Annotated in this window: 44 protein-coding genes; 27 read left to right on the top strand and 17 right to left on the bottom strand. The window is 64.0% G+C overall.

The features are described from left to right. Positions 1 to 164 precede the first annotated feature (164 nt). From KQH53_20120 to KQH53_20155, 8 genes are read left to right on the top strand one after another with little or no spacing between them, the layout of a single operon-like run. Positions 165 to 2,066: a TRAP transporter permease gene (locus KQH53_20120; protein ID MCB2228992.1), complete on the top strand. Its 1,902-nt coding sequence runs from the start codon at positions 165 to 167 to the stop codon at positions 2,064 to 2,066. A gap of 16 nt (positions 2,067 to 2,082) precedes the next feature. Next, positions 2,083 to 2,865: a creatininase family protein gene (locus KQH53_20125; GenBank protein MCB2228993.1), complete on the top strand. Its 783-nt coding sequence runs from the start codon at positions 2,083 to 2,085 to the stop codon at positions 2,863 to 2,865. A gap of 23 nt (positions 2,866 to 2,888) precedes the next feature. Continuing rightward, the gene (locus KQH53_20130) at positions 2,889 to 4,271 is read left to right on the top strand and encodes an MmgE/PrpD family protein (protein MCB2228994.1); all 1,383 of its coding nucleotides are present in this window, start codon (positions 2,889 to 2,891) and stop codon (positions 4,269 to 4,271) included. A gap of 3 nt (positions 4,272 to 4,274) precedes the next feature. Then, the gene (locus KQH53_20135; GenBank protein MCB2228995.1) at positions 4,275 to 4,973 is read left to right on the top strand and encodes a class I SAM-dependent methyltransferase; all 699 of its coding nucleotides are present in this window, start codon (positions 4,275 to 4,277) and stop codon (positions 4,971 to 4,973) included. Positions 4,974 to 4,984: 11 nt separating this feature from the next. Then, the gene (locus KQH53_20140; GenBank protein MCB2228996.1) at positions 4,985 to 6,397 is read left to right on the top strand and encodes an FAD-binding oxidoreductase; all 1,413 of its coding nucleotides are present in this window, start codon (positions 4,985 to 4,987) and stop codon (positions 6,395 to 6,397) included. Further along, positions 6,394 to 6,732 (top strand): (Fe-S)-binding protein, encoded by a 339-nt coding sequence (locus KQH53_20145; GenBank protein MCB2228997.1) that lies wholly within the window; start codon positions 6,394 to 6,396, stop codon positions 6,730 to 6,732. The genes KQH53_20140 and KQH53_20145 overlap by 4 nt, the downstream gene beginning before the upstream one ends. Beyond that, positions 6,722 to 7,729 (top strand): (Fe-S)-binding protein, encoded by a 1,008-nt coding sequence (locus KQH53_20150; protein ID MCB2228998.1) that lies wholly within the window; start codon positions 6,722 to 6,724, stop codon positions 7,727 to 7,729. The genes KQH53_20145 and KQH53_20150 overlap by 11 nt, the downstream gene beginning before the upstream one ends. 21 nt (positions 7,730 to 7,750) lie before the next feature. Next, on the top strand, positions 7,751 to 8,797 hold the full coding sequence (locus tag KQH53_20155; GenBank protein ID MCB2228999.1) for a hypothetical protein: 1,047 nt from the start codon (positions 7,751 to 7,753) through the stop codon (positions 8,795 to 8,797). A 22-nt stretch (positions 8,798 to 8,819) separates the two neighbouring features. On the opposite strand, the gene KQH53_20160 is transcribed toward KQH53_20155, so the two are convergent. Beyond that, positions 8,820 to 10,223 (bottom strand): sigma 54-interacting transcriptional regulator, encoded by a 1,404-nt coding sequence (locus KQH53_20160; protein ID MCB2229000.1) that lies wholly within the window; start codon positions 10,221 to 10,223, stop codon positions 8,820 to 8,822. Positions 10,224 to 10,409: 186 nt separating this feature from the next. Here KQH53_20160 and KQH53_20165 point away from each other — a divergent pair, with 186 nt between their 5' ends. The 9 genes from KQH53_20165 to KQH53_20205 all read left to right on the top strand — a co-directional run bounded on the left by KQH53_20165 (position 10,410) and on the right by KQH53_20205 (position 17,226). After that, positions 10,410 to 10,685: a sulfurtransferase TusA family protein gene (locus KQH53_20165; protein ID MCB2229001.1), complete on the top strand. Its 276-nt coding sequence runs from the start codon at positions 10,410 to 10,412 to the stop codon at positions 10,683 to 10,685. Between the two features lie 18 nt (positions 10,686 to 10,703). After that, positions 10,704 to 10,958: a sulfurtransferase TusA family protein gene (locus KQH53_20170; GenBank protein MCB2229002.1), complete on the top strand. Its 255-nt coding sequence runs from the start codon at positions 10,704 to 10,706 to the stop codon at positions 10,956 to 10,958. Positions 10,959 to 10,963: 5 nt separating this feature from the next. Further along, positions 10,964 to 11,386 (top strand): hydrogenase iron-sulfur subunit, encoded by a 423-nt coding sequence (locus tag KQH53_20175; protein MCB2229003.1) that lies wholly within the window; start codon positions 10,964 to 10,966, stop codon positions 11,384 to 11,386. Between the two features lie 33 nt (positions 11,387 to 11,419). Then, positions 11,420 to 12,718 (top strand): FAD-dependent oxidoreductase, encoded by a 1,299-nt coding sequence (locus KQH53_20180; protein ID MCB2229004.1) that lies wholly within the window; start codon positions 11,420 to 11,422, stop codon positions 12,716 to 12,718. Between the two features lie 18 nt (positions 12,719 to 12,736). Further along, on the top strand, positions 12,737 to 14,632 hold the full coding sequence (locus KQH53_20185; GenBank protein MCB2229005.1) for a CoB--CoM heterodisulfide reductase iron-sulfur subunit A family protein: 1,896 nt from the start codon (positions 12,737 to 12,739) through the stop codon (positions 14,630 to 14,632). 2 nt (positions 14,633 to 14,634) lie between these two features. After that, positions 14,635 to 14,928, top strand: a complete 294-nt coding sequence (locus KQH53_20190) for a FaeA/PapI family transcriptional regulator (protein ID MCB2229006.1) — start codon at positions 14,635 to 14,637, stop codon at positions 14,926 to 14,928. A gap of 44 nt (positions 14,929 to 14,972) precedes the next feature. Continuing rightward, a complete protein-coding gene (locus KQH53_20195) occupies positions 14,973 to 15,344 on the top strand; it encodes a DsrE family protein (GenBank protein MCB2229007.1) in 372 nt (123 codons plus the stop codon). Positions 15,345 to 15,379: 35 nt separating this feature from the next. Next, entirely contained in the window at positions 15,380 to 16,528 is a 1,149-nt protein-coding gene (locus KQH53_20200; GenBank protein ID MCB2229008.1) for a (Fe-S)-binding protein, read from the top strand. A 62-nt stretch (positions 16,529 to 16,590) separates the two neighbouring features. Next, positions 16,591 to 17,226: a DUF1638 domain-containing protein gene (locus KQH53_20205; protein MCB2229009.1), complete on the top strand. Its 636-nt coding sequence runs from the start codon at positions 16,591 to 16,593 to the stop codon at positions 17,224 to 17,226. Between the two features lie 48 nt (positions 17,227 to 17,274). On the opposite strand, the gene KQH53_20210 is transcribed toward KQH53_20205, so the two are convergent. From KQH53_20210 to KQH53_20275, 14 genes are all read right to left on the bottom strand, one after another. Next, positions 17,275 to 18,210 (bottom strand): 3-keto-5-aminohexanoate cleavage protein, encoded by a 936-nt coding sequence (locus KQH53_20210; protein ID MCB2229010.1) that lies wholly within the window; start codon positions 18,208 to 18,210, stop codon positions 17,275 to 17,277. Between the two features lie 22 nt (positions 18,211 to 18,232). Next, positions 18,233 to 19,189: an NAD(P)-dependent oxidoreductase gene (locus tag KQH53_20215; GenBank protein MCB2229011.1), complete on the bottom strand. Its 957-nt coding sequence runs from the start codon at positions 19,187 to 19,189 to the stop codon at positions 18,233 to 18,235. A gap of 104 nt (positions 19,190 to 19,293) precedes the next feature. Further along, entirely contained in the window at positions 19,294 to 20,502 is a 1,209-nt protein-coding gene (locus tag KQH53_20220; GenBank protein MCB2229012.1) for an ABC transporter substrate-binding protein, read from the bottom strand. 48 nt (positions 20,503 to 20,550) lie between these two features. Further along, the gene (locus KQH53_20225; protein ID MCB2229013.1) at positions 20,551 to 21,261 is read right to left on the bottom strand and encodes an ABC transporter ATP-binding protein; all 711 of its coding nucleotides are present in this window, start codon (positions 21,259 to 21,261) and stop codon (positions 20,551 to 20,553) included. Next, entirely contained in the window at positions 21,258 to 22,019 is a 762-nt protein-coding gene (locus KQH53_20230; protein ID MCB2229014.1) for an ABC transporter ATP-binding protein, read from the bottom strand. Before KQH53_20230 ends, KQH53_20225 begins: the two co-directional genes overlap by 4 nt. Continuing rightward, complete coding sequence (locus tag KQH53_20235; protein ID MCB2229015.1) at positions 22,006 to 23,001, bottom strand: branched-chain amino acid ABC transporter permease; 996 nt, start codon at positions 22,999 to 23,001, stop codon at positions 22,006 to 22,008. The genes KQH53_20230 and KQH53_20235 overlap by 14 nt, the downstream gene beginning before the upstream one ends. Beyond that, positions 23,001 to 23,861: a branched-chain amino acid ABC transporter permease gene (locus KQH53_20240; protein MCB2229016.1), complete on the bottom strand. Its 861-nt coding sequence runs from the start codon at positions 23,859 to 23,861 to the stop codon at positions 23,001 to 23,003. The genes KQH53_20235 and KQH53_20240 overlap by 1 nt, the downstream gene beginning before the upstream one ends. A 46-nt stretch (positions 23,862 to 23,907) precedes the next feature. Then, a complete protein-coding gene (locus KQH53_20245; GenBank protein MCB2229017.1) occupies positions 23,908 to 24,858 on the bottom strand; it encodes a 3-hydroxyacyl-CoA dehydrogenase family protein in 951 nt (316 codons plus the stop codon). Positions 24,859 to 24,885: 27 nt separating this feature from the next. Next, entirely contained in the window at positions 24,886 to 25,443 is a 558-nt protein-coding gene (locus KQH53_20250; protein MCB2229018.1) for an XRE family transcriptional regulator, read from the bottom strand. A 207-nt stretch (positions 25,444 to 25,650) separates the two neighbouring features. Then, positions 25,651 to 26,901, bottom strand: coding sequence for a TetR/AcrR family transcriptional regulator (locus tag KQH53_20255; GenBank protein MCB2229019.1), 1,251 nt, complete (start codon positions 26,899 to 26,901; stop codon positions 25,651 to 25,653). A 36-nt stretch (positions 26,902 to 26,937) separates the two neighbouring features. Beyond that, positions 26,938 to 28,509, bottom strand: a complete 1,572-nt coding sequence (locus tag KQH53_20260) for a long-chain-fatty-acid--CoA ligase (GenBank protein MCB2229020.1) — start codon at positions 28,507 to 28,509, stop codon at positions 26,938 to 26,940. Between the two features lie 13 nt (positions 28,510 to 28,522). Continuing rightward, complete coding sequence (locus KQH53_20265; GenBank protein ID MCB2229021.1) at positions 28,523 to 29,386, bottom strand: 3-hydroxyacyl-CoA dehydrogenase family protein; 864 nt, start codon at positions 29,384 to 29,386, stop codon at positions 28,523 to 28,525. Between the two features lie 32 nt (positions 29,387 to 29,418). Continuing rightward, the gene (locus KQH53_20270) at positions 29,419 to 30,630 is read right to left on the bottom strand and encodes a thiolase family protein (GenBank protein ID MCB2229022.1); all 1,212 of its coding nucleotides are present in this window, start codon (positions 30,628 to 30,630) and stop codon (positions 29,419 to 29,421) included. A gap of 61 nt (positions 30,631 to 30,691) precedes the next feature. Next, positions 30,692 to 31,837 carry an acyl-CoA dehydrogenase family protein gene (locus KQH53_20275; GenBank protein MCB2229023.1) on the bottom strand — a complete coding sequence of 382 codons (1,146 nt, stop codon included), beginning with the start codon at positions 31,835 to 31,837 and terminating at the stop codon, positions 30,692 to 30,694. An 862-nt stretch (positions 31,838 to 32,699) separates the two neighbouring features. Here KQH53_20275 and KQH53_20280 point away from each other — a divergent pair. Further along, complete coding sequence (locus tag KQH53_20280) at positions 32,700 to 33,848, top strand: Tm-1-like ATP-binding domain-containing protein (GenBank protein ID MCB2229024.1); 1,149 nt, start codon at positions 32,700 to 32,702, stop codon at positions 33,846 to 33,848. Positions 33,849 to 33,952: 104 nt separating this feature from the next. Here the strand turns inward: KQH53_20280 and ppcB are convergent, their stop codons facing one another. Beyond that, positions 33,953 to 35,362 carry a phenylphosphate carboxylase subunit beta gene (ppcB, locus tag KQH53_20285; protein MCB2229025.1) on the bottom strand — a complete coding sequence of 470 codons (1,410 nt, stop codon included), beginning with the start codon at positions 35,360 to 35,362 and terminating at the stop codon, positions 33,953 to 33,955. A 382-nt stretch (positions 35,363 to 35,744) separates the two neighbouring features. After that, positions 35,745 to 36,623: a LysR family transcriptional regulator gene (locus tag KQH53_20290; GenBank protein ID MCB2229026.1), complete on the bottom strand. Its 879-nt coding sequence runs from the start codon at positions 36,621 to 36,623 to the stop codon at positions 35,745 to 35,747. 359 nt (positions 36,624 to 36,982) lie between these two features. Here KQH53_20290 and KQH53_20295 point away from each other — a divergent pair, with 359 nt between their 5' ends. The 9 genes from KQH53_20295 to KQH53_20335 all read left to right on the top strand — a co-directional run. Beyond that, positions 36,983 to 38,830, top strand: coding sequence for a hypothetical protein (locus tag KQH53_20295; protein ID MCB2229027.1), 1,848 nt, complete (start codon positions 36,983 to 36,985; stop codon positions 38,828 to 38,830). A gap of 99 nt (positions 38,831 to 38,929) precedes the next feature. After that, complete coding sequence (locus KQH53_20300; protein ID MCB2229028.1) at positions 38,930 to 40,018, top strand: hypothetical protein; 1,089 nt, start codon at positions 38,930 to 38,932, stop codon at positions 40,016 to 40,018. Positions 40,019 to 40,189: 171 nt separating this feature from the next. Then, entirely contained in the window at positions 40,190 to 41,842 is a 1,653-nt protein-coding gene (locus KQH53_20305) for an AMP-binding protein (GenBank protein MCB2229029.1), read from the top strand. 1 nt (position 41,843) lies between these two features. Then, positions 41,844 to 43,085 (top strand): Tm-1-like ATP-binding domain-containing protein, encoded by a 1,242-nt coding sequence (locus KQH53_20310; protein ID MCB2229030.1) that lies wholly within the window; start codon positions 41,844 to 41,846, stop codon positions 43,083 to 43,085. A 1-nt stretch (position 43,086) separates the two neighbouring features. Beyond that, the gene (locus tag KQH53_20315) at positions 43,087 to 43,632 is read left to right on the top strand and encodes an NUDIX hydrolase (protein MCB2229031.1); all 546 of its coding nucleotides are present in this window, start codon (positions 43,087 to 43,089) and stop codon (positions 43,630 to 43,632) included. 10 nt (positions 43,633 to 43,642) lie between these two features. Next, complete coding sequence (locus KQH53_20320; GenBank protein MCB2229032.1) at positions 43,643 to 44,314, top strand: CBS domain-containing protein; 672 nt, start codon at positions 43,643 to 43,645, stop codon at positions 44,312 to 44,314. 24 nt (positions 44,315 to 44,338) lie between these two features. Beyond that, a complete protein-coding gene (locus tag KQH53_20325) occupies positions 44,339 to 44,716 on the top strand; it encodes a hypothetical protein (protein MCB2229033.1) in 378 nt (125 codons plus the stop codon). A gap of 17 nt (positions 44,717 to 44,733) precedes the next feature. Then, on the top strand, positions 44,734 to 45,291 hold the full coding sequence (locus tag KQH53_20330) for a UbiX family flavin prenyltransferase (protein MCB2229034.1): 558 nt from the start codon (positions 44,734 to 44,736) through the stop codon (positions 45,289 to 45,291). Positions 45,292 to 45,322: 31 nt separating this feature from the next. Continuing rightward, on the top strand, positions 45,323 to 45,657 hold a 335-nt coding region (locus KQH53_20335; GenBank protein MCB2229035.1), incomplete at its 3' end, for an FAD binding domain-containing protein.

The raw sequence follows: 45,657 nt of genomic DNA on the forward strand, positions 1-45,657 counted from the left end.
GAACCGAGGCCCTCAACAAAAAAGCCCTCGCCGCCGGCGTGAAGCTGGCCAAGGATTTCGTTCCCCTTTCGCCGTTCGGCGCGGGTGGGGAAATGGAAATGGAAGACATTTAAGAGCACGAAGTTCGACCAGCTATGAGACTCTCCGGCTAAAAGGTATTTGCCATGGCAGCAGAAGCCAAACTGAAAATCGAAAAACCCAAGAGCCCCCCGTTCCCCATGCTCATCCGGATCATCGCCGTGGCCATGAGCGTGTTCCAGCTCTACACGGGTGTGTTCCAGATGACCGCCATGAACCAGCGGGTGACTCACGTCACCTTCGGCCTGGTCCTGATCTTTTTGATCTACGGCTGGAAGCACGAAAAGAAGCTCAAGATTTCCTGGGACGGCTATCTGCTGGCGGGAGGCGTGCTGGCCCTGGGCGTATACGTGCTCTGCACCTGGTTCACCAAGGTGGGCAACATGGGCATGAGCCCGCCGTTCTACCAGCTGGTGCTGGGCGCCATCTTCATCCTGTTGTGCATGGAGGCCTCGCGGCGCACCCTGGGCTGGGTCTTCCCCATCATCGCCGCGGTGTCCATGCTCTACGCCCGCTTCGGCGAGATAATGCCCGACATCATCGCCCATAAGAACTACCCCCTCGAGCGGCTGATCGACAGCATGTTCATCACCACCGAGGGCATCTACGGCATGCTGGCGGGCATCTCGGCCACCTACATCTTCCTGTTCATCCTCTTCGGGGCCATGCTGCGCGAGGCTGGAGGCGGCGAGTTTTTTATCAACCTCTCTTTCAGCGTCTTCGGCCACGTGCGGGGTGGACCGGCCAAGATCGCGGTGGTAGCCAGCTCCCTGTTCGGCATGCTCTCGGGCAGCGGCACGGCCAACGTGGCCGGCACCGGCCAGATCACCATCCCTCTTATGAAGAAGAACGGCTACTCCGGCACCTTCGCCGGGGCGGTGGAAGCGGTGTCCAGCGCCGGCGGCCTTTTGATGCCGCCCATCATGGGCAGCGCGGTGTTCATCATCATGGAGATATTGGGGGTCAACTATCTCACCATCATGAAGGCGGCGGGGCTCTCGGCCTTGCTCTACTACACCGGCCTGTTCCTGATGATCGACGTGGAGGCGCAGAAGCGGGGCATGACCGGCATGCCCAAGAGCGAGCTGCCCAGCTTCAAGCAGACCATCAAGGAAGGCTGGTTCTTCCTCATCCCCATCGCGGTGCTGATCTTCTTCCTGGCCTACTCCAAGGTCTCGGTGACCCGGGCCGCCTTCTGGGCCACCATCGCCGTGCCCCTGTGCACCATCCTGGGGGGCAAGGCGCGCATGATGACCCCGCGTCAGGTGCTGCTGGGCCTGCAAAACGGGGCGCTCACCGCCCTGCCCGTGGTGGCCATCCTGGCCTTGGGCGGCGTGGTGCTGGGCATGATCACCCTCACCGGCCTGGGGCTGATGATGTCCTCCATGCTCATCGACCTCTCGGGCGGCAACCTGCTGGTGCTCTTGTTCCTCACCATGATCGCCTCGTTCATCCTGGGCATGGGGGTGCCTCCGGTGGCCGCCTACATTGTGCTGGCTATCCTGGTGGTGCCCGCCCTGATCAACATGGGGGTCTATCCCCTGGCCGCCCACCTGTTCGTGTTCTACTTCGCCACCATGGCGGGGATCACACCACCAATGGCGCCAGACGCCTTCGTTGCGGCGGGCATATCCGGGGCGCCCATGATGCGCACCGCTTTCACCGCCTGCCGCCTGGCCCTGGTCATCTTCCTGATCCCCTACATGTTCGTGTACAACAACGCGCTGTTGTTGGTGGGCGATTGGACCAAGATCGTCCAGGTGTGCTTCACCGCCTTCATCGGGGTGCTGGGCCTGGCCTACGCGGTGCAGAACTACCTCTTCGGCAAGCTGAACTTCATCTACCGCATTCTCCTGTTCGTGGGCAGCGCCATGCTCATCTACCCCAGTTGGATAACCGACATCGCCGGCGGCTGCATAGTGGTGGGCATCTACCTCCTGCGCTCTCCCAAGATGCGGTCCATGCTCTTCTCGCAGCAGCGGGCCTAGGAAAGGAGCGGGCGTCATGGCCGAGAAGTCGTACTTGATGGACATGACCTGGCAGGAGGTCGCGGCGGCGATTACGCCCCAGACGGTGGTGGTGGTGCCCCTGGGCTCGGCCGAGTTGGAAGGCACCCATCTGCCGGTGGGGGTGGACACCATTGCCGCCGACGGCGTGGCCGCGCGCCTGGCGGGCCTGGACAACGTGATCATCGGGCCCACCCTGCCCATCGGCTACTCCAAGTGGTTCCTGCCCTACCCGGGTACCATCTCCCTGGAGCAGGAGACCCTGATCCGGGTGCTGGAGGACTACGCCCGCAGCCTGGAGCGCCACGGAGTGCAGCGCCTGGTGTTTTTGAACTCGCACAAGGGCAACAACGCGGCCGTGGAAACGGTGGCCCACACCCTGGTGGACGAGTTCGACATGAAGGTGGGGATGCTCAACGTCTGGCAGCTGGCCGGTCAGCTAACCGCGAAGACCGAGCTGGTGGTCGAGGGCGGCTTCCGGCACGGCGGGGAGATCATGGCCTCGCTGATGCTGGCTCTCCGGCCCGAGACGGTGGTCAAAGGCGAGATGCGGCCCGATGCGGTCAAGCAGGACGCGGCCTCTGCCTTCACTTTCAAAAATTCGCTGGGCGACGCGGAGTTCGAGGGCGCGGTGCAGACGGTGTTCCGCGACATCCGCGACGTGACCGACACCGGCACCATGGGCGACCCCAGCGCGGGCAGCGCACAGCGGGGCGAGGCCATCCTGGACCTGGTGGCCGGCTACGCCAAGCGCTATTTGGCCGAGTTCAGCAAACTATAGATTATGCTTCGGGGAGAAGAGACGTGAGCGACCAAAGCGGGGCGAGCCTGACCGAGGCCTTGATCGATTTTTGCGCGGACACCGGCTGGGAGCAGGTGCCCACCGAGGCCCGGGAGTATGCCAAGCTGTTGATCATGGACACCCTGGGCGTGGCCCTGCCCGGCCGCCTGGCCCCGGGCTGCCCCGGCGTGGCCGAGCTGGCCGGGCGCTGGGGCGGGGAGCCGCTGTCCAGCCTGCTTTTCTCCGGGCGCAAGATTTCGCCGCCCCTGGCCGCCCTGGCCAACAGCACCATGATGCACGCCCTGGATTTTGACGACACCCTGGACGCCTCGGCCCTGCACTGCATGGTTTCGGTGCTGCCCGCCGCCCTGGCCGTGGCCGAGGCCGAAGGCCCCATCGACGGCCAACGCTTCATCACCGCCATCGCCCTGGGCGTGGACATGATTTGCCGCCTGAGCCTGGCTATCAACACTCCTCTCTCCTGGATACGCACCGCTACCTGCGGCTCTTTTGGCGCGGCCACCACGGCGGCCAAACTCCTGGGCCTGGACCGGGACGGCCTGGCCAATGCCCTGGGCGTGGTCTACGCCATGACCTCGGGCAACGCCCAGGGGCTCATCGAGGGGCGCCTGGTAAAGCGGATGCAGCCCGCCTTCGCGGCCCAGGCCGGAGTGGAGGCCGCCTATCTGGCCCAGGCGGGCATTACCGGCAGCCGCGACTTTCTGGAAGGCCCCTACGGCTTCTACAACCTCTACGAAAAGGGGCGCTACGACCCGGCCCCGGTGCTGGAGGGCCTGGGCAGCCGTTTCATGATCAGCGAACTGAGCCTCAAGCCCTATCCCTGTTGCCGCATGACCCATTCTGCCATCGGCGCGGCCCTGGAGCTGGAGCCCCTGCTGGAGGGCAGGGCGGGGGAGATCACATCCATCGCGGTGAGCGCCTCCAGCATGGTGGCCGAGATGGTGGGCAAGCCCCTGGTGCTGGGCGACAACCCCCAGGTGGACGCCCAGTTCAGCATCCCCTATACCGTGAGCGCCGCTTTGCTCAGGGGCGACGTGTTCCTGGGCGACTTCGAGGTGGATAGCATCAACGACCCCGCCGTGCTGGAGCTGGCCGCCAAGGTGAAGGTCACCGCCGATCCCATTGTGCCGGCCAAGGACCTGATGCGCGCGGCGCTCAGCGTTCAACTGAAAGGCGGCGAGAGCTTGGAGAGCCTGGTGGAGGCGCCTTTGGGCAACCCGGCCAAGCCCATGGACCTGGCCCTCTGCAAGGAAAAGTTCGCCAAGTGCCTGGCCTACAGCGGCCTGGCCATGAGTGGGGAGCAGAGCGAGGCCTTGCTCGCATTTATCGAAGGCCTGGACCAGGCCCCGGACGCCGGGGCCATGGCCGGGATGCTGGGGGCCTGAGCCGTGGCCGCCCTGCACCAGGTATTCGACCAGGCGGCGGCGGGCTACGACGCCCTGCGTTCCCGGGTGATCCCCTGCTTTCAGGATTTTTATGGAACCATTGCCCGCCTGGTGCCCGGCGGCTCTGAAAGGGAGCCCGCCGTATTGGACCTGGGCGCGGGCACCGGCCTGGTGAGCGCGGTGGTAAAGGCCGCCAGGCCGGGCTGCCGCATCCTGGCCGTGGACGAGTCGGCGGGCATGTTGCAGCGCCTGGAAGAGCGCTTCGCGGGCGACGAGCAGGTTAGCACCATGGTCCTGGACTATGGCACCGGCATCCTGCCCGGCGGCTGGGACCTGATCGTATCGGCCCTGTCCATCCACCACCTGGACGACCCAAGCAAAAAACGGCTCTTCGCGCGGCTCTTCGACCGCCTCGAGCCGGGCGGCTGGTTCATCAACGCGGACCTGGTGCAGGGCTCTTCCCAGGAGGTGGAGCGCGGCTACCAAGAGGCCTGGCGCGAGCACCTGGAGGCCAGCGGAATCCCGCGCGAGGAGCTGGACGAGATTTATCAACGCATGACCTACGACCGCACCGCTTCTCTGGAGGCCCAGCTGATCTGGCTGCGGGGCTGCGGCTTCGTGGATGTGGACTGTCACTACAAGTACAACAACTTCGCGGTGTACGCCGGGCGCCGTCCCGGCGGGCCGCAAGCGGCGCATTAGGCGGTAAACAGATGGCCCTGAGCGGGAAAAAGATAAAGAAGGACCTGGCCGAGTTTTTGGGCGAGAAGTACGTCTTCGACGACGCGCCCACCAACCTGGTCTACGCCAAGGACGTGATGCCCTACGACCTGGAGGAGCGCAACCTGCCCTACGCGGTGGCCCGCCCGGCCGACGCGGCCCAGATCGGCCAGGTGCTGATCTACGCCAATAAACATAAGATCCCGGTGCACATCCACGGCTCGGGCACCTCCCTGGTGGGCCTGGCCCGGCCCAAGGCGCGGGGCATCGTTCTGGACACCGCCCGCTTGCAGAGCATGGAGGTGTTTCCCGAGCGCTCCTATTTCGAGGCCGGGGCCGGGGTGCATTTGGCCAAGGTGCGCGCGGCCATCGCCCCTTACAAGGCCATGCTGCCCATCTTCCCGGGCAGCGAGCTGGTGGCCACCATCGGCGGGAGCATTTCGGTTAACACCAGCGCCCACGGGGTGGACTGCGCCCTGGGCAAGCCGGGCGACTACGTCTTGGGCCTGGAGGTGGTCCTGCCCACCGGCGAGGTGATCCAGACCGGCACCGAGAGCCTGCGCCGCCCGGCCGGGGTGGAGCTGACCAAGGTCATGGTGGGCTGCGAGGGGCTCTTGGGGGTGATCACCAAGGTGCGTATGCGTCTGCTGCCCCAGCCCTGCACCGCCAACATCGTGGCCTACTACGACAAGACCGAGGATATCCTGGCCACGGTGATGGAGATGTACCGCCAGGGCATCAGCCCGCCCATGTTCTTCGAATACCTTGACGAGACCTCCTCCAAGATCGGTTTCGAGGCGGTGGGCCTGGAGCCGCCCAGCGGCGCGGTGGCCATGATGTGTTTGCACGCGGACAACCCCGAGGGCTGCCGGGCCAAGGCGGAGCACTTTTTGAACTTCGTGGAAAAGAGCAACCCGCGCTCGGCCGAGATAACCGACGACCCGGTGCGCTGGGGCAAGGTGTGGAGCTCGCGGGCCGAAGCGGGCAACTACGTCTACCGCCAAGGCTCCACCTTCGGCTCCGAGGTGACCCCGCGAGTGGACAAGCTCTTGGACGCCTTCCAGGAGACGCGCCATTTCATCGAGCACCTGGAAGCCTACCCCAACCCGCAGTTCATCTCCTTCGGGCACATCGGCGCGCCCACCCTGCATGGCTACGCCTTCTGGCCCACCAAGGACATCCCCAGCGAGGCCAAGAAGGCCATCACCTTGGAGGTGCGGGCCAAGTCCGAGGCCATCAACGCCAAGTACGGCGGATGCGGAGGGGAGTGGGGCCTCACCGCCCAGCGGGCCGATTTCCTCAAGCTGCGCTACGGGCCGGAGTATTACCAGGCCCTGGTGAACCTGAAGAAGGCCTTTGACCCCAACAACATCTTGAACCGCGGCAATTTAGAGGGATGGTTGTGAAACTGAGCCCCGACCCCAAAAAGGCGCTGCTCACCGAGCTGAACAAATGCCGGGCCTGCCGCTTTTGCGTGGACGTGTGCCCGACTTATCAGGTCAGCGGTGGGCTGGAGGCCTTGTCCTCCTTTGGGCGCATCCAGATAATCCGTCACCTGCTCACCGGGATGCTGGAGCTGGACGACTCCTTGAGCTACGCCCTGTACTCCTGCTTGCAGTGCCGACGCTGCGAGAACACCTGCAAGGCCAAAGGCCAGGCCCTGGACATCTGCCAGATCATCCAGCAGGCCCGGGCCTACCTGGCCCCGGACTACGCCAAGGAGGTGGCCGATGGCGTCTAACACCCGCCGGGTCATCTCCCAGGCCCTGAGCACCCTGCAACGCAACACCCTGAGCACCGGCGATCCCCTGGGCTTCAACCAGGTCTACTGGACCGACTGGTCCCAGGGCCTAAGCCTGCCCAAGGACGGCTCGCCCTGCATGTACACCGGCCGCATGTATCAGATGCTGCCCTACGCCGGACAGGCGGCCAAGCTGGCCAACCGCTACCAGGGCCTCCTGGCCTGCCCGGGCATGAGCCAGATAATGAGCTGGGGCAACCGGGTGGCCGGGGAAAAGACCATCCGCCGCATGGCGGGCACCGGCGGCGAGATCGCCACGCGGGCCCAGAGCGCCCTACGCGGCATCTCGGCGGGGCTCAGGGCCATTGGCCTGGAGCCGGGCTACCTCTACGACGCCGAGCCCTACAGCGGGGTGCTCCTGCACGAGCTGGGGGCGGACCCCGGCGCGCGCACCCAAGCGGGCCGCCTGGGCGCCTTGTTCCAGAGCAAGGGCGTGAGCGAGGTGGTGGCCGTGGACCCGCACACCGTGCATTTTTTGCGCGACGACTTCCCCGAGGTGCTGGAAGGCGCGGGGGTGAAGCTCAGCCATTACCTGGAGCTCCTGGCCTCGGAGGCCGAGCGCCTGGCTCCCAAGACCGCGCTGCCCATGAAGGAGGTCGTGGTTCACGACTCCTGCGTCATGGCCCGTCACCTGGGCATCGTGGAGCAGACCCGCCAGGTCGCCGAGGCCCTGGGTCTGAGGGTGATCGAGCCGCCCAACCACGGCCAGGACACGGCCTGCTGCGGCGGGCCCATTGAATATGGTTTCGAGGAGCTCTGCGCCGAGGTGTCGCTGATGCGGGCCCGCGAGCTGGCCGGGGCGGGCAGCCAGGTGATGGTTACCTGCCCCATCTGCCTGCTCAATCTATCGCGCCACGAGCGCGAGGCGGGCCTCCGGGTATGGGACCTGGGCGAGTTGTTGGATCTGGCCTTGGGCGGCGGCAAAGACGCCGCGTAACCGAACAGCTTAGAGGAAATCATGGACAGCCAAGAGCGCGTGGACTGCCTTTTCAAGGGGCGCCGTACGGATCGGGTGGGGCTGCACGCCCTGAGCAACGCCTTTAACAGCGTGAACGCGGGCTACGAAGCCAGCATCGCCTACACCGATGCGGCCAAGGGTTTCGAGGCCATGTACTGGACCTACCAGCAGTACGACTGGGACCTATACATCCAGTATTGCCTGCATTCGGTGACCGCGGTCATGGACTTCGGCGGCAAGGTGCGCATGCCCAAGGGGCCCTACGAGGGGGCCCTGGTGGTGGAGGAGCACCCCATGGCCGGGCCGGGCGACTACGACAAGCTGAGCCTGCCCGACCCGCGCACGGCGGGGCGCATCCCCCAGGCCCTGGACTATGCCCGCTTGCAGCACGCCCACGGCCTGCCCGCCACTTTCTTCAGCCGCTCGCCCTTCACCTTCGCGGCCAACTTCGTGGGCCTGGAGACCTTTGCCAAGTGGCTGTTCAAGGAAAAGGCGCTTTGCTTCCAGCTCATGGACCTGGCCCTGGAGCACATGATCCGGGTGTTGGGGGTGTGGGTGGAGGAGTTCGGGGCGGACAACGTGTGGCTGTGGATCAGCTCTCCCAGCGAGTCCAACCAGATCCTCTCGCCGCGCTTCTTCGAGCAGTTCGCGCTGCCCTACCACGCCAAGCTGCACGAGCAGGTCAAGGAGCTAGGCGTCAAGCGCTTCGGGTTCCACATCTGCGGCGACCAGAACAAGAACTTGCCCGCCCTGGCCGAGGCCGCGCCCTGGCCCCACCCCTCGCTGCTCAGCTTCGGGCACGAGGTGGACCTGGAGCTGGCCGCCCACTACTTCCCCCGCGACATCATTTATGGCAACATCGAGCCGTCCTACATCCAGACCGCCACGCCCCAGGCGGTGTACGACCTGGCCAAGGAGACGCTGCTCAAGGGCAAGCGCCTGGACAACGGCTTTGTGTTGGGCACCGGCTGCGGCCTGCCCTGCACCGCGCCCGCGGCCAAGGTCTTCGCGGTGACCAAGGCGGTGCGCGACCACGGGAGCTATTAGGAGCGGGGAGTAGGGCGGGGGGCTATTTGAAGCGGCTCTCCGCCTGGATGCCCAGGGCCTTCATCTTCTTCCACAGCGTCACCCGGCTAATGCCCAGGAGGCTCGCAGCCTCCTCGCGGCGGCCCTCGCTCTGGCGCAGGGCCGCGATGATGCGCTCGCGCTCTTCGTCCTCTTTGCCGCCCGCCCGGGACGGGGCGGTCTTGGCGGCCGGGTCCAAGGCCGGAGCCTCGCCGTGCAGGGTCTCGGGCAGATGCTCTGGCAGGATGATCCCACCGGGGCAGAGCACCACCGCGTACTCCAGGGCGTTGATCAACTCGCGCACATTGCCCGGCCAGGCATAGGCCATCATCAAATCCATGGCCCGCTTGTCCAGGCCGTGAATCTCCTTGCCGCTGCGTTGCAGTATGCGCTTGAGCAGGGTCTCCACCAACAGGGGCACGTCCTGACGGCGCTCGCGCAGGGCCGGGGTGTGGATGGGCACCACCGCCACTCTATAGTAAAGATCCTCGCGGAAGCGGCCCTGGGCCACCAGCTCACGCAAGTCGCGGTGGGTGGCCGAGATGATGCGCACGTCCACCGGGATGGGGCGCAGGTCGCCCACCCGCTCGATGACCTTCTCTTGCAGCACCCTTAGCAGCTTCACCTGGGTGGCCGGGGGTAGGTCGCCCACCTCGTCCAAAAAGAAATCGCCCCCCTTGGCCGCCTCGAAGCGGCCCATGCGGTTGGAGTCCGCTCCGGTGAAGGCGCCCTTCACGTGGCCGAAGAGCTCGCTTTCCAGCACGTTCTCGTTGAGCGCCGCGCAGTTCACCTTGATCAGCGGCCCGCCCGAGCGGCGGCCCAAGCGGTGCAGGGCCTCGGCCACCATCTCCTTGCCCGTGCCGCTCTCCCCGGTGATGAGCACCGGCGCGTCGGAATCGGCCGCGCTCTCCACCAGGCTGAACAGGCTGAGCATGGCCGGCGAGCGCCCCACCATGCCTTGGAATTCCTGGTCCAGAGCCATCTGGCGGCGCAGGCTGACCAGCTCGCGCTCCCGGGCCACCACCTCGCTGAGGTCGGTGAGCGTCTCCACCCCGCCCATGGGCTGGCCCTCGTCGCCTTGGATCACCGCCGCGTTCTTGACCACGTACAGCGGCGATCCGTCCTTTTTGCGCAGGGTGCAGCGGCAGCGCTTGATGGCCCCTTCCTTGAACAGGCCGCAGCGGGGCTCGCCTTTTTTGGTGCGCGGGTAGTCGCAGGAGTCGCACTCCAGCAGGGAGCAGGAGCGCCCCACCAGTTCGTCGGCGCTGTAGCCGGTGAGCTCCTCAAAGGCCGGGTTCACGCTGACGATGAGCCCGCCCGGGTCCACCACCATGAGCCCGTCCTGCATGGTGTTGATCACGGTGCGCCAGTATTGGTTGTACTCGTCGCCGGCTTTCAGGGGGGCCATTTTTCCCGCCATGTTCGGGTAACGAATGTTAATCAAATATTAACGCGAGTTCAGGGTTAAGTAAACTCTGGTTAAAGCGGCAACGAGCGCGAAATTTTAACTACCTAAAAACACAGCAAAACTAAGGCGGTCACTTTTTGGCACCGCTCTTGCTCCTAATGGGGCCAACCCAAGGAGGTTCGGCCCATGCCAACCAGCCCGGACAAATTCAACGTCACCGCGCGCATCGACACCCAGGGGCAGAGCGCCGCCTGGTCCATTCTCTGCGCCGAGCGGGCGGTTGAAGAACTGGAGCCGGGCCAGGTGCTGGAGGTGAGCATCAGCGACCCCCAGCTGGCCATCGACCTGCCGCGCATCCTGCATCAGCGGGGCGAGATATTGCTCTCCACCCCCCAGGAAGGCGGCGTTCGTTTGTACGTGCGGCGGAGCGCCAAAAGCGGCGGCCCGCAAAACATTGCTTGAATCCATAGGAGGAAGACCATGTCAGAGTTGCTCAGCGAAGTCCCCGAAACCGCTTCCAGTGTCGACGCGCGCGGCAGCGCCTGCCCCGGCCCCCTGCTTGAGGCCAAAAAGGCCATCGGCAGCGTGATGGTGGGCGAGGTCCTGGAAGTCATGTCCAACGACCCGGGCACCAAGGACGACATTCCCATCTGGGCCAAGAAGGTGGGCCACGAGTACCTGGGCCACGCCGAGGCCGACGGCTACGAGCGCATCTTCGTGCGCCGCCAGAAGTAAGCGCCATGGACGCCTGCGCCAAGAAGCATCCCGTCCTGATCCTGGCCACCGAGGACTGCTCCTACCCCGGAGCCAACTCGGTGGGCCAGGCCCACCAGGGCTACCCGGACAACACCTATATCATCCGGACCCCCACGCCGGCCCTGTTCCCGGAGAAGTTCTATCTGGACTGCTTCGAAAAAGGCGTCGGCGGAATCATCATCATGTCCTGCGGGGTGGAGTGTCCCTACGAGGGCGCCTATCCGGCCCTGGCCAAGCGGGTGGACCGCATCTACGCCTTGATGAAGGAAAAGGGCCTGGACATCCGGCGCCTGCGCCTGACCGCCATCTGCACGGTGTGCAACCGCGCCTTCATCAAGGAGGTGAACCAAATGAGCCAGGTGGTGGAGGAGCTGGGAGCTCCGGGCAGCGAGGCCAAGGCGGCCTGAGCGGCCGGAAAGGGTTTGTGGGAAATGGTAAGCATGGAAACTCAACAATTCGACAGCCTGGTGCTGGGCGGCGGCATAGCCGGCCTGGCCGCGGCCCTGGACCTGGCCGAGGCTGGCTACCGGGTGGCCGTGGTGGAGCGCGACGCCAGCATCGGCGGCAAGATGATCCGTTTGTCCAAGGTGTTTCCCACCCTGGACTGCGCCTCCTGCATCACCACCCCCAAGATGGCCGCCGCGGCCCACCACCCCAACATCACCCTGTTCACCCTGTGCCGCCTGGAAGGGGCCGAGCGCGCGGAAGGCAAGCTCCGGGCGCGGGTGACCCAGCTGCCCCGCTACGTGGACCCGGCCAAATGCATCGGCTGCCGCCAGTGCGAGTACGAGTGCCCGGTGATGGTGGACGACCAGGAGCAGGGCGGCTTCACCGCGCGCAAGGCTATTTACATTCCTTTCTCCAACGCCATCCCCCAGCTGGCGCTCATCGACCGTGAGCACTGCATGATGTGCGGCAAGTGTTCCTCGGTGTGCCCCACCGGCGCGGTGAATCAGCTGATGCAGGAGGAGGAGTTCGTCATCGAGGCCGAGACCATGGTGCTCTCCACCGGCTTCGAGCTGATGGAAGACTTCCCGGAGCGGGCCTACGGCGCGCCCGGCCTGGGCGACAACGTGATCTCCAGCTTGCAGATGGAGCGCCTCCTGGCCCCGCACGGGCCTTACATGCGCGTGCTTAGGCCCGGGGACGGCAAGGAGCCCGAGTCCATCGCCTTTATTCAGTGCGCGGGCAGCCGCGATCTGCAACTGGGCAAGCCCTACTGCTCGCGGGTGTGCTGCATGTACGCCATCAAGCAGGCCATGCTGCTTTCGGGCGCGCTGCCCCTGGCCGACCTGACCATCTACTACATGGACATCCGGGCCTTCGGCAAAAACTACGAGCAGTTCTACATGAACGCCAAGGCCATGGGCGTGGAGTTCGTCAAGGCCAAGCCCATCATCGCGGGCAATAACCCCGACGGCTCGGTGGTGCTGCGCTACGAGGACCAGGAGGGCGGCACCGGAGCCCAGAGCCGCGAGCACGACCTGGTGGTGATGTCCCTGGCCATGCTGCCCGCCTTCCAACCCGAGGGCATCGTGCCGGTGAGCGCGGCGGGCGACGGCTTCCTGGACGTGCCCAGCCCCAAGCTGGCCCCGACTCTGACCGAGGCGCAAGGGGTCTTCACCTGCGGCGCGGCGGCCGGCCCCAAGGACATCGTGGACAGCATCGCCGAAGCGGGCGCGGCCGCATTGGGCGCGGCCAAGTACATGGCCGCTCAGCGCGGCGGCCAAGCGGCCTAGCGGACGGGAGATAGATAGATGAGCAAGCTTAACGAAGGCCAGGAGGCTCCCAAGATCGGGGTGTATGTCTGCCACTGCGGGGGCAACATCTCCGACCACGTGGAGATCGACAAGGTGGTGGAGCAGGCGGGCGGTCTGGCCAACGTGGCCGTGGCCCGCGACAACAGCTTCATGTGCTCCGACCCCGGCCAGGAGATGATCATAGAAGACATCACCTCGGGCAAGGTGAACCGCATCGTGGTGGCCTCCTGCGCCCCGGCCCTGCACGAGGCCACCTTCCGGGGGGCCATCGCCCGGGCGGGGCTTAACCCCTACCTCTATGAGCACGCCAACATCCGGGAGCAGGTCTCCTGGGTGCACCATGGCGCGGGGGCCACGGACAAGGCCGCCGCCCTGGTGGCCGCCGCGGTGGGCAAGGCCGGCGAGCTGGAGGCCCTGGAGCCGATCCGGGTGGAGGCCGAGGCCCACGCCACGGTGATCGGCGGGGGCGTGGCCGGCCTGAGCGCGGCCCGCGACCTGGCCGCCCAGGGCCTTCGGGTGGCCCTGGTGGAAAAGAGCCCCTTCCTGGGCGGACAGGTGGCCCAGCTGGACAAGACCTTCCCCAGCAACGAGGGAGCGGGCGAGGTGCTATCCGCCCTGGCCGCGCAGGTGCTGGCCGACGAGCGCATCACGGTCTACACCTGCGCCGAGCTGGCCGAGTACTCGGGCTATGTGGGCAGCTTCAAGCTGAAGCTGAGGCGCACCCCGCCCGGCGGCGAGGCGCTGGAGCGCCTGAGCCTGGCCGCCGACGCCGCGCCGGGAGATTTCGTGCCCTTTGTGGGCGTGATCGCCGGGCCCGCGCCCGAGGCTGTCGAGGAGATGGAGTTGACCAGCGGGGCCATTGTCTTGGCCACCGGGTTCGAGCACTACACCCCGCCCCAGGGCGAGTACGCCTATGGCGAGCTGGGCGAGGTGATTACCTTGCCCGAGCTGATCCGGCTAATGGCCGACGAGAGCGCCACGGGTGAAAAGCTCGTGGTGAACGGCAAGACCGTCAACAGCCTGGCCCTGATCCACTGTGTGGGCAGCCGGCAAATTCCGGGCGTGCATGAGCCCGGCCCCAGCGGCGAGCTCAACCAGCAATGCTCCCGGGTGTGCTGCACGGCCAGCCTGCAAGCGGCCTGCGAGCTGCGGGAGCGCTTCCCCGAGACCAACGTTTTCGAGTTCTATCGCGATATCCGAACCTATGGCCGGGGGCACGAGGATTATTACCTCAATGCCAGCCGCTCCGGCGTGGTCTTCGCGCGTTTCGCGCCCGAGGCCCCTCCCCGCATCGAGGCGGGCGGCGAGGACAGCGCCCTCACCGTGACCGTGCCGGATCTGCTCTTGGCCGGCGAGGAGCTGGCCATCGGGGTGGACCTGGTGGTGCTGGCCGTGGGCATGGAACCCCGCGACAACCAGGAGCTGGTGGAAAAGATGAAGCTGCCCCTGGGCGCGGACCGCTTCCTCCTGGAGGTGCATCCCAAGCTGCGGCCCGTGGAGCTGCCCGCGGCGGGCATCTATCTGGCCGGGGCCTGCCAGGCGCCCATGGACAGCAGCGAGGCGGCCAACGCGGCCGGTGCGGCCGCGGCCAAGGCCGGGGCCATCCTCAGCGCCGGGTTCGTGGAGTTGGACCCCTTTGTGGCCGAGATCGACTCGGACAAGTGCGTGGGCTCCGGGGCCTGTATGGAAGCCTGCCTTGCCGAGGGGGCCATCGAGATGGTCGACACCCCGGCGGGCCAGCGGGCCCAAGTCAACCCGGCCCTGTGCATGGGCTGCGGGGTGTGCGTGGCCGCCTGCGAGCAGAACGCCATCGAGCTCTCCGGCTGGACCCTGGGGCAATACGAGGCCATGGTCGACGCCATCGTGGCCCAAACCGCGTCGCAAGGAGCGTGATCATGACTCCCGAAGAACGCAAGGCGGCCCTCAAGGCCCTGAAGCAAGAGCGGTCCGAGGCCATCAAGGCCAACGCGGCCCAGGCCAAGCACCAGAGAAAAGACATGGGCCTGATCCGCGAACGCCTGGCCCAAGGACCGGCCACCGCGCCCGAGATCGCCGAGGCCACCGGCCTGAGCCCCAAGCAGGCCATGTGGTATCTGGCGGCCATGCGCAAGTACGGCCAGGTAAACGAGGCCGCCAAAAGCGGCGACTTTTTCAACTATGAGCTTAGCTCCCCGGCCGAGGCTTGCTGAGGAGCTGGGCAACAAAACCGCATTAATTGGAAAGGAAACATCTCATGTCCGAGCAGACTGAAAAGATCGTCTACATCTCCACCAATGGCCCCGAGAACCCGGAGAAAGCCTCCCTGCCTTTCGTGCTGGCCAACGCGGCCATGGCCATGGAAGTGGAGGCGGTGGTGGCCTTGCAGGGCGTGGCCGTGACCCTGGCCAAGGAAGGCTGCTTGCAGCACGTCTTCGCCGCCGGGCTGCCCCCGCTCAAGGAGCTGGTGGAAAACTTCCTGGCCCAGGGCGGCCGCCTCATGGTCTGCGTGCCCTGCATCCGCGAGCGCAAGATCGACGAAGCCGACCTGATCCAGGGCGTGGAGATGATGGCCGCGGCCAAGCTGACCGCCGAGATCCTCGAAGCCAACGCCACCCTGGTCTACTAGAACCCGCCGCGTTAGCGCGGCCCAAGGAGCCAGCCATGGCAGAGTTCCCCTTTTTGGAAGTAAACGAGGCTATCCGGCTATATGGCGGCGAGGACCTGAACGCCTGCATGCAGTGCGGTCTGTGCGCTTCGCTTTGCCCCTGGCGGGAGGTGGAGAGCCCCTTCTTCGCCCGCCAGATGATCCGCCTGGGGCAGCTGGGCCTGGAAGGCTACGAGTCCGACGAGGTGCTCTTCGGCTGCACCACCTGCAACAAGTGCGTGATCAACTGCCCCCGCGAGGTGGACATTATCGGGATCATGCGCGCCATGCGGGCCATGGTGGCCGAGGCGGGCATTCGGCCCGAGCCCCTCAAGACGGCCAGCGGATCTTGCCACGCCAACGGCAACCCCTGGTCCGGCAAGCGGGAGGACCGCCTGGCCTGGGCCAAGGGCCTGGAGGTGCCGGCCTACGGTCCCGACACCGAGTACCTTTTGTTCGTGTGCTGCACCTCTTGCTACGACCAGCGCAGCCAGAAGATCGCGCGCAGCGTGGCCCGTCTGTTGGACGCGGCCGGGGTCTCCTGGGGCGTCATCGGCGCGGAGGAGAGCTGCTGCGGCGAGAGCATCCGGAAAAGCGGCGACGAGGAGCTGTTCTCGAAGCTGGCCGGAGCCAACGTGGAGCTGTTCAACCGGCACGGGGTCAAGAAGATCATCACCACCAGCCCCCACTGCCTCAAGACCTTTAGCGCCGATTACCCCGAGCTGGGCGGCGATTACGAGGTGATCCACTCCAGCCAGCTCCTGGCCCGCCTGGCGGCCGAAGGCAAGCTGAAGCTCAGGGGCGGCGACGGCCGCAAGGTGGCCTTCCACGACCCCTGTTATCTGGGGCGCCACAGCGGGGTGTTCGAAGAACCCCGCGAGCTGCTCACGGCAGCGGGCGCGGAGGTGGTTGCTCTGCCCCGGGAGAAGGATTTCTCCCTGTGCTGTGGCGGGGGCGGCGGCCGGGTGTGGATGGAAACTCCCCGGGAGCAGCGTTTCAGCGTGCTCCGGGTGAACGAAGCGGCCTCGGCCGGGGCCGAGGTGCTGGCGACCTCCTGCCCCTATTGCATCTCCCTGTTGGAAGACAGCCAAAAGACCGAGGGGCTTAGCGAGAGCCTCGAGGTTTTGGAGCTGAGCGAGCTGCTGGCCCAAAACCTGGCCGACTAACCGGACCGAGGGGCGGACCGGGGCGGGCCCGGTCCGCTCCGCCCTTTGCAAGGGAGCACAACATGGCGAACCCTGATTTCAGCAACACGGCCATCGTGGCCTGCGGAACCATGAGCCCGGAGCTTAATCACCTCAAGACCGAGGGATGGCTCAACGCGGGCAAGATCGTCTACACCACCCCGGGCCTGCACCAGAACTGCCCAGAGCTGGAGCGCCAGCTGGCCGAGGCGGTGGAGCGGGTCAAGGACGAGTACGAGCGGGTGATCGTGGTTTACGGCGGCAAGTATTGCTACGTGAACGCGGCCGAGCCCACCCGCACCATGGCCCAGGTGATCGACGGTCTGGGCCCCAAGGTGCGGCGGGTGCAGGCCACCCACTGCATGGACATGGTGGCCTCCGAGGCCGAGCGCGAGGAATTGGCCGGTGGCCAGAAGGTGTGGTGGATGACCCCGGGTTGGGTCAAGTACCGCTCCAAGGTGTTCGAGGGCTGGGACCAGGGCATTGCCAACGAGAATTTCCCGCGCCACACCGGCGGGGCCTGGGTCCTGGACGGCATCGGTCTCTGCGAGGAATACCTCAACGAGCGCCCCGAGGAGATCCTGGACTACTCGGACTGGATGGGCATTCCCTTGCAGGGCGTGCCGGTGAGCCTGGAACGCTTCAAGGCCCTGCTCTCCGAGGCCCTGGAGGCGGAGTAGGGGACACGCGGCCGGCGCGGAGACCCGGGGGCCAGCCCCGGGAGGGGCTCAGTAGTTGACCTGGTCCAATCCCTTGAGGCCCAGGATCTGGCGGGCCTCGTCCGGAGTGGCCGGTTCTATGCCGAACTCGCGGGCGATGCGGATGATCTTGGCCACCTGCTCACCGCTGTTCTTGGCCAAGACGCCCTTTTCCAAATACAGGTTGTCCTCCAGGCCCACCCGGGCGTTGCCGCCCATTAGCAGGGCGTGGGTGGTCAGGGGGAACTGGAAGCGCCCCGCGGCGCAGACCGACCACACGAAGTCGCCTATCTGGCGGCGGGCCGTCTCCAGCAAATGCACCAGATGTTCGATGGTGGCCGGGATGCCGCCCAGGATGCCCAGCACGAATTGCAAATACACCGGGGTTTGCACGTGGCCGTCCTTGATCAGCTGGGCCAGGTTGTTGATCATGCCCACGTCGTAAATCTCGAACTCGGGCTTGGTGCCGTGTTGGCCCATTATCGAGACGAACTTGCGCATGGTGTAAAAGGTGTTGGGGAAAATGAAGTCCTCGGTGGCGCGCAGGTACTCCTCCTCCCAGTCGTGCTTCCAGTCCTTGCCTTTGCCCGCGATGTGGAACAGGGCGAAATTAAGCGAGCCGGCGTTGAGCGAGGCCAGCTCCGGCTCCAGGGAGGCCACCACCTTGGAGCGGTTCTCCACCGGCTCGCCCAGGCGGCCGCCGGTGGTGGTGCATAGCACGATGTCGCAGCGCTTCTTCACCTCGCCGGCCACCTTGCGGTAGATATCCTGATCCGCGTTGGGTATGCCGGTCTGCTCGTCGCGCACGTGCAGATGGGCCACCGCTCCGCCGGCCTCGTACACCGACATGATGTCCGCGATAAGCTCCTCGGCGGTCACCGGCAGGTGGGGCGACATGGAGGGCGTGTGGATGGAGCCGGTCACCGCGGCGGTGATGACGGCCTTGTTGCTATATTGCTCCGGCATGGGATTCACCTCGGCTGTTGGCTTAGTTAGGCTGCATGGCGCGGAAATCGGCGATGAACTGCTCCACCATGCCGGGCAGGTCGTACCCGGCTTGCCAGCCCCATTCTTGGCGCGCCCTGGAATCATCGAGCTGTAGCTGCCCCAGTTGGCTCAACATGCGGTTGATTCGGGGATCGGGCGCGAAGCTCAGGCGAGCCCCCGGCACCCGGGCGCTCACCTCGTCCACCAGCTCCTGGGCCGAATACGAGGGCTTCATCCCCGTGATGTTGTAGACCCTGGTCTTGATGCCGGTCTCCGGCGCGTTGCCCAGCTCCCACAGGGCCCGCACCGTGTCGCGGTAGTAGATCACCGGGCAGCGGGTGTCCGGCTCCACCAAAATCTCGTAGGGCAGTCCTTGCAAGGGCCTTTCGATGGCCCAGCAATTGTAGATGGACATGTGGGGCACCTTGGAACCGGGCCCTACCACCGAGGGCACCCGGACGGCCCGGAAGTCCAGGCCGAAGCGGCGATGCTGGAACATGCCCAGTTGTTCGCAGGAGAGCTTGCACACCCCGTACATGCTGGTGGGATGCTCCACGCTGGCCTCGCTCACCGGCCCGGGGGGCAGGTCCTGGCCGTAGACCGCGATGCTGCTGGCGAAGACCAGGCGCTTGACGCCGCAAAGCCGGGCCGCCTCCAGCAGGCGGTAGGTGCCGTGGATGTTCACCTCGAAGGCGGCCCAGGGGTCCAACTCCGAGGGAACCGAGAGGAGCCCTCCCAGGTGATAGACGGTGTCGACCTCGCGGCGGCGCAATATCTCCACCAGGGAGGAAAGACTGTTCAGGGACGAGGGCTGATACTCCACGGCCTGAGCGATGTCGGCCATGGCCGGCCCGGGCGGGGCCGGGTCCAACAGAAGGGGGCGCTGCCCCTCGGCCACCGCCGTGCGGGCCAGCTGCGAACCGATGAAACCGGTGCCTCCGGTGATGAGAATGGTCATGGCGCGCCCGCTGCTCCCATTGAGTTGGAAACCGTTGGCCGGTCCCGCCTTCCCGTGGCGGGACCGACCAATGGGTTGATGAAATAGCTGGGTGTTTTGTTAAACTACTTGTCCAGGCCAGGGCACCCGGTTTCCCCGCAAGGCACCGCGATCTTCTCCGCGGGCACCATGGTGGGGGTCCCCACGAAAGCGTGGGGGAAGTAGGGGTTCTTGGCCACCACCGGTGCGATCCAGATAGGCTGCTGCACCTGGTGGTCGCAAGCACGCATGGTCCATTTCCCGGCCGGCCCGTCGTAGGTAAGGCCTTCCCAAGCCTTAATGACGTCACTCACCTTGGCGGTGCCGGCCTTTTTCACAGCCTCAGCCCAGAACATGGTGGCCAGGTAGGACTTGCCCCGCAGCCAGGTGGGGTAGTAGCCCTTGGCCTTCTTGAAACCATCCACGAACTCCTTGTTGGCCTTGCCGGGGATGGTGACCATGTAGATCTCGGCGCCCACGCTGCCGATAACGGCCTCGTCGTTGGCCACGGCCTTGATCACGTTCTCGTCGTTGGCAAAGTAGCAGGCGAACTTGGCCTTGAGGCCCAGGGGCTTGGCCTGCTTGAGCAGCAGGGCCATGTCGCTGCCCCAGTTGGAGGTGAACACCACCTCGGCGCCCGAGTTGATGATCTGGCTGACGTAGGGGGCGAAGTCCTTGGTGCCGATGGGATGCAGCACCTTGCCCACGATCTTGGCCTTCGGGTTGAGCTCGGCCAGCTTCTTGATGAAGGCCGCGGTGGCCTGCTGGCCGAAGGAGTAGTCCTGGGCGATGGTGAAGACCTTGGTGAAGCCCTGGCTGGCCACCCAGTTGGCCAAAGCGTAGGACTGGGTGTCGGTGTTGGCGCAGGCCCGGAAGAAGTGCTTGTTGCACTTGCTGCCGGTAAAGCTGGCCGCGGCCATGCCGTAGGAGATGAACATGCCGTCGTTTTTGGAAGCCAGGGTGGTCACGGCGCCGCCCACCGAGCTGCCGGCGCCGCCCATGAAGTACTTGACGCCTTTCTTCATCATCAGCTTGGTGGCCTTGCGGGTGGCCACGGCGGGTTTCAGCTCGCTGTCCACCGCGATCACCTCGACCTTTTGGCCGTTGAGGCCGCCGGCCTTGTTGATGACCTCGGCGGCGTACTGCACCCCTTCCAGGTAGCGGTCGCCGATGTCCTTGAAGGCGCCGGAGAACGGCTCCATCACCGCCAGTTTGATGGTCCCTCCCGCCAGGGACGCCGTGGCGGTGAACACCGCCAGCAGCAGGACCATTCCCACAATAATTACTTTACGCATCTCAAGTTCCCTCCCTTGTTCAGGTAACGTGGCCAACTATGAACCTGGTTAAACCTCCAGGTATGTCTGGCGCACCTCTTCAGCGGCGACCAACTCCTGTCCGTCGCCCTGGAAAACGATGCGCCCCTTGGACATGATGAAAAAGCTTCCGGCCAGCTTCAGGGCCGCCTTGTAGTTCTGCTCCACCATCAGAATGGTCACCCCGCTGTGGCTGATGGCGGCCAGCATCTCCAAGACCGCCTCGGCCACCAGGGGGGCCAGCCCCTCGGTGGGTTCGTCCACCAGGATCAGGTCGGGGTTGCCCATCAGGGTGCGGGCCATGGTGAGCATCTGCTGCTCCCCGCCCGACAGATGGCCCCCCTTGTTGTCCCGCCGCTCGGCCAGGCGGCCGAAGGAATCGAAGACCCTCTCCACGGTCCAGGGCTCGTAAGCGAGGTCCCCGCGGTGAGGCTTGATTCCGATGCGAAGGTTTTCCAGCACGGTGAGCGATTTGAAAATGCGCCGCTCCTCGGGCACGTAGCCCAGGCCCAGCTGGGAGATCTGGAAGGGCTGGCGCCCCACCAATTCCTGGTCCTTGAAGCGCACGCTGCCTTGGCGCGGCTTCACCATGCCCATGATCGACATCAAGGTGGTGGACTTGCCCACTCCGTTGCGCCCCAGGAGGCAGGCCAGGCCGCCCCGGGCCAGCTCCAGGTTCACCCCCTGCAGGACGTGGCTTTTACCGTAATAGCTGTGCAGATCGTTGACCTGGAGAATCATTCGGTTCCCTCCCCCAGGTAGGCATCCTTGACCCTTTGGTCGCAGCGGATTTCCTCGGGGTCGCCGCAGGCCAGGATGACCCCGTAGTGCAACACGGAGATGCGGTCGGCCAGGGTGAATACCACGTTCATGTCATGCTCGATGATGATGCAGGCGATGTTTTCGGTCACTCGGCCTATCATCTGGATGGAGTCCTCGGTCTCCTTGCGGCTCATGCCCGCGGTGGGCTCGTCCAAGAGCACCAGCTCGGGGTCGCAGGAGAGGGTCACCCCCAGCTCCAGGGCCCGTTGCTGACCATAGGCCAGCTCCTGGGCCGGGACGTCCCGATACTCCAGCAGGCCGATGCGCTCCAGTATCTCCTCGCTGCGTTGGGCCAACTGCTTGTCTTGATGAGGGCGCTTGAGCAGGTTGTAGCGCAGGCCCTGTTTGGAGCGGACCCCGGCCAGGACGTTGTCAAAGGCCGTGAGCTGCGAAAAGATGTTGGTGATCTGGAAAGAGCGCGCCATGCCCAGGCGGGCCCGGGTGTAGGCATTTGACGAGGAAATATCGCGGTCCTTGAAGATCACCGCGCCCGAGGTGGCGGGGAACTTGCCGCTGATCACGTTGAACAGGGTGGTTTTTCCCGCGCCGTTGGGGCCGATGACCGCGAAACGCTCCCGCGCCCCCACTTCGAAGTTGACCCCGGTGAGCACCTGAAGGCCCGAGAAGTTCTTGCGGACCTCGTCTACTTTCAGAATGGGATCCTCAGTGGTTCTCATCAGGTCCTCGCTCGTGGTTGTTGGCTCCGCGCAGCCTGGCGGCCAGGCTTTTGGCCAGACCCGAGAGCCCGCCCGGCGCGAACAGCACCATCAGGATGAACAGGACTCCCATGATCAGGGGCCAGTTCTCGGTCAGGTCGCTGAGGAAATCCTGGACGTAGGTGTAAAAGACCGCGCCCACGATTGGCCCCACGAAGCTGGCCGTGCCGCCTATGTAGGTCATGAGCAAAACCTTGGTGGTCATGGCGATGCTCACTGCGTCCTGGGACACGAAGGAGTTGAACACGGCGTAAAAGGAACCGGCCAGGCCGGCCAGGGCGCCGGCGATGATGAACAGGTTGAGACGGGCCACGTTGGTGTTGTAGCCCAGGAAGCGCATGCGCTCTTCGTTTTCCCGGATCAGGAGCACCGACTGTCCCATGGCGGTGCGGGTGAAATACCAGCAGTAGGCCACGGCCAGGCCTATGACCACCACGGTCAGGTAATACATGTCGATGGGGTTGGAGGGGCTCAGCTGGAACAGCCCCAGGTTCACCGCCGGGGGGGAGATGCTCAGCCCGTCGTCGCCGCCGGTCACGGTGTGCCACTTGACCGCGATGGCGAAAACCAGGGCGTTGAAGGCCAGGGTGAGCAGGGCGAAGGGGGTGCCCTTGACCCTGAGCAGCAACAGGCCCACCACCAGGCCCACCATGGCGGTGAACCCCGTGCCCAGGGCCACGGCCAGGAACAAGGGGATGCCGGCCAGGTGGTTCAAGGCCAGGGCCGTGGCAAAGGCCCCCACCCCGAAGAACATGGCGTGCCCAAAGGAAAGCAGGCCGGCATAACCCAACAGCAGGTTGTAGCTCACCGCGTAGAGGGAAAAGATTATGGCCTCGGTGATCAGGCGCAGTTGAAAGGGCGGCATGATCCAGGGCATGGCCGCCAACAGGGCCAGGCCCAGGGGCAAACCCCAGCGGGATACGGCGGATTTGGCGGCGGGCATTATTGCTTCTCCCCGAACAGGCCCTCGGGCTTGACCACCAGCACCAGGGCCATGAGCATGTAGATCAGGGCCAGGGAGAACTGCGGGAACAGGATCACCCCGAAGGATTGCAACTGGCCGATGATGAACGAGGCCAGCACCGCGCCCCCCAAACTGCCCATGCCGCCCACCACGATGACCACGAAGGCGTCGATGAGGATGGACTCGGCCATGCCGGGGAAAACGCTGAGCAGGGGGCCGGCTGCCACTCCGGCGAAGCCCGAAAGCGCGGCCCCCACCGCGAACACCCCCATGAACACCAGGGGTACGTTGATGCCCAGGGCCTCCACCATGGCGCTATCGTCCACCGCCGCCCGCACGATGATGCCGATGCGGGTCTTGAACAGGACCAGGGCCATGGCCAGGCCCAGGGCCACGGCCACCGAAAAGAGGAACAGGCGGTACACCGGATAGGTGATGCCCATGAATTGGACCGTGCCCGCCAGGAAGCCGGTGATGGTCATGGCCTGGGGGCTGGTGCCCCAGATCCACTTCACGCCCTCGTGGATGATGTAGGCGATGCCGAAGGTCAACAGCAGCTCGTGGACATGCCCCAGCACGTGGACCTTGCGCAGGAGGAAGCGCTCGATCACCGCGCCGATGAGCATGAGCAGCAGGGGGCTGATGATCAGGGCCAGCCAGAAGTTCCCGATGACCTGCACCAGGGAATAGGCGAAATAGGCGCCCAGCATATAGAAAGACGCGTGGGCGAAGTTGAGCACGTTCATCATGCCGAAGACCAAGGTGAGCCCGGAGGAAACCAGGAACAACAACCCGGCGTAGGCCAGTCCGTGCAGGAAAAAGACCGCGATTTCACTCATGGCGTCACCCCGATCACGTTGCCCTTCCCTTGGATGCGGGAGCCATTCATTCACCTTCCCCCGAAAGAACCACTTGCAGGATTTTCACCAGGACCTCGTCGCGCTGGGACAGGAGCGCGCTGAGTTTCTCCGGAGGCCAGGAATGGAACCCTTGGCCGGTCTTGGCGCCCAACTGGCCGGCGCGGAACTTTTCGGCCAGCAGGGGAGAGGGCTCCGGCGAGCAGTCCAGCTCGGCCAGGAAGTCCTTGTGGATCTCGTAGGTCAGATCCAGGCCGGCCAGGTCGGCGGTGGCCAGGGGCCCCAGGAAGGCCATGCGCAGGCCGAAGCAGTAGCGCACCACGTCGTCCACGTCCTCGGGGCTGGCGATGCCGCGCTCCACCAGCTGGATAGCCTCCCGCCACAGGGCGTGCTGCATACGGTTGCCGATGAAGCCGGGCACGTCCTTGAGCACCTTGATGGGCTTTTTGCCCACCTCGGCCAAGAGGTCGCACATGGCCGCGAAGGCCTCGTCCGAGGTGGCCGGCGACTTGATCACCTCCACCCCGGGCACCACATGGGGCGGGTTCCAGAAATGGGTGCCCAGCACCCTTTCGGGGTGGCGGAGGCCCTGGGCGATCTTTTGGATGCTGATGGTGGAGGTGTTGCTGGCCAGGATGCAGGACGCCGGGGCCTCTTCTTCCAGGGCCGCGAATATCTTTTGCTTGAGGGCCAGGTTTTCGCTCACCGCCTCGATGATGAAATCGCGCTCTTGGCACAGCCCGGCCAGGTCTTGGCACAGGGTGATGTTGGCCAGGGCCCGCTCCATTTGCTCCGGAGTTACCAGGCCCAGCTTGATCAGCACCGCGAAGCTTTGCCGGATGCGCTCCGGGGCCGAGGCCAGCACCGCCTGGTCCTGGTCGTAGAGCGTGACCAGGCAGCCTCCCCGGGCCAGCAGCTGGGCGATGCCGTGGCCCATGAGACCCGCGCCCAGCACCCCGACCTTGTGTTGCCTATCCATGTGTGCCATTGCCTCGCCGTTCGCGGTTCAGGGGACGATGATGACCATCAGGCATTTGACGTCCTGGTCGCCGGCCGCCACTCCGTAATGCTCGATGCCGGAGTCGAAGTAGATGCAGTCGCCGGTCTCCACCAGGTACTCGTCGGTGCCGTGGGTGAAATGCATGGTCCCCTCCAAAACGAACATCATCTCCTCGCCGTCGTGCCGAAACACCGCAGTGTCGGGATTGTCGGCCGGGATGGTGAGCAGGTAGGGCTCCATGCGTTTGTGGGGATACTTGTGGGCCAGGGTCTCGTAGGAGTAGCCGAAGGAGGTGCCGTTGCGGGCCATGGGCCGCCGCTCGGCGGACTTGACCAGGGAGGCGGAGATTCTCTCCTGGCTCTCGCCCAGGAGCTCGGAAAGGGTGGCTCCCAAGGCCTTGGCGATGACGACCAGGGTGGACAGGGGGGGAGATTTGGGGGAGTTCTCCAGCTTGGACAAATAGCCCTTACTGAGGCCGGTTTTCTGGGCCAGGTCTTCCAGGGAAAGACCGGCCGCCTTGCGCATCCCGCGAAGGTTTTTCCCTATCTCTTTTTCTTCCAGCACCTGTTGCTCCTAGCTCCGATCAGTCCGGGGAAACAACCGGACAAGGTCTCCCAAAAGGATACAATTGCAGCCAACGATAATAAATAAATATGTAATATCAGTTAAATCCATTGGTTGCATGAATCAGCTATGTTTCCTATATGGAAACTCTAAGTTAACCTCGGAGCGGATGTCAAGCCCCACCTGGTCGCGGGGCATTCGCCCGCCCTAGCCGCCGGAGGAATCCGGCGTTTCGCCGGCGGAGTCCTTGATCGGCTGCAAAACGGCCGCCACCAAAAGCTTGGTCGCCTGATCGATCTCTTCCATCTTGTCCGCGTCTGATGACTCCCGCACGATGAGCCAGCGCAGGGCCATGTGGCTGAAGGCTCCCAGGAACAAGTTGCGGAACACGCGGGAGTCCGCTTCCGGCCGGAACACGCCGGCTTCCTGGCCTTGGACGATAACGTCCTCTACCAGGCCGAAGTAGCGCTTGAAGGTGGCAAAGGATTTGGAACCGTAGAAGCGCGCGGTCAGCTGCAACTCCAGCAGGAAGACCTTCAGGAACTGCCGCTCCTGCAAAAAGCTGGTGTAGTGAAACCTGATCAGGCGCTTCAGGCGGCGCACCGGGTCCTTGATCTCGAAGGCGTCGGAGGCCTGCTGGAAGTAGCGCGAAAAATGCTCTTCCGGGATGGAGAGCAGCAGGTCTTCCTTGCTGTCGAAGTAATCGTAGACCGTGCCGTCGGCCACCTGGGCCAGCTTGGCGATCTCGGAGATCTTGGCCTTGTTGTAGCCTTTCTCGGCAAAGACTTGGATCGCGGCCTGGATGATGACGTTTCTTTTCTTGCCCCGGCTGGAAACCTGGGCGGGGGTGGGCAGGAGCATGTGCAGGCACAGGTCCGCGAGGTCCTCGAAGTCCTGCTCGCTGCTCTCCACCTCGCCGCTGCCCAGCTGGAGAACGCTCTCCATGTCCAGGGCGCCCAGCACCGCGTCGCGCATGAGGGTGAGCTTTACGTCGTCGCGGAAGACCTTTTCCCGTCTTCCCTGATCCAGGATGTCCATGAGGATGCCGGCGTACTCCCGGATGAGCTTGTAGGCCTCCGAGTCGTAGAAGTCTTGGGAAGAGCGGCATTCCAACAGGAGCAAACGGGCATAGCCGGCGTGGGCGTCGTTGAAGTGCAGGTGGAACCAGATCATCTTGCGAAGGCGGCTCACCGGGTCGGAGATGCCGGTCAGGTGGTCCTTGAGCTGGACCAAAACGTCGCGCAGACGCTCCTCGGGAATGGAGAACAGCAGGTCCTGCTTGCCCTTGAAGAACTGATAAATGCCCGAGTCCATCACGCCGGCCTTGACGGCGATCTCCGAAATGGAGGTTTCGGCGGGTCCCTTTTGGGACATGATCTCCTCGGCGGCGTCCAGAATGCGCTGGCGCTTTTCGGCCCTGCCGCCGGTTTCGGAAACTATGTACTTGGGCTTGTTCATGGGCATCACCTACCGCTCCGCTCCCTGGCCCCCCCCTTAGCCATAAAGCTTTTTGATCTGTTGTTTGAGTATCTTTCCCGTGCCTCCCCGGGGGAGGTCCTGGACCACTTCGGCCTCCCGGAGCGCCTTGAAGTGGGCCATGTTATCACGGGTGAAATCCACGATGTCCTTGGCGGTCAGGCTGGCCCCGGGCTTGAGCATCACCACCGCCTTGGGCACCTCGCCCCAGCGGTCGTCCTTTTTGCCGATGACCGCGCATTCCAGGATGTCGGGGTGGGAGTAGAGCACCTTTTCGATCTCCAGGGAGGAGATGTTCTCCCCTCCGCTGATGATGATCTCCTTGAGCCGGTCCTTGATGTAGAGCGAGCCGTCCTCGCCCATGGCCACCAGGTCGCCGGTGTGGTACCAGCCGCCCTCCATGGACTCGGCGGTGTCCTCGGGCTTGTTCAGATAGCCCTTCATCACCATGTCCCCGCGCACCAAGAGCTCGCCCACCGACTCACCGTCCCAGGGCAGCGCCTCGCCCTGGGGGCCGGAGACCTTGAAGGTGACGCCGCACAGGGGGAAGCCCCAGGTCTCGTGGCAGCGGTGGCGCAGGGTCTCCTGGTCCAGGTCCGGGGGCAGCTCGGGCAGGGCGATGAGCGGGCAGGTCTCGCTCATGCCGAAGCCGCCGTGCACCGTACAGTCCAGGGCCTCCTCGGCCCGGGGGAACATGCCGGTGGGGGCCGGAGCCCCGCCGATGAGCACGTCGCGCAGGCTGCTCAGGTCGTACTCGCCCAGGTTGGGCAGCTCCAGAATGGCGGTGAGCATGGTGGGCACGATGTAGAAGCGGGTGACGCTTTCTTCCTGAACCAGGCGCAGCACGCCCTCGGCGTCGAACTGCTTCTGCATCACGTGGCAGCCGCCCTTGCCCACCAGGTAGTGGGGAACCCCCCAGCCGTTGACATGGAACAGGGGGATCAGGTGGAGTTGCACGTCGGTCTCGTAGATGGGCATGGAGGCCATGGCCGTGAGGGCGTGCAAATACAGGTTGCGGTGGGTGAGCAGCACGCCCTTGGGCGGCCCGGTGGTGCCGCTGGTGTAGAACAGCTCGGCCGGGTCGTCTTCCTCGAAGGGGAAGGTGAAAGGCTCGGCGGGCGGCCGGGGAGCGGATTGCTCCAGCAGCTCGTCGTAGGTGGCCCCGCACCAGGCGGGAGCGTTCTCGTCCTCCTCCAGCAAAAAGACGCGGCCCGCGGCGCTGCTGTTCTCCACAAAGGAGGCCACCTTGTCCACCAGGTTGGGATGCACCAGCAGGGCGGCCGGTTGGGCGTCCTGAAAGATGTATTCCAGGTCCTCGGGGCTCAGCCGGATGTTGAGCGGCAGGAGCACCGCGCCGATCTGGGGCACGCCGAAGTAGCACTCCAACAGGCGGTGGCAGTTGTAGCCCAGGAAAGCCACCCGGTCCCCGGGCTTGATGCCCAGGCCCACCAGGGCGTCGCTCAGGCGCTCCACCCGCTGGCCGAACTGGGCGTAGCTCCATCTTTGGCCCCCGCAGACCACGGCGGTGCGCCGGGGAAACACGGTCAGGGCTCTTTCCAAAAAGCGTATGGGGGTAAGAGTGATGTTCATGTGCCTTGCCCTGCTACCGCTTGGAGTAATCGTGCCAGCCCCGGCCGGTCTTGCGGCCCAGGTGGTTGGCGTTGACTTTCTGCTTGAGCACCGGCCGGGGCCGGAAGCGCTCGCCATAGGCCTCGAAGAGAATCTCCTGCACCCAGAGGTTCAGGTCGTTGCTGGTCAGGTCCATGAGGGTGTAGGGGCCCACGGGATGACCCAGGCCCAGCTTGCAGGCGATGTCCACGTCCTCCACCGAGGCCACGCCCTCCTCGACCAGGCGGTTGGCCTCGATCCACATGGCGTGCAGCAGGCGGTTGACCGCGAAGCCGGGCACGTCCTTGACCCGAATGGGGGTCTTGCCGATGAAGCGGCAGGCCTCGCTCATCTGGGCCACCGCCTCCTCGCCGGTCTCCAGGCCGGGGATCACCTCCACCAGCTTCATCACCGAGGCCGGCGAGAAGAAATGGGCCCCCAGGAAGCGGGAGCGCCGCTCCGGGCCGAGGCCGGCGGCCAAGAGGGTGATTGGCAGGGAGGAGGTGTTGCTGGCCAGCAAGCAAGTAGGAGGGCATACCTGGTCAGCGCCCCGCCAAATCTCCCTCTTGACCGCCAGATCTTCGAACACCGCCTCGATCACCAGCTCGGCCCGGGCCAGGGGGGCCAGCTCCCCGGCGGGCGCGATGCGCTCCAGGGCGGCGTCCTTGGCCCCGGCCTCCAGGCGGCCCTTGGCGATGGCCTTGTCCAACACCGCGCCCAGGCGGTCCTTGCCCTTTTGGGCGGCCTCCAGGTGTTGGTCGATCAGCTCCACCCTGCAGCCGGCCAGGGCGAAGCACAGGGCGATCTCCGCGCCCATCATGCCCGCCCCGATCACGCCGATGTTTTTAAGCTCGCTCATGCTGTCCGCTCTCGCTTTCCGGTCCGCCGGCCTCAGGCCACCTTGATGAGGCAGGCGTCGGCCTGGGCCAGACCCCCGCAGATGGAGGCCAGGGCGTAGCCGCCGCCCCGCCGCCGCAGCTCGTACATCAGGGTCATGATCAAGCGGGCCCCGCTGGAGGTGTTGGGGTGGCCGATGGCTATGGCGCTGCCGTTGATGTTGGTCTTGGCGCGCACCGCCTCGGTCTTGGCCGCGTCCTTGCCGCCCAGCATCAGGGTGGAGACCAGGGGCACCGCGGCGAAGGCCTCGTTGATCTCCATGACCGCCACGTCGTCCAGGCCGATGCCCCCCAGCTCCAGGGCCTTGAGGCTGGCGTAGGCCGGGCCCTCGGGCATGCGGTTGGGGGCGATGGCGATGGAGGACATGGACACGATCTCGGCCAGGGGCTCCAGGCCCAGGGCCTCGGCCCGCGCCCGGGTCATGAACAGGATGGCCGTGGCCCCGTCGTTGAGTCCCGGCGCGTTGCCCGCGGTGATGCCCTGGCAGCCGTAGATGCCCGGCAGCTTGGCCAGCTTTTCCAGGCTCACGTCCGGGCGGTACTGCTCATCGATATTGAGCACCCGCTCCTCGCCCTTGGGCTGGGGCAGGCTCAGGGTCATCATTTCCTCTGCAAACTTGCCCGCCTCCCAGGCAGCCCCGTAGTTCTGGTGGCTGCGCTGGGCCCACTCGTCCTGCTCCTGGCGGCTGACGCCGTACTCGGCGGCCACGTTGTCCGAGTCCACGGACACGGGGTTGAAGTCCTTGTAGCCCAGGGCATAGAGGGGGTCTTCCATGTTCACGTCGCCCAGGCGGAAGCCCTTCCACCTAAGGCCACGCACGATCAGGGGCTCCTGGCTGAAGGAGGTGGCCCCACCGCCGATGGCCGAGCTGATCTCGCCGGCCATCATGGCCCGGCAGCCCAGGTGCACCGCGCTCATGGCCGAAACGCAGGCCTTGTCCAGGGCCAGAGAGGGGGTTTCGGCGGGCAGCCCGGCCTTCAGCAGGGTCTGGCGGGCCGCCACGGGGGTGTAAACGTCCTTGCAGACGGAGGTGTCGCCAACCCCCCAGAAAACCTCATCAACTTCCTTGCCGTCCACGCCGGTCCGGGCCAGCACCTCGCGCATGGGCAAGGCGCCCAGGTCGAAGTAGTCAAACTCGCGCAGGGCGCCGCAGTATTTGCCGAATGGGGTTCTGGTGGCCCCAACGATCACGATATCCTTGTACAATGTCTGAGCTTCCCGGTGTTAAGGTGTCGTCGTCCTTGGTGTTTTGCCTGTGGGGCCGCCCCTAGGCCAGCAGATCGTTGGCGATTATGGAGCGCTGAATCTGATTCGTGCCTTCATAAATTTGAGTAATCTTGGCGTCGCGCATCATGCGCTCCAAGGGGAACTCCTGGGTGTAGCCGTAACCGCCCAGGAGTTGCACCGCGTCGGTGGTCACGCTCATGGCCGCGTCCGAGGCGCTCCACTTGGCCATGGAGGCCAGCTTTTTGATCTCGCGCGAATCGGGCTCCTGGTCGATGAGGGAACAGGCCCTATAGACCATGGTGCGGGCCAGCTCCACCTTGAGGGCCATCTCGGCCACCATCCACTGCACGCCCTGGAAGTTGCTCAGCGGCTGCTTGAACTGCTCGCGCTCCTTGATGTAGGCCACTGCATGGTCCAAGGCGCCCTGGGCGATGCCCAAGGCCTGGGCCCCCACCAAGGGGCGGGTGTAATTGAAGGTTTTCATTAAGGTATAGAAGCCGCTTCCCGGCTCGCCCAGGAGGTTGGCCTCGGGCACCCAGCAATCCTCGAACACCAGCTCGCGGGTATCGGAGCCCCGGATGCCCAGCTTGTGCTCCTGCTTGCCCACCGTGAAGCCCTCGGTGTCCTTGGGCACCACCAACAGGCTGATGCCCCGGTGGCCTTTGGCCTTGTCCGTATAGGCCACCACGGTGGTGTAGTCGGCCACCCCGCCGTTGGTGATGAATATCTTGCTGCCGTTGATCAGATAGCCGCCGTCCTGCTTCACCGCGGTGGTGCGGATGCCGGTCACGTCCGAGCCGGCTCCCGGTTCGGTGATGGCGCAGGCTCCGAGGGACTCTCCTTCAGCCATGGGCCGAAGGAAATTCTGTTTCTGCTCCTCGTTGCCGCCCAGGAGAATGGGGTCCGTGGCCAGCCCCTGGGTAGTCAGGATCACCGAGGTGGAGGCGCAGGAGCGGGCCACTTCCTCCACCACCAGGGCCATGGCCAGCATGCCGGCGCCGGCTCCGCCGTACTCCTCGGGGATGTGTACGCCGAGTAGGCCGTTTTCTTGTAATATACGCTTGTTATCCCAGGGAAACTCGCCGTTGGCGTCCACGGAGGCCGCCCGGGGCGCGAACTCGTTCTCGCTGATTTTCCGGATGCTGTCGCGTAGAAGAATCAACTCCTCGGAAAATTGAAAGTCCATTTTTCAGATCCTCGTGGATGTTTAGGGCTAGTCAGGAGGTAGTTATAGCAATCCGCTAAAATGTGTGTCAACAAAAATAATAACTGAATAAAATTCTAAAATGGCAGTGCCGTTGGATGGGCTTGGTGAGGGGGGGTGGTGTTTAAGTGAGAGAATATACTGTATAAATAATTGGTAGGCCAGGGCGGCAACTCTCTGTAGGCTGAAATTGCGTTCGGAATTGGGCCTGAAAAATTATCTAAGCTTGGGCTGGAGCGGGGCAAGGGCCCACGGACAGGCGAAGCGCTCCGGGATTGCCGGATGCGTTAATGCCGGAACTGGGAGGGGTAGGGACTGAACGGAATGGAACAGGCGGTTAGCGACTCCGCTAACCGCCTGATAATTTTGGTAGGCCGGACGGGATTTGAACCCGTGACTTCCACCGTGTGAGGATGGCAATCACACAAGACCTTAAAAACATTACTATAACAATAAGATACAAAGCACAAAAAGCACGATAGCCTACAAATAGCCTACATTTTCTCATGGCTTGAGCTCGTGGCGACCGGTCCATAGAGGGATGGTCACGACCTTTTTGCCTCAAGCAATGCCCCCAGGCTTTCCATGGCCGACTCGGACTGCTCTTGGTCCAGATGGCTGTACCGGAGGAACACGGCCAGGGTCTTGTGGCCTGTTGGCGGTCATGACGACAGAGCGGCGCGAGGGGCGCAAAAACTCTGGGACTTAGACTCCTAATTTGACCTGTTATATGCCAAGCTCATCGCGCTATAATCTTCGTGGTCTCTAGGGGGAATAGCGCTTCGACCACCGGTACCCGCCAGTCGAAAAAGAGCTGATGATTACCCAGGCCGCAATAGCAGTAATGGGCACCCTTGACTCCAAGGGTGATGAACATCTTTTTTTAAAGGAGGGCATCGAGCGGAGGGGTTATCGGGCGCTGACCATCAATGTGGGCACCCGCACCGCTCCGGCCTTTACCCCGGACCTGGACCTGCGACCCACTCGGGTGGAAAGCAGGGACCAGGCCATAGCCGCCACTATCCAGCGGGCCCGCCATGCCCTGGCCGAGCTTTTCGCTCGGGGCCATATCCGCGGCGTCATCTCCGCCGGCGGGGGCAGCGGCACCCACTTGGTCACCAGCGTCATGAAGGTGCTGCCCCTGGGGGTGCCCAAGGTGATGGTGTCCACCGTGGCCGCCCATGACATGGCCCAGGTGGTGGGCACCAAAGACATCACCATGATGCACAGCGTGGGCGACCTGCTGGGGGTCAACTCCCTCACCGGTCTGATCCTGGACCGGGCCGCGGGCGCCATCTGCGGCATGGTGGCCCGGGATTGGCAGGGGACGGCGGGCAAACGGCGCATCGGCTTGAGCATGTTCGGGTTCATCACCCCAGCGGCCGAGGCAGTCAAGGAACGGCTGGAAGCCCATGGTTACGAGGTAATCGCCTTTCACGCCAACGGCATCGGCGGTTTGGCCCTGGAGGAGTTGGCCGCCGAGGGCCGCTTCGACGCCATCCTGGACCTGGCGCCCCACGAATTGGCCGACACCCTCAAGGACGGCTACTGCAGGCTCATCGGCCCGGGCCGTCTGGAGCCCTGCCCTGGGAACGGCATTCCTCGCCTAGTGGTGCCCGGCGGCCTGGACTGCGCGGTGCTGGAGTTCACCCGCGACACGGTGCCCCCTGAATACGCCCACCGCAAGATATTTTTTTATGACTTCCGCTCGGCGGTGCGTTTGAGCCGGGAGGAAACTCTCTTTCTGGCCAAGCAACTGGGAGACAAGCTCAACCGCGCCGTTTCACCGATCAAGGTGCTCATCCCCTTGGGAGGATGGTCCGCGGCCGATGGTTCCGGCGCTCCCTTGCACGACTCGGCTTTGAGCCGTGCCTTTATCGACCAATTGCGCGGAGATCTGCGTCCGGAGATCGCGGTGGAAGAGGTGGAGCATCACATCAACGACCCCGCCTTTGCCGCCGTGGCGGCGCTGGCCATGATCGGAATGCTCTAGCCCTTTAGTCATCAGGGGATATTTTTTTCACTGGCCGCAAGTGAACGGCGGACCCGCCCTGGGGCGGATCCGCCGTGATTGTCTAGTTAAAGTTTCCGGGTCGCTTACTCGAATCCCAGCTCCGACCAGCGCGCTTCGACCTTCTTGACCACATCGGGGTCGAGCGCGATGGGGATGGGCTTGTCCTTCCAGTCATAGGGTATGGTGGCGTCCAGCAGCAGGCGGCCGGTGATGTCGCGGGTGCTGATGGGCAGCGAGGGGTCCAGAGGAGTGGAGCGTCCCCGCTTGATGACCTGGCTCCGATTGGGCTGGAAACGGAAGGCCAGGGCGTACATGACCCGGGGGATGTCCCAGGGGTCGATGTCCTCGTCCACCACGATGACGGTCTTGAGGCCGTAGGCCCCCATCTCCGTGGAGATGGCCGCGGTGAGCACCTGGTCGGCGTGGCCGGGGTACATCTGCTTGACCGAGATGATGGCCAAAAAGCGGCCCGAGCCTTCGGGCGGGCAGTAGACCGAACGGATGCCGGGTATCTTCATGGCCTTGAGCTGCTGCCACAGGGTGGCCCCATAGGACAGGGCCATGGTCATGTGGGTGTCGGTGACCGCCCGCCCCACGGTGGTTCCCCACATGATGGGGTTGTCGCGGTGGGTGATGCATTTGACGTCGATGAAGTTGCGCGGATCGGTGCCCACCCCGGAGTAATAGCCGGTGTACTCGCCGAAGGGCCCTTCCTCCATGAACTTCTCGGCGTCGACCTCTCCCTCCACCACGATCTCGGCATGCGCCGGGATGGGCAGGTCCACCGTTTCACCAGGCACCACCTCCACCGCCTGGCCCCTTATGGCGCCGGCCACGTCGTACTCGCTGGTGAAGGCCGAGAGGCGGGCCGCTCCCAATATGAACAGCAAGGGGTCGCAGCCCACGATGGAGGCCACGGGCATGGGCTTGCCCAGGGCCTGGTACTTCTTGAGCATTATGTCGGCGTGCTTGCCCTTGATGAACTGGGTGCCCAGCTTGTCCTTGCCCAACAGCTGGGAGCGGTAGGTGCCCAGGTTGACCCAGCCCGTCTCAGGATCCTTGGTGATGATGAAGTGGGCGGTGCCGAAGAAGCGGCCGCCGTCCAGGGGATACCACTTGGGCACCGGGAACTTGTACAGGTCGACATCGTCGCCGGTGAGGATGTTCTGCTTGCAGGGGGCCGAGTCTCGATCCACCTCCACCGGCGGCAGCAGATCATCGCCCACCTCAACCCATTTTTCCATGATTTGGACCAGGGAGGAGCTCCTGGGCATGCCCATGATCACCGCCAGCCGTTCGGCGGTGGTGCACACGCTGGTTATGACCGGGGTGTCGTAGTCCTTTACGTTTTCAAACAACAAGGCGGGGCCGCTCTTCTCCTCGTTGAGCTTGGCGATGTGGGAAAGCTCAAGGTCCCAATCCACCTCGGCTTTAATTCGGTGCAGGATGCCTTCCTGCTCACACGCGGCAATAAAATCCCTCATGTCCTTCATAGAAACTGCTCCCTCCTTGTCGCCCTCGGGCGGGTTAAACGTGCAAAAGCACCTCCCCTAATGGGGCGTTTTGTACAATCGCCTTAAATATGAGGAAGATAGGCCCGCAAAGTCAACTCATATAATATTATGCACACTATAACTATAAGTTATATTAAGGCAGTTAATTTACGCGATCGTAAGCTTGAGCTGCTCTGGTATCTGCTTAAAATACATAAAAAAATATTGCAATTCAATTTGGGAAGGCAACCGTAGTCAGCGTTGAATAGTGTTGGACATTAAATGTGAAAGCATAAATTGGATTGTTATAAGCAGGTGACGATTCGCTGGCGGGGCGGGGTGGCGCGGGCGGTTTCTGGTCTGGGATGGTTGGGAGCCAGGGTCAAGCCTGGTCCTGATAGAGCAGATTCAAGAAGGCTTTTGCCGGCCGCGACAACTCGTGGCCCTTTAGAACGGCGGTGCAGATATCCAGGCTGGGCTGCTCCCCCTGCAAGGTAAAGGTGGCTATGCGGCCGGCCCGAATCTCCGCTTCCGTCCCGGAGCGGGTCAAAAAGGAAATGCCCTGTCCCTGGGCCACCTGCTCCTTGATCACCTCGGCATTGCTGGTTTCAAACACGATGATGGGCTTCGCGCGGTGGCTCCGGTAAAGGTCGGCCACCACCTTGCGGGTGCCCGAGCCCTTTTCCCGCATGATGAAGGGTTGGGAGGCCATGGCTTTGAAGGGAACATTTTTTTGGCGGGCCAAGGGATGCTCGGGGGCCACGATGGGTATCAGCACTTCGTTGCGGAAGGATTTAAACTCCACCCGCCGCACCCGGCCCGGAGCCGCGATCACCGCCACCTCGATGTCCAGGGACCAGAGGCGCCTGGCCATCTCCCGGGAACTGCCCTCGATCAAAACAATGTTTACCAAAGGATAGTTGCTTTGGAAGCGGGCCAAAAGGGGCGGCATTATGGTGCGGGCATAGGTGCGGGCGGTGCCCAGTTTGAGGGTGCCCTTTTTGACCAATCTCATCTGTTTAATGGCCTGAGTGGCCTCCTCTTGCAGCTTGAATATCTTGCGGGCGTGGACCAGTAAAACCTCGCCCGGCTCGGTGAGCACCAACTTTTTGCCCAGGCGAGCGAAAAGCTTCACTCCTAAGTCTTCTTCCAGGTTGCGGATCTGTGCGCTGACCGCAGGCTGGGTTACGTTAAGTTTTTCCGCTGCCTGGGAGAAGTTCAGGGCCTGCGCGGCGTGGAAAAAAGTGTGTAACTGGTTCAAATTCATGGCTTGATATTAGGCCAGCCTCTAAGTAATGTCAACCTGTAAAATTAAGCGTGAAGATGTAACCACATGGAAATACATGATCTAATACAATTAGATCATAAGTTAAACTTATAAGAACAATAATTTTATTTGGCTTGATGTTTGGCAAAGCCATGAGCCATGATCATGACGTAATTCAATCCGCCATTTGAAATAGGTAAATCATGCAGCGGACGGTTGGCTCGAATATTTTCATTCTTACGCCGGCTCTTTGGTTGTTGAGTAATGGAAAGATTTTTGGCGGTTTCCCACGGTCCTAAACAAAGGGGGCACCCCTTTTTTCCGAGGCATTCTATTCAGAGGGAGATAGGGCTATGGGCGAAAGTAAATTGAAGTTTCCCGACCCGCACGAGGTAGAAAAGATTCCTGGTACCGAGGGTTGGGAGCGAATGTTCCCCTATCAGTATCCGTTCGTGACCGACGACCCGGAACGCGAACAGTACGAAAAGGGGATGTTCTGGTTTTATGACGGGCTGCATTACCCTGAGCCTATTTATCCCTTTGACATAATTTGGGACGAGGCCTGGTATCTGGCCCTGTCCCAGTTCAACACCCGAATCTTCGCCGTGCCTCCGGTATATGGCGTGGATCACCGCATCATCAACGGTTACATCTACATTTCGCCGGTGCCGGTGACCGACCCCGCCGAGATCGAGGCCCGGGTGGGCCATTTCATGGAGAGGGCCGGCTACTACTACGAGAATTGGAACAAACTCGAGGGGCAGTGGGTCAAGAAGCTCGAGGGGATCATCTCCGACCTGGAGGCCCTCAAAATCGATCCCCTGCCCGAGCTGGAAGACAAGTCGGTGGTCATGGAGGGCTTGGGCAAGTCCAAGGGCTATGACCTGCTCCATGCCTACGACAAGCTGATCGATCTGGGCCTGCTCTGCTGGCAGTACCACTTCGAGTTCTTGAACCTGGGCTACGCGGCCTACGTGACCTTCCTGGACTTCTGCCAAAAAACCTTCCCGGACGTCCCCCTGCAGCGGGTCACCCAGATGGTCTCGGGCATCGACGTGATCATGTACCGCCCGGACGAGGAGCTCAAGAAGCTGGCCCGGGCGGCGGTGGATCTAGGGGTGGATGACATCGTCAATTCCGGCAAGAAATTTGTCGAGGTAAAGGCCGAGCTGGAGAACTCGCCAAACGGCAAGGAATGGCTCCAAGCCTTCGAAAAGGCTCGCTATCCTTGGTTCTGGACCTCCACGGGCACCGGTTGGTACCACCACGACAAATCCTGGAACGACGACCTGGACATCCCCCTGGCCTCCCTGTGCATCTACGTGGACAAGGTCAAGGCGGGCAAGCCGATTGAGCGGCCCATGGACGATGTCATCAAGGAGCGCGACCGCATCACCGACGAGTACCGCGCCTTGCTGCACGACGAGGAGGCCAAGGCCGGCTTCGAACAGCTGCTGGGCACCGCCCGCACCGTGTTCCCCTATGTCGAGAACCATCTGTTCTATGTGGAGCATTGGTTCCATTCGGTGTTCTGGAACAAGATGCGCGAGGTGGCGGCCATTCTCAAGGACTACGGGTTCATCGAGGAAATTGAGGATGTCTGGTATCTCAAGCGGGCCGAGATCAAGGAGGCCTTGTGGGACGTGGTCACCGCCTGGGCCACCGGCGTCAAGCCGCGCGGCCCCCAGGTGTGGCCGCAGGAAATCGCCTGGCGCAAGGGGGTAATGGACAAGTTCCGCGAGTGGACTCCCCCCGCGGCGGTGGGCACCGCGCCCGAGGTGATCCAAGAGCCTTTCACCGTGGTCCTGTGGGGCGTCACCAACGACTCCCTCAAGGCCTGGGCCGAGGTGGATGCGGCCGGCGACCCGGATTCGGTGAACCAGCTCACCGGCTTCGCGGGCAGCCCCGGCGTGGTCGAGGGCAAGGCCAGGGTGTGCCGCACCGTGGCCGAGATAGGCCAGCTGCAAGAGGGCGAAATTTTGGTGGCGCCCACCACCTCGCCCTCCTGGGCCCCGGCTTTCCAAAAGATACAAGCGGCGGTCACCGACGTCGGCGGGGTCATGTGTCACGCGGCCATCGTCTGCCGGGAGTACGGCATGCCCGCGGTGGTGGGCACCGGCCACGGCACCAGCATTATCAAGACCGGCATGACCCTCAAGGTGGACGGCGGCACCGGCAAGGTGATCATTGTAGAACGTTAATCCCGCGCCCGGCCGCCCCGGCGGGGCGGCCGGGTTACGCCATGCTTGCCGTGGACAAGGCGCCCCTGGCCTTTTGCGGCGAGCCATCACGGAGCACGCATGAGCCGAACTCAACCCCTGGTTTGCTGGTTTCAAGAGTGCCACAAGGACTCGGTGCCCCTGGTGGGCGGCAAGAACGCATCCTTGGGCGAGTTGATCAACGCGGGCATCCGGGTCCCTCCGGGCTTTGCGGTCACCACCGAGGCCTATCGGCGCTTTATCAGCCAGGGCGGGGTGGACCGCGAGATCAAAGACGCTTTGGCCGGGTTGGACCATGAGGACTCCGCCGCCTTGGACCAGGCCAGCTCCCGCATCAGAGGCTTGATCGAATCCTGCCCCATCTCCACCGAGCTCGAAGACCACATCGCCGATTACTACCGCCGGTTGTCCAAGATCTGCGGACTTCCCGCGTCTCCGGTGGCGGTGCGTTCCAGCGCCACCGCCGAGGATCTGCCCGGGGCCAGCTTCGCCGGCCAGCAGGATACCTACCTGTGGATCCGCGGGGCCGAGGGGGTGCTGGAGCACGTGCGTAAGTGCTTCTCCAGTCTTTTCACCGCCCGGGCCATCGCCTACCGCATCAAGATGGGCTTTGCCCAGGAAGAGGTGGCCCTGAGCGTGGGCATCCAAAAGATGGCCAACGCATTCACCGCCGGGGTCATGTTCACCCTCAATCCGGCCAACGGCGACCGCTCAATGATCGTCATCGATTCCAATTTTGGTTTCGGGGAGTCGGTGGTTTCCGGCGAGGTCACCCCGGACAACTTCCGGGTGGACAAGGTGACCATGGAGATCGTGGACAAGACCATCTCCAAGAAAGAAGTCTACTACACCCTGGAGCCGGCCGAGCACTGTTCGCGCAAATTCACTCTTCCCAAAGAGCGGCAGATGTCCCAGTCCACCATCGACAAGGACGTGCTCGAGCTGGCCCGCATGGGCAAGATCATCGAACAGCATTACCGATGCCCCCAAGACATAGAGTGGGCGGTGGATAAAGACATGCCTCAGACCGGCAGCGTGTTCATTTTGCAGAGCCGGCCGGAAACGGTCTGGAGTTGCAAGTCGTCGGACAAGCCGCCCGAGACGGGGAAGAAGAAGACGGCCATGGATCATATTTTGTCCAATCTCATGATGGGCAAGAAGCTCTCTTAAGGGGTTCAGCCCGGGAGAGGGCGCCGGGAAGTTGCATATCGCCTGTTAAACACGGCTGCGAGGGCCCGCGCAGCCGGCAAATCCAGGCCAGTCAGATCGAGACAAAGGGGCGGTGTCCGCCGGCCCTACACGGGAAGCTACGCCCAAAAACAGGCAAGGAGGCCAGCCAAAATGAAGCCGATCAGATACACCCAAGCCATGATCGACGAGTTCAAGGGCGATGGCTATTGGACCGACGAGACCTTCTTCGACTTTTACGACCGCAACGCAACTCAATTGGGTGACAACGAGGCCTTGGTGGACTCGCAGTACAGGGTCACCTGGGCCCAGGCCAAGGATCTGACCAACGCCATAGCCACCGCCTGGGCCGAGGGCGGCCTGCCCAAGGACGCCCGGGTGATCATCCAGTCGCCCAACAGCGTCTACGGCTTCCTGGCCCGCATCGCCGCCGAGCGGGCCGGGCTCATTTCCCTGACCGTGTACCCCTATCTGCGGCAGCGCGAGTTGGAATACATGATGGAGCTCACCCAGGCCTCAATGGTGGTGATCCCCCACGTGTACCGCAAGTTCGACTACCTGGAGATGTACAAGGGGTTCATGCAAAAGTTCCCCAGCCTGAAGCAGGTTTACCTGTTCGACGAACAGGTGCCCGCGGCAGCTCCGGAAGGCACCAAGAGCCTGGTGGCCACCTCCCAGGAGTACCTGGGCCGCATCGACCTGGGGCTTTTGGATTCGCGCCGCCTGGACACCACCGGCGACGTGGCCCTGTTGACCACCACCACCGGCACCACCGGCATTCCCAAGCTGGTGGAGTGGCCCATCGCCTCGCGGGTGTGCACCGCCAAGGGGCGCATCGACATCTGGGGCCTGAATCAGGACGACATCACCATGGCCGTGGCCCCCCATGCCGGCGGCGCGGCCGGCACCCTGACCTACTTCGCCGCGCCCATGGCCGGGGCCAAGACGGTGATGCTCGAGGAGTTCGACCCCCACCTGGCCTTGGAGGTCATGGCCAAGGAGAAGGTCACGGCCATCGGGGTGGTGCCCACCCACCTGGTGCGCATGCTGGAGCAGGACATAGAGTCTTTCGACCTGTCCAGCCTGCGCTTCATTCGTTCGGCCGGCGGCTATCTGCCTCCCAAGGTGGCTTCCGAGGCCGAGGAGCGCTTCGCGGCAGCCATCACCAGCGACCTGGGCACCCAGGACGTGGGTTCGGTGAGCGGCTGCCGGGTCACCGATTCGGTGGAGGTGCGGCGCGGCTCGGTGGGCCGCCCCCTGCCGGGCAACGTGGTCAAGCTGCTTGATGACGACGGCAAGCAGGTACCCGATGGAGAGCCCGGGGTGTTGTGGTTCAGGGGCCCCCATGCCCCGGCCGGCTATTACCGCGACGAGGATCTCACGGCCACGGTTTTCAACCCGGACGGCTGGAGCACCACCGGCGACATCGTCAAGCTCGACCAGGAGTGCCTGTGGATCATGGGCCGTAAAAAGGACATGATCATCCGCGGCGGCCAAAACATCTATCCCGCCGAGCTCGAGGGGATGCTCAACAACCATCCCGCCGTGGGCTCGGTGGCGGTGGTGGGCATGCCCGACGAGGAGATGGGCGAAAAGACCTGCGCCTACGTGACTCCCAAGCCCGGGGCTTCGTTCAGCTTCGCGGACATGGTGGAATTCCTGCTGAGCAAGCAGATCTCCAAGTACAAGCTTCCCGAGCGCTTGGAGATCATCGAGGACATGCCCACGGTGGGCGACTCGGGCAAGATAAACAAGGAAGACCTGAAAAAGGATATCGCGGCCAAGCTCGCGGCGGAAAAGGCCTGACATGTCAGCCGCGATACTGCTCATATCCACCCTGGACACCAAGGCCCAGGAAACCCGCTACCTGCGCCAGCGCATGGAGCGGGGCGGGGCCGAGGTTTTGCTCATGGACCTGTCCATGGGCGCGGCCTCGGATGAGAGCTGCGAGATTCCGCCCAGCGAGGTGGCCGCCGCCGCGGGGTGGAAAATCGAAGACATCCGGGCCTCCCGGGAGCGGGCCAAGATAACCGCGGCCATGATCCAGGGCGCAGTGAACATCGCCTCGGAGCGTTTCGCCGGTGGACGGCTGGACGCGGTGGTGGGCCTGGGCGGCTCCACGGGCTCCCTGATGGCCACGGAGGTGATGCGGGCCTTGCCCTTCGGCCTGCCCAAGCTTATGATTTCCTCTACAGCCGCACTGCCCGGTTTGGCCACCCGCTACATCGACACCGGGGATCTGCTTTTGTTCCACACCGTGGTGGAGATCGCCGGGCTTTCGCCCCTGCTGACCAGCGTGCTGGACCGGGCCGCCGCCGCGGCCTTGGCCCTGGCCAAGGTGCCGGTGATCAACCCCGAGGCGGTCGGGGGCCAGGGCCTGGTGGCCATGAGCATGTTCGGCCCTTGCGAGCGCTGCGCCCACCAGGTGCGCCTGAAGCTGGAGGAAAAGGGGTTCCAGGTCATCGGGTTTTCCGCCGCCGGGGTCTGTGACCGGGCCATGGAGGATATGATCGCCCAAGGCTACTTCGCGGGGGTGGTGGACCTGGCTCCGGGCGGCGTGGGCGAGCACCTGTTGGGGGGCATGCGCTCGGCCGGGCCCCACCGCCTGGAGGCGGCGGGCAAGCGGGGCATCCCCCAGGTCATCGCGCCCAGTGGGGTGAACCTGATGAGCCCGCGCAAGTCCCGCTACAAGCCCGATTATCACCAGCGCCGCAAATACGACTTGGACAAACTGAGGACTTTCCTGCGCCTGGACCCGGAGGAGCTTCGGGAAGTGGCCCAGGCCTTCGCGGACAAGCTGAATCAGGCCCAGGGGCCGGTGACCGTTTTGGTGCCCACACAGGGCTGGTGCTCCTTTGACCGCGAGGGCGGATCGGTCTTTGCGCCGGAAGAAGACCGGATCTTTACCCAAGAGCTCAGGGCCCGGCTCAAGCCCGGGGTAACCCTGCGCGAGGTGGACGCCAACTTGGAGGACGACGCCTTCGGGGATGCGGTGGAAGAGGCCTTTTTGGATTTGCTGCCGCCGGTCGAAGTCGGGCTAGAGGCATAGCATGGCCAAACCCTGGCCCTTGATAAGTTCACAAACAGTCAGCGACGTGGGGCTGTTTTCCGTCACCCGCGACCGGGCCCTTTCGCCGCGCACCAAACAAGAGCGGGACTTTTGGGTGGTGCACATGCCAGATTGGTTGCACATGGTGGCGATCACCGCGCAAGGGCTGCTGGTGCTGGTGCGGCAATACCGCCACGCCAGCCGGCGTAGCGGCCTGGAGGTGCCCGGAGGGCTGCTGGACGCTTCGGACCCAGACCCGGCCGCGGCCGCGGCCCGCGAGCTCAGGGAGGAAACCGGCTATGCCGGCGGCCAGGTGGCCGATCTGGGCACCTACTGGCCCCAGCCCGCCTTGCTGGCCAACCGGGTCCACTTTTTCGCGGCCTCCGGGGTGGAGCTGGCCGGCGACCAGGAGCAGGACGCGGGCGAGGACTTGGAGGTGGTTTTGGCCGGGCCCGGGGAGCTGGAGAGGCTGTTGGCCAGCGGCGAGATTCACAACGCCATGAGCGTAATGGCTTTGGGCCTGGCCCGTCAGGCCGGAGTGCTTTAGGGGAGGGGAAATGATTCTGCGCAACTGGATGGAAAGGGAACCGGTCACCGTCGCCAGCGACACCCTGGTGGCCGAGGCTATCTCCTTGCTGGTGGAGGAGAACCTGCGGGCCTTGCCGGTGGTGGACGATGGAGTGCTGCGGGGCCTGGTGACCCGCAAGGATTTACAGGGCTGCGCCACCGCCGTGGCCCGGGCCCAGAACGAGCACGAGAACGACTACTTTCTCCACCGCCTGAGGATCAAGGACATCATGATCCGCATGCCCAACACGGTGGAAGTAGGGGACACGGTGGAGTCTTGCATGCTCAAGGGGCAAGAGGAGCTCATCCGCAACTACCCGGTAATGGATCAGGGGAAGTTGGTGGGCATGATCTCCTCGCTGGAACTCTTTTCAGCCCTGAGCAGCATTCTGGGGGCCAATGAAATCTGGTGCGGCATCACCTTGGAGGCCATGCCCATAGAGAGCGGCACCATCGCCAAGGTGACCCAGGTGGTGGAGGATACCGGCGCGATTCTTTTCGGCGTTTTCACTATGCGTCTGCCTGGCGTGGAGGGGAAACGGATCATCCTGCGTTTTGACGGGGGCGCTGATGTGGAAACGGTGGCCCGGGCCCTGGAGCAAGCCGGCTACCGGATTTTCGAAAAAACCAATGCCGTGCAAACTTGCGGCCATGAATCATAAGGCAAGCGGCGGGATGATTTCGGCATGAACACCGTCACGGTAAAAACCGCCGCCGGGCGCTACAACTTGGAAGCATCGGCGGTATGGATCGGCCCTGATCTTCTGGTCTACGTGTGGGGCGGCGAGGCTCCCCACATCGGGTCGGTGGCCATGGCCACTCCGCGGCCCAGCCTGGCCGATCCCGCGCGCGCCAGCTCCACCGCCTCGGTGTTCACCTACGTGGGCCACAAGGAAGACGCCCTGGCCAAGGGGATGGCCGAGCGGCTCTCCGCCGCCTTGGAGGCCAAGGTGGTGGTGACGGCGGGCATTCACTGGGACGGCCTGGACCGGACGGGCATCGGGCAGGTGGTGGACAACAGCGAGGCTCTGCTGGCCCTTTTGCTGGCGGAGCTGAGCAAGTGAGGGAGTCTGTGGGACAGTTGCCGTTAGTGCTGGGCATCAGCGGAGCCAGCGGAGTGATCTACGGGGTGGAGGCGCTCAAGGTGCTTCGGGATCTTGGGCAGCCCTGCCATCTTATCCTTAGCGAGGCCGGTGCGCGCAACCTGGCCATCGAGACGGACTACACCGTGGAGCAGGTCAAGGGCATGGCCGCCAAGGTTTACGAGGTGGGAGACGTGGGGGCCGCGGTGGCCAGCGGCTCCTTCCGCCACCGGGGCATGTTGGTGGCTCCCTGCACCATCAAGACGCTCTCGGCCATTGCCAACTCCTTTAACTACAACCTGCTCATCCGGGCGGCCGACGTTTGCCTTAAGGAGCGCCGCCCCCTGGTGCTCATGGTGCGCGAGACGCCCTTGCACAAGGGTCATTTGGAGCTGATGAGCAGGGCGGCGGATATGGGGGCGGTGATTCTGCCGCCGGTGCCGGCCTTTTATCACCGGCCCCAGAGCATCATGGACCTGATCCACCAGAGCATCGGCAAGGCTCTGGACCTTCTGGGCATCGAGCACGATCTGTTTAGGCGCTGGGACGGCCAATAGGCGCCCGGCATTTTATTCGCGGAGGCCAAGCATGCTTCTACCCAAGTTTGCCTTTCACCAACCGGCCGGCGTGGCCGAGGCGCTGGAGATCATGGCGCAGTACGGTGAACGGGCGGCAATCATCGCCGGCGGCACTGATCTGCTGGTCAACATGAAACACGGCAAGCTGGCTCCGGCCCAGCTCATCGGCCTTGAGCGCCTTGATGATCTGGCCGGGCTGAGGGCGGAGGGCGACGCGCTGGTGGTGGGGCCCCGCCTCACCGCCTCGGCCCTGGCCGTCAGCGCGGAGCTTAGCGGCGCGGCCAAGGTTCTGGCCCTGGGCGCGGGCGCGGTGGGCTCGCCCCAGGTGCGCAACCGGGCCACGGT

The organism is Desulfarculaceae bacterium, assembly GCA_020444545.1.
Taxonomy (GTDB): Bacteria; Desulfobacterota; Desulfarculia; order Desulfarculales; family Desulfarculaceae; genus Desulfoferula.

Excerpts from the sequence above, each read along its gene's own strand:
- KQH53_20120 (MCB2228992.1), top strand. The coding sequence starts at position 165 with ATGGCAGCAGAAGCCAAACTGAAAATCGAAAAACCCAAGAGCCCCCCG.
- KQH53_20125 (MCB2228993.1), top strand. The coding sequence starts at position 2,083 with ATGGCCGAGAAGTCGTACTTGATGGACATGACCTGGCAGGAGGTCGCG.
- KQH53_20140 (MCB2228996.1), top strand. The coding sequence starts at position 4,985 with ATGGCCCTGAGCGGGAAAAAGATAAAGAAGGACCTGGCCGAGTTTTTG.
- KQH53_20150 (MCB2228998.1), top strand. The coding sequence starts at position 6,722 with ATGGCGTCTAACACCCGCCGGGTCATCTCCCAGGCCCTGAGCACCCTG.
- KQH53_20155 (MCB2228999.1), top strand. The coding sequence starts at position 7,751 with ATGGACAGCCAAGAGCGCGTGGACTGCCTTTTCAAGGGGCGCCGTACG.
- KQH53_20160 (MCB2229000.1), bottom strand. The coding sequence starts at position 10,223 with ATGGCCCCCCTGAAAGCCGGCGACGAGTACAACCAATACTGGCGCACC.
- KQH53_20165 (MCB2229001.1), top strand. The coding sequence starts at position 10,410 with ATGCCAACCAGCCCGGACAAATTCAACGTCACCGCGCGCATCGACACC.
- KQH53_20170 (MCB2229002.1), top strand. The coding sequence starts at position 10,704 with ATGTCAGAGTTGCTCAGCGAAGTCCCCGAAACCGCTTCCAGTGTCGAC.
- KQH53_20175 (MCB2229003.1), top strand. The coding sequence starts at position 10,964 with ATGGACGCCTGCGCCAAGAAGCATCCCGTCCTGATCCTGGCCACCGAG.
- KQH53_20180 (MCB2229004.1), top strand. The coding sequence starts at position 11,420 with ATGGAAACTCAACAATTCGACAGCCTGGTGCTGGGCGGCGGCATAGCC.
- KQH53_20185 (MCB2229005.1), top strand. The coding sequence starts at position 12,737 with ATGAGCAAGCTTAACGAAGGCCAGGAGGCTCCCAAGATCGGGGTGTAT.
- KQH53_20190 (MCB2229006.1), top strand. The coding sequence starts at position 14,635 with ATGACTCCCGAAGAACGCAAGGCGGCCCTCAAGGCCCTGAAGCAAGAG.
- KQH53_20195 (MCB2229007.1), top strand. The coding sequence starts at position 14,973 with ATGTCCGAGCAGACTGAAAAGATCGTCTACATCTCCACCAATGGCCCC.
- KQH53_20200 (MCB2229008.1), top strand. The coding sequence starts at position 15,380 with ATGGCAGAGTTCCCCTTTTTGGAAGTAAACGAGGCTATCCGGCTATAT.
- KQH53_20205 (MCB2229009.1), top strand. The coding sequence starts at position 16,591 with ATGGCGAACCCTGATTTCAGCAACACGGCCATCGTGGCCTGCGGAACC.
- KQH53_20210 (MCB2229010.1), bottom strand. The coding sequence starts at position 18,210 with ATGCCGGAGCAATATAGCAACAAGGCCGTCATCACCGCCGCGGTGACC.
- KQH53_20215 (MCB2229011.1), bottom strand. The coding sequence starts at position 19,189 with ATGACCATTCTCATCACCGGAGGCACCGGTTTCATCGGTTCGCAGCTG.
- KQH53_20220 (MCB2229012.1), bottom strand. The coding sequence starts at position 20,502 with ATGCGTAAAGTAATTATTGTGGGAATGGTCCTGCTGCTGGCGGTGTTC.
- KQH53_20225 (MCB2229013.1), bottom strand. The coding sequence starts at position 21,261 with ATGATTCTCCAGGTCAACGATCTGCACAGCTATTACGGTAAAAGCCAC.
- KQH53_20230 (MCB2229014.1), bottom strand. The coding sequence starts at position 22,019 with ATGAGAACCACTGAGGATCCCATTCTGAAAGTAGACGAGGTCCGCAAG.
- KQH53_20235 (MCB2229015.1), bottom strand. The coding sequence starts at position 23,001 with ATGCCCGCCGCCAAATCCGCCGTATCCCGCTGGGGTTTGCCCCTGGGC.
- KQH53_20240 (MCB2229016.1), bottom strand. The coding sequence starts at position 23,861 with ATGAGTGAAATCGCGGTCTTTTTCCTGCACGGACTGGCCTACGCCGGG.
- KQH53_20245 (MCB2229017.1), bottom strand. The coding sequence starts at position 24,858 with ATGGATAGGCAACACAAGGTCGGGGTGCTGGGCGCGGGTCTCATGGGC.
- KQH53_20255 (MCB2229019.1), bottom strand. The coding sequence starts at position 26,901 with ATGAACAAGCCCAAGTACATAGTTTCCGAAACCGGCGGCAGGGCCGAA.
- KQH53_20260 (MCB2229020.1), bottom strand. The coding sequence starts at position 28,509 with ATGAACATCACTCTTACCCCCATACGCTTTTTGGAAAGAGCCCTGACC.
- KQH53_20265 (MCB2229021.1), bottom strand. The coding sequence starts at position 29,386 with ATGAGCGAGCTTAAAAACATCGGCGTGATCGGGGCGGGCATGATGGGC.
- KQH53_20275 (MCB2229023.1), bottom strand. The coding sequence starts at position 31,837 with ATGGACTTTCAATTTTCCGAGGAGTTGATTCTTCTACGCGACAGCATC.
- KQH53_20280 (MCB2229024.1), top strand. The coding sequence starts at position 32,700 with ATGGGCACCCTTGACTCCAAGGGTGATGAACATCTTTTTTTAAAGGAG.
- ppcB (MCB2229025.1), bottom strand. The coding sequence starts at position 35,362 with ATGAAGGACATGAGGGATTTTATTGCCGCGTGTGAGCAGGAAGGCATC.
- KQH53_20295 (MCB2229027.1), top strand. The coding sequence starts at position 36,983 with ATGGGCGAAAGTAAATTGAAGTTTCCCGACCCGCACGAGGTAGAAAAG.
- KQH53_20300 (MCB2229028.1), top strand. The coding sequence starts at position 38,930 with ATGAGCCGAACTCAACCCCTGGTTTGCTGGTTTCAAGAGTGCCACAAG.
- KQH53_20305 (MCB2229029.1), top strand. The coding sequence starts at position 40,190 with ATGAAGCCGATCAGATACACCCAAGCCATGATCGACGAGTTCAAGGGC.
- KQH53_20310 (MCB2229030.1), top strand. The coding sequence starts at position 41,844 with ATGTCAGCCGCGATACTGCTCATATCCACCCTGGACACCAAGGCCCAG.
- KQH53_20315 (MCB2229031.1), top strand. The coding sequence starts at position 43,087 with ATGGCCAAACCCTGGCCCTTGATAAGTTCACAAACAGTCAGCGACGTG.
- KQH53_20320 (MCB2229032.1), top strand. The coding sequence starts at position 43,643 with ATGATTCTGCGCAACTGGATGGAAAGGGAACCGGTCACCGTCGCCAGC.
- KQH53_20325 (MCB2229033.1), top strand. The coding sequence starts at position 44,339 with ATGAACACCGTCACGGTAAAAACCGCCGCCGGGCGCTACAACTTGGAA.